Origin of the sequence: Pseudomonas sp. BF-R-01 (genome assembly GCF_019946615.1) — a bacterium.
In the GTDB taxonomy this organism is placed as follows: Bacteria; Pseudomonadota; Gammaproteobacteria; order Pseudomonadales; family Pseudomonadaceae; genus Aquipseudomonas; species Aquipseudomonas migulae.
The window spans coordinates 1-57671 of the sequence record NZ_JAGYFX010000016.1 but is presented as its reverse complement, the minus strand read 5'-3'; the positions used below and the strand labels follow the sequence as shown (position 1 = coordinate 57671).

The following is a 57671-nucleotide window of genomic DNA, read 5'->3' as shown; positions in this document are numbered from 1 at the left end:
CAACCGCTGCAAGGCCTGGAGATGGCGCTGATGCCGGGCGACCCGGTGATCACCGTGTGGTCGGAACAGCGTTTCGGCGAATACGCCAGTCAGCTCTACGGCATTGTCGATGAAGAACCCAAGGCCACCCTCAAGGATTACGGCGACGCCATCGACTACGCCGTGAAAAAAATCGGCATCGATCACGTCGGCATCAGCTCCGACTTCAACGACGGTGGCGGCCTGAACGGCTGGAAAGACGTCAGCGAGGCACGCAACGTGACCGCCGAACTGATCAGCCGCGGCTACAGCGAAGCCGACATCGCCAAGCTCTGGGGCGGCAATTTCCTGCGCGTCTGGGATCAGGTGCAGAAGTCCTCCAGACCCGTCGCCAAACACTGACATTCACTTTGCCAAGCGAACCGAATTCATGACCAACCGTCGTACATTCCTCAAGCAGGCCGGCATTGTCGCGGCCGCCATTCCCCTGGGTTCAGCGGTCAGCCTGCCGGCGCTGGCCGCCACGCCGGCGCCGCTGCCCAAAGACAAATGGGCGCAGTTTCGCCAGCTGTTCAATCAGGATCCCGATTACCTGCACTTCGCCAACTTCCTGGTGACCTCACACCCGCGTCCCGTGCGCGAAGCCATCGAGATGCACCGCGCCAACCTCGACCGCAACCCCGGCCTGGCGATGGACTGGCATCGTGGCGAAACCGAACGCCGTGAAGAAGACGTGCGCGTGTGGGCCGGCCATTACTTGAAGGCCAAGCCTTCGCAGATCGCCCTGACCGGCAGCACCACCGAAGGCCTGGCGATGATTTACGCCGGCATTCACGTGCGTCCGGATCAGGAAATCCTGACCAGCGAACATGAGCACTACGCCGCCAACAGCGTGTTTGAATTCCGTACGCAAAAGGACGGAACCAAGGTCCGTAAAATCAAATTGTTCGAAGACCCGTACAAGGTCTCGACGAAAGAAATACTGGCCTCCATTGCCCGCAACATTCGCCCCGAGACTCGCGTGCTCGGCATGACCTGGGTGCATTCCGGCAGCGGTGTGAAGCTGCCCATCGGCGAGATCGGCAAACTGGTCGCCGAGAAAAACCGCGACCGCCAGGAAAAGGATCGCATCCTTTATGTGGTCGATGGCGTCCACGGTTTCGGCGTGGAAAACCTCGATTTTCCGGACATGCATTGCGACTACTTCATTGCCGGCACCCACAAATGGATGTTCGGCCCACGGGGCACCGGGATCATCTGCGCGCGCTCCGATGACATGAAGGACCTCACGCCGACCATCCCGACATTCTCCGAAGCGACTACGTTTTCGACCGTGATGACCTACGGCGGCTATCACTCGTTTGAACACCGCTGGGCGCTGACCGAAGCCTTCAAGTTGCATCTGGACCTGGGCAAGGCCGAGGTTCAGGCACGCATCCATGAAATCAACAGCTACCTGAAAAAGCGCTTGCAGGAGCATCCGTCGGTGGAGCTTGTCACGCCGTTGTCGCCCGAGTATTCCGCCGGCTTCACGTTCTTCCGGATCAAGAACCGCGACTGCGAAGAAGTCGCCAATTTCCTGATGGACCAGCGCGTGGTCTGCGATGCCGTGGACCGCGATGTCGGCCCGATCATTCGCCTGTCGCCGGGCCTGCTCAACACCGAGGCGCACATCGACCGCGTCATGACGTTGTTGGCCAGCAAGCTCTGAAACACCGATTTCCTTTAGCGAGAATGCATATGAAAAACATCCTGCACAGACTCGGGTTGTCGCTCCCACAACTCGGGGCGCTGACCATCCTGGCATTGCTCGGCACCGCGTTGCCTGGCGCCGCCCAGGCCACCACCGCACCGCTGCCGGGCAAGGTGTTCAAGGATTGCCGCAACTGCCCGGAAATGGTGGTGCTGCCCGCCGGCACTTTCACCATGGGCACGCCGGAAGGTGAAGTCGGTCGCGAACCCGATGAAGGCCCGATGCACGAAGTCACGTTCGACAAGCCGTTCGCCATGAGCCGTTACCAGATCACCGCCGGCGAATGGGACCAGTACCTGAAAGAAACCGGGATCACCATTCCCGACGGCGACACTCGCCCCGGCCGCGAGTGCATCAACAGCAAGCCGCGTTATCCACAAAGCCCGCGTCAGCCGGCGGTGTGCATGAACTTTGCCGAGGTCAGCGCGTATGTCGCGTGGCTGTCGCTCAAGACCGGCCAGCACTACCACATCGTCAGCGAGGCCCAGCGCGAATACGCCGCCCGTGCCGGTTCAACGGGGCCGTTCCCGTTCCCGTTCGATGAGGGCACCGAGTACAGCATCGCCACCCATGCCAATACTTACGGGCCAACCGACGGCTACAGCTACACCTCCCCGGCCGGCAGCTACCCGCCGAACGCCTTCGGCATGTACGACATGCACGGTAACGTCTACGAGTGGATCGCCGACTGCGAGCACAGCGATTACGTGGGCGCCCCCACCGACGGCAGCGCGTGGGTCGAACCGAACTGCGAAGCCTTGCAGATTCGCGGCAATGACTGGGGCGAAGCGCCGGTGTTCTCGCGCTCCGGCAACCGCAACAATATCTACCCGCAAACCCGTGGCGACTGGATCGGTTTCCGCGTCGTGCGCGATCTGCCGTCCAAAGGCTGACACCCCTTCCCCCCGGCCGCCGCCAGTCGGCGGCCGTCTAAATTAAACGCCTGGCCACACGTTCTTCTGGGTATCTGCCTCACGACCCAAGAGACCTTCCTCACATGCATCTTCCCAAGACCCAGCCTGCGCGCGGTGCAATTCATGAATTGTTCACCCTCCTGAAACCGTTCCGGCTGGTGGTCAGCCTGTCGATCATTCTGGGCATGGTGGGCGGTCTGAGCGTGACGGTGTTGCTGGCCACGATCAACAATGCCCTGCATTCGGAAAGCGGCCTGACCCAGGGCGTGGTCGCACTGTTCGGCGGCCTTTGCCTGTTGGCGCTGGCGAGTTCGATCTGCTCGGACATCGGCACCAACTACGTCGGCCAGCACATCATCGCCAAGCTGCGCAAAGAGCTGGGGGAAAAGGTGCTGTCGGCGCCCATCGAACAGATCGAACGCTATCGCAGCCACCGTTTGATCCCGGTGCTGACCCATGACGTCGACACCATCAGCGACTTCGCGTTTGCTTTCGCGCCGCTGGCCATTTCCCTGACCGTGACCCTCGGCTGCATGGGCTACCTGGCCCTGTTGTCGTGGCCGATGTTCCTGATGATGGTGCTGGCGATTGCCATCGGCACCGGCATCCAGTTCTACGCACAGGGCAAGGGCATCAAGGGCTTCATGGCCGCCCGTGACGCCGAAGACGAATTGCAAAAGCACTACAACGCCATCGCCGGCGGCGCCAAGGAACTGCGCATTCACCGTCCGCGCCGCCAGCGCATGTTCACCTCGGGCATTCAGGGCACGGCGGATTTCATCTGCAACACCCAGGTGCGCTCGATCAACACCTTCGTGATCGCCAAGACGCTGGGGTCGATGCTGTTCTTCGTGGTCATCGGCCTCGCGCTGGCCCTGCAATCGTTCTGGCCCAGCGCCGACAAGTCGGTGATGAGCGGCTTCGTCCTGGTGCTGCTGTACATGAAAGGCCCTATCGAGCATCTGGTCGGCACCTTGCCGGTGGTCAGCCGGGCGCGGATTGCCTTCCGCCGCATCGCCGAACTGTCGAGCCAGTTTTCCTCACCCGAGCCGCACTTGCTGCTCAACGACACCGGCAAAAAACCGGCCGTGGTCAACAGCCTGCAACTGGACAACGTCAGCTATGCCTTCCCGGCCGCACCGGGCAGCGAAGCGTTCCGCCTGGGGCCGGTGAACCTGACCATCGAACAGGGCGACATCATTTTCATCGTCGGCGAAAACGGCTGCGGCAAGACCACGCTGATCAAATTGTTGCTGGGGCTTTATGCGCCGCAACAAGGCGCAATCCTGCTCAACGGCGAAGGTGTCGATGCGCAGAACCGTGACGACTACCGCCAACTGTTCACCACGATTTTTGCCGACTACTACCTGTTCGATGACGTGGTGCAGGGCGATCAGCACATTCCCGAAGACGCCAACAAATACCTGCAACGCCTGGAAATCGCGCACAAGGTCAGCGTCAAGGACGGCAGTTTCACCACCACCGACCTGTCCACCGGCCAGCGTAAACGCCTGGCACTGGTCAATGCCTGGCTGGAAGAACGCCCGGTGCTGGTGTTTGACGAATGGGCGGCCGACCAGGACCCGACCTTCCGCCGGATCTTCTACACCGAGCTGCTTCCGGACCTGAAGCGCCTGGGCAAAACCATCATCGTCATCTCCCACGACGACCGCTATTTCGACATGGCCGATCAGTTGGTTCGCATGGAATCGGGCCGTGTGGTGACGGAACGGGCGACCGCCTGAGCAGCGTTGAATCCATATACCTCGACGATTTTCGGAGTTTGTTTTCCGGTTTCGTCGGGGTGATGCGTCTAATAATAATTATCATTAACTAAAAAAATCTGCACACCTTAGGAGCGATTTGAGCAATGCAAAGCCCTACCCTGTCCCGCGCGCCGTTGGCACTGGCCATCGCGCCGCAAAAGAAATTCCGAACAGTCGTACCGGGTGCGTTGCTGACCCTGTTGCTGCTGGGCACCTCTCAGGTCCAGGCCGCGCCGGTGAACGTCAACGTGCCTGCGCAATCGCTGGCCAGCGCGCTGCAGCAACTGGGTCAACAGACCGACCTGCAGATTCTGTACAGCCAGGACATGGTCAACGGCCTCAAGTCCACGGCGGTCTCCGGCAATCTGGAGCCGGAACAGGCATTGAATACGTTGCTGCTGGGGAGCGGCATTACGTTTCAACTGACTGGCAACACTGTTTCGCTGATTCCGGTCGCGGGTAACTCCAGCGCGCTGCAACTGGGTGCGACCGCCATTTCCGGCGTGGCGCCGGGGCCTACCACTGAAGGCACGCATTCCTACACCACCGATCAAGTCAGCATCGGCAAGGGCAACATCAAGCTCAAGGACATCCCGCAGTCAGTGTCCGTCGTCACGCGCCAGCGCATGGACGACCAGAACATGAACAGCCTGCAAGACGCAATGCGCCAGGTCACCGGCGTCACCATCAAGACGTACAACTCCGGCTCCAGCCTGAACGACGTCTACATGCGCGGCTTCCTCGTCGACCAGGTGCAGGTTGACGGCGTATCGCAACCGACCGGCCAGGGCGACATGGGCACCAGCTTCGACCTCGCGATGTACGATCGCGTCGAAGTGCTGCGCGGCCCATCCGGCCTGTATCAAGGCGCTGGCGAACCCGGCGGTACGATCAACGTGGTGCGCAAGCGCGCCCTGAACAAATTCGCCCTCGGCGGCGAGCTGGGCGCAGGTTCCTATGACCACTACCGCTCGATGGTGGACGTCACCGGTCCGTTGAACGATCAAGGCACCGTGCGCGGTCGCTTCATCACCGCTTACGAAAACAACAAATCCTACGTCGACTCTGCCCAGAACGAACGCCCGATGGTGTACGGTCGCCTGGAATTCGACCTCGCCCCGTCCACCACCCTGTCGGTGGGCGGCGCCTACCAGCAAAACCACTCCACCCCGGCGTTCGGCTTGCCGGCCTTTGCCGACGGCAAATTGCTGGACGTGCCGCGCTCGACGTTCGTCGATGCCAAGTGGAACACCCTGAACGAGAAAGTCTGGGAGTCCTTTGCCGAGGTCGATCACGCGCTGGACAACGGCGGTCAGTTCAAGACCACCGTCACCTACCGCGACGCGGAAACCCCACAGCGTAACTTCACCTGGGCCGACGGTGCCGTCGATCCGGCTACCGGCGACAGCTCGGCCGTGGCGTACGACTACTACACCCACATCAAAACCATCGGCGTCGACAGCTTCGTCACCACGCCGTTCGAATTCGCGGATCGCAGACACGAGTTCACCGTGGGCGCCGAGTACCAGCACCTCGACAAAGACTTTGAATACGGTGGCGGCGAGTACTTCCCGATCAACGTCTACAACCCGGGCAGTATCGATATTCCCAAGAACGACTACGAGCGCAACAACGGTAACTGGTCCAAATCCGACCAGTACGGCCTCTATACCCGCGCCAAGTTCAACGTCACCGACTGGCTCGACGTGATCGGCGGCAGCCGCGTGACCTGGTACGAAAGCGACGCGAAGAACGCCAACGCCTTCTTCAACAGCTTCGGCGAAGCCCACACCAGCATCAACCGCAAGGTCGTGCCTTACGGCGCCATCATCGCCAAGCTGACCCCGGAACTGTCGGCCTACGCCAGCTACACCGGCGTGTTCAAGCCACAAAGCGAGCTCGACAGCGACAACTCGCCCATCGGACCGCGTAAAGGCAAGCAATATGAAGTCGGCCTCAAGCGCGAGTTCTACGACGGCCGCCTGAACGCCAGCATCGCGATGTTCCGCATCTACGATGAAAACCGTGCTCAATTCAACGCCGACACCGGTGGAAACGAAGCACAAGGCAAGGCGCGCAGCCAGGGCTGGGAAACCGAGTTGAGCGGTAACCTGACCGACAACTGGAGCATCGTCACCGGTTACGCCTTCACCACCACCAAATTGTTGAAATCTGACGACGCGACCGAAGGCAGCACCTTCAGCACCATCACGCCGAAGCACAACTTCAACCTGTGGACCAAATACGAATTCGCCGACGGCCCGCTCAAAGACTTCAGCGTCGGCGGCGGCGTGCGCGTAGTCAGCAAGACCTGGTACCAGCGTGAAGTACGCTTCGAACAAAGCGGCTACGGCATCGCCACCGCGCAGGTGGGCTACAAGTTCAACGAGAACCTGTCGGCGACACTGACTGGCAACAACCTGTTTGATAAAAAGTACTACGATCGCGTGGATGCTTCGTGGGGGACAAACTTCTATGGCGATCCGCGTAATCTGACGTTGACGTTGCGGGCTCAGTACTGAGTTTCGGGATAGTCAAAAAGCTACACACCACCGGGCCGCTTGCGGCCCGGTTTTGGTTTTGAAGATTGGTTGATATGGCCGAGATTGAGTCGTCGGGGGATTGCAGCAACGCCGACGCATTGATCTAACCTGCCATCTCTGGGTGATGGCGCGTTTTTTCCAAGACCCCAATATCAATTAACGGTGATCAGAAAAACCCTAAGTATTGCAATTGATTTACGCCATCTTTAAAGTCTGCCCACCGTCGTACAGGGGCCGTTTGACTGGTCATCACGACGTATCGAAGCCCACTTGGAAAACATAAGGATATTACTGCAATGGATGCTCCAAACAACAGTGCACAATTATTCGATAGCGTTGTAGGCAGTCTCAAGGACATCAACCCTTGGGTCACCGCCGGAATAACATTAACTCTTATTATATGGGCTATATTTCGAGCTCGCTCAGCGCACTTCCTATTTGACCGTATTTGGCGACTTATCGGCGGTGGAAACATAAACCACTCTACGCTAAAACAAGACTGGTCAGATATTCGTGACGTTGAAGGTTTTAGATTTCGCACCGGTATCAACTTCCCATCAATGGAGGTGCTACTCACCACACTAGAATGGGCAAAAAAACATAACATCAATATAGGAGACTTATCTTTCTCACGTGGCTGGATGCGTGAGCGCCCATGGATATTCGGAACTCCATGGATGAAAACAATAACATTTTTCGCAGGCACTGCACTCATCCCACTATTTATTCTATTGGCTGGCTCAGCCTACTTTCTTGCCAACGACAGCGTATTATTGACCATCAAGTCATCAAAAGTAAGCTTTTGGACAAATGGCTCTACAGCAACAGATTTCATTCTTGAACGAAGCGTCCCTGAATTTTCAGTCACCCTTCAAAACTGCAACAAACTATCCAATCCAGGTTTAACTAGCGACGACATTAAAGTTATTTGTAAAACACTTGATACAGATAACGCAGAAAAAATCAAAAAAAACATGGTTGAACAAAGACTCATCGCTGCGTATTTCATGGTGTTGCTGACGTTCATTTTAGTGGTGATATTACGGGCAGTAGCTCAAGCTCAAATGGCGAACAGATTACGTATAACGCCTCCACCGACGGCCAATTCGTCTGATTCTCACACTGCTCTCCCATCTGACAAACAAGCTTCTCTCGCCCCAACCCTCCAAGAAGAACAAGAGGTTGTAACACCACCAAACGCTGTCACGCCGCATAATAGTTGATGTATTTATGTTTGATCCGGATTTTTACTGATTTAAGCCAGTCCTGATTTTTACGGACACCGAGACGTGTGAAACGCAAAACACCGCCTCTATTAGAACTGGCAAATCAGCCCCCCCCAAAAAACATCAATCAATAACCGAAGGGGCACTTACACTCCTTCATCGCATCAGCCCCCTGAATATTAAATGCAGGAAAACATGGCTCTCCACCTTCTAAATTCCGAAGATTTACGCTCAGCATGTCGACAACGATTAGAATCATGTGAGCTTTGGCTTCGCGCCTTGATTCATGACACGCTGCTACGAGAGTTTGGCGAGAATTACACTGACACTGCAAAAATTGGCGACCTCAGCGTTTTCCAATCAAAAATCAAAGAGCGGATACAATCTTATCAAAACGAAAATCCATCGCAGTACCCTAGGCCTGTCGACACGTTAACATTTGAACATCTTGGAAGTATTATAGGAAGAGATGACAACTACAATAAGTTTTTCAGGGCATCTCTGGAATCTGAATTTATTTTTAGCTCAAAGCATGTAAAACACATAGTTAGCATTCTGGCAGGACATAGAAATGCTTTATATCATGCAAACTCACCGACCTTATCGCTTCATGCCGTCGAACAAATACTATGTTATGGAAATGACATAATTGAATCCATCAAGGCACACTACTCCAAGATGAGCGCTCAAGACAAATTCCCTGCCCCTACATTCACCAGATATTCGGACTCACTTGGAAACGTCAAATATCTAAACGAAATACAAAATCATTTTTCCCTCACTACAAAACCTTTATTCTTAGGCGACACAGTAAGATTCGAAGTCGAAGTTGATTCGAGCTACCCCCCTGACGAATACACTATTACTTGGCGCATCAAGGGTGAGCCGGTAGCTAATGGATACGTGTGCGAGCTGGAGTTAAAAAACAATCACGCGGGACAAAAATTTGGACTGCAAGTAGACTTGACCTCAAAGAAAGACTGGCATCGAATGGGTGGAAACTTAGATGCATTACTAACATTGAATTACGAGGTACTCCCAATGCCGCACATATAGATACATACAACCTGACTTTTGCAGCAGTGCTTGTTTAAAACAAACACCTGAACCGATTATTTCTCATAGGATAATCAGTGGATTCATAATCGTCTTTGTCCATTTCAGGGTGAGGTGGGGCACTCAACGGGACGAGAGACGCAATAAGAGATCCAGCTCAGGCTGTATCGTCCAGATGATTGCCAAAGGTGGCTTGAACCACCGTTTATATTTGTGGCCAGTCGGATGCCGCTGTGCTGCATTCGACCCACTCAAATTCTGCGATGGAGTAGACGCAGTAGCGCGCTACTTTTGTAATCTCTGCTCCCTGTAGTTATAAAAGGCGTGGCCAAATCGTTGCCGCTCGAATGCTCCTTGGTTCCAAAGGGTTAAGAATTCATCGAAGGCAGTGCTCTCAATTTCCCAACCCAACCTGCTTTCCACGTGAACCCCGACCTCTGGTGAGTGCTAGCAGATCTACCTACTAGGTTGACTCGAAATTAAGCCGTTTCCTGCTAGTCTCCAGCTGGTGGCTTTTTTCCGTTTCCGGTGAAGCAACAACTCTGTGGTCTCAAATATATGGAGAGCTTGAGTAATGAATAAATTCAGGAGCGTCACGAAAAAAACAAACAGCAGATTCATGCCAATCCCGACGTTCGCGTTTTCAATACTTATTTCCTACGCCTGCAGCGTAAACGCTCTCTCTTACACTCCTGGCTTTGAAAACTCAACGCCACCTCGTAAGGGAGAGGTCGCTGAATGGCCGAAAGAGAAATTCAAAGCTAATTACAATTTTCCGATGACAGTGGCAGACCAATCGAATCAGCCTTGGATGGTGAAGAATCCAAAGATATTGAGCGAGCGAGCGGACTACTACAAGGCGGTCCTCGATTATGGTTTGCAAGCACTGGACGGTGATATGACCAATGGGTGCCCACAAGCTTCAGCGGATTGGTTTCATGCACCGTGGATGACACGTGGTCCTAGCGGTAGAGAACCATTATGTGGTTTAACAAAAGAGCGCAGTACAAGAGCAGGCTATGTCTACCCCTCCCTAACAACAAAACGTCAAGCATGGGCTGTCGGATTATATAACAACACAGGTGGATACCAGTTTGGTCAAGTATGGAAAGACAAAAACAATCCAGATCTGACTAAATTAAATTTTCAGAATGGCTCATTTGTAATTAAATTTCTGTTTGTGGATATTGATAAGAATGACAAGGAATACACCCATCTGATTGGATCGCCAGAGTGGAAAGCGCACGTCTATCTAGATGAGAAGGAGTCAACAGTTATAGATCGTGAAGGCAAACGCAAAACTAAGCCCATGAAGTTAATTCAGATTGACTTCGGTGTTAAGGATCAACGTTTCTCATCAACTACTGGCTGGATCTTCGGAACCTTTATGTACAACAATCAAACCGGGGAAGAGCCTGCAAACTGGAGGGATAACCTCGTCCCCGTAGGTTTAGCCTGGGGTAACGATCCAGGAAAAACAGATAGTGCATCTTTTTCTGAAGGTTTTTTGAGTGATGAGATAAAATCGCTTAGAAGTACTGGGGTTCTGTTCGACCCTAATAAAAGAACATATTTTGGTGCGAATGATCGCGTAAATGGCCCCATTGACAACCCAGAGTCTTCATGCCTGTCTTGCCACGGAACTGCTCAGGTTCATGCCAAAAAAAGCATTTGGCAACCAATAACGCCAGCGATAAAAAATGGCGCTAATGCCCCTGAAGAAATTAGAATGCTGTGGTTCAGGAATATCAAATCAGGTGAGCCTTTTGTTTTTACGGACGCTCAACTTAGCGAAGTCAGCAACCCAGTGGGCCAGCCAATTGAATGGACTCCTCCGCTCATGAAAGAGTTCGTCTCCACCGATTACTCGCTTCAAATGCGCATGGGCATCGAAAACAAATACGAAGAAGAGTTGACAAAAAAGGCAAAAACACCGCAGCAATTCAAAGATTTGAATATGTTTTACCATAAGATCTCTCGGTAAAAACTACACAAACTTAGATACTAGCCCGCGAAGCGGGCTTTCTACCTTCGATTAGCTAGCCGGCTTTTATTATTCATTACCGTCAACTCTCTGCACCTTAACGTCGATATTAATCCGCAAGCGACCACCTACATCATTATCGGGCTAGCAAAGTTCACGCCTAAGACTAACCCGCATTCGTAGCTACGGTAGCAAGCAGTCACTTGTACGTGTCAGCTACTCGCAGTTGATTAAAAAGGAGACCTGTACGAGCTTCAATTTCTTTGATGGAGGTCTGCGAATATGCGCCAAAGTAGATTTCATCGGTAATTGGCCCTTGCTTTCGTATTTCGTCTGACTGGTCGAGTACAAAGCCTGCGGTTTGAAGTCGATCTTGCTCAACCCAAGCCACGATCTTCCAAAACCTGGAAGGAACGCGCATTCCCTTGAACCGATTTGGCTCCGGTACTGAAGCCTTCAATTCGTAAAAAAATTTGTCCTCCACATCGAAAATAGGCCCAGCGAAATAACTCACACGATTCCCTTCTTCAAGGTGCCGGGTGATAAGGTCTTCGAGATCCCCCCATTCGACGTTGTTGAAATTGGCAATCATCGGGGTTGCGTTTGTGATGACAAACGAGTGTTGGTCGGCAAGGGATAACGTTTCATCATTAGCCCCTTGCACCGCGTCCTCGCGCTTGAACAGATGCCCCCTCTGTATGGCGGTACTAAATATCGAGTCGTCAGGTTGATGCTGATCGTCAAGTCTGGGGTCAAGTGTCCAGCTAGGTCTCTTGGGCATTGCTCCTTGCATTATCTTTTTCCACAGTAAAGAGCCATTCACATTTCCTGCTGCATAGATTGCCGTGCGCCGTCGTGCGTGCATGACAACCGAGTAATTCAGGTACTTCAGCACGTACTCGTCTAGATCCCGCAATTTTGCTACCTCTTTGATCACTTCATGTGATAGTTCGGGTAGACCCACCTCAAATCCTTCGCCGAGAAAACTCGATTGATAGCCTGCGGCACCATTGAACAGGCTTGGTTTACGACGAATAAGTTTCTCTTGAGTATCACTCAGATCTAAAGCTAATGGTCCAGGAGTAATCAGGGGGGCGGTAGACCTGTCCACAGGTCCGAGCTTGGGATCTTGAGATACAGCCAATATGTGATTCAGAGCAGCTTGCGCATGAATGGAGGCTTCATTATCGAGTAGTGCTTTCTGCCTTAGAGATGCATAAATGCGGCTCACTCTTGTGCCTTCATTGGCCACATAAGCAATGCTGCTTTTCGCATCGCCATCACGGGCCAGCGTATCGTCCAGGCGCATAACCCTGAGCTCGCCGTTTACAGCTTTCATCAAAGGAACGCCACCTCTATGCAACGCCACAACGAACCACTCATCAGTGCAAACCGGTGCCCCGGATGAGCCCTTCAGTGTGTCAGAGCCATAGAACAGTGAATTGAGCTTACCCGAGTTATCCAGCACATCTTTTGGCGGTTCCATGAAATAGTTGTCACGAAGGACAATTTTCTTTCCTTGGCCAAGAGGGTGTTGAATTATATTTGCCGCCTGTCTGCGATTCGGATCGAGCTTTCCTGTCTGTTCAAACATCCGAAGGAAGCCAAACTGCGAAAGCTCATCACCTTGCGAAGTCGTTGGGCTGACAGCAACAAAGCAGTAATCCAACTCACTGTCCGCGATATAAAGCTCTGATGGCTGAAGGTCAAACAGTTTCGGAGACTTAGGCTTTCCATCAAGTCCGTCCTCCATGTCAAAGGCTACAAAGGAAGTAGCTGCAAAATCCTCTGAGGGTAGAACATGATGATTCGTAAGTAACAGGCCCGGAGCTACAAGAAACCCTGTCGCGTCTCCCTCCGTATCCACATATCCGCGCACCGTAATTTTTCCAACGGCTCGGGCAGCCAGGAGCGCTACATGAAGGAATCGAATCGGGCGCAGGTCGTTGTCGGCAAAAGAGGCCTCGTTGCGTGCATCGGCGACGTCCAAGAACTGTGGCAGTTCTGGTGGAATATCTATGCCAGGCTCAAGCTTTGGCAGATTCTCCTTTAGAACATTAGCGATTACGCTGAGGCGATCAGTTGTTGATGTAAATAGATTGGCATTGCGCAAGCCAAGTCTTAGTCGCTCAACAGCGACAATAGGCGTTGGAGCTTCAGCTTGTGCCTCAACAAACTCTTTGTAACGCTCTGCTGCCTTTTCAAGGTCCGCCAGTGTGACGTCCATGTGCAAGCCTCCGAAATTGGTCAGAATCTGATCCTTAGAATAGACACTCGCCTGAGATTTGTTGGGTTGAAAGCTTATTGAACATAAGCGTCCGCCCTGCGCACCTCGCGTGGTTAGATGGGCACTCAGATCAATCCCACTGCGGACACGACACTGGCGGAGATTTTAGAAACGGCTGAGTGGGCAGGGCTGACGCAAATTGAGATTTTCGAGTACATCGGTTGATGCGACGTGCAGCGACCATCGACGCGCGCCTCGGCGGATGGACCGCTACTGGCTGATAGTTGCTTTGGGAATTCGCAGATACCAGCTACAACTCTAACCTTTGCTCCATGATGATCGTGCGCTCGGCACCGTGAAATTCGTCTCGGACTTTTTTGAATCCAAGCGATGCGTAAAAGCCTACTGCGGTAATTGAAGAAGGGACGCGCAACAGCTTGATGCCCACGCCTACGGCGGCTGACTGGATCTTTACCATTAGCTGTTTTCCAATGCCCTTACCTTGATGGGAGGGGTTGACGAACACACTTCGAACGACGTCCTGATCGAGACTGGCAGTTGCAACAACTTGGTGACCAATTGTTGCTACGTAGACCTGACGTTGAGTCAGAAAATGAAGGATCGCCTCTGGGGAGAAGCTTTGCTCCACTAGATCGATGACGGTTGGTGTGTAGTCCTTCGCGTTGGTTTCACGTAGCGCGTCGCAGACGACTCGGCTAATGGCGATTGCGTCTTCGCTTGTGGCAATTCGGATCAGGCAGTCCATTTGAGTGCTTCTTTCCGTGTGGTTGGCTGATCGTAAAGGGAGGCGGCTTGTTGGCCCAGTCTGTCGTTACCTTTGCTGAACGACAACTTGTTCGACCGCAGGTTGAACCGACATTCAACCAGCATCGTGCGTGTTGCGCTTTGATTCGATGAGGGCTCGCATATCAGCCATCACCTGATCATGCGGGACATTCGGTCGTGGATCATCGAGCGAAGCTTGCACTTTTGCACGAAACCAAAGGTCGTAACTGGCAGCCTGCTCTTCGGTTTCGAACTCTGAAACAGTGGGGGAAAGTTCGGCACTCATAGTCAGCTCCAGTGCTCATTATTCATCAGCCTAATGGGTATGCGGCTGGCTGTCCGCCCCCCTACCAAACTGGATGCAGGCCATTCGCTTCAGTACCCGACCTAGTAGAAGTCGTAGTAAAGCACCCACTCCCCCGTACTTTTGCTCTTCCAGAACATCAGGCTCCCGCAATCCACCACGTTCAGGTTGATTTTCGTGTCGGAGGAAATCTGGAACACGAATTCAAAATCATCACCGAGGTCCACGCCGGACTGGCAGAACGAGGGGTAGCCGCCAATCTTGTGTTCGTAGGTGTGAGTCACGAGGTCTGAGTAGCTTTCTATCTCGCCCGTCCGCTGAAGGCTGCAAATTTCCTCTTCAAGGTCCGCCGGTGCACCACCGCCATCCCACAGTGGAAAGTCCTCTGCGACCCGTTCGGCCAGCAACGGAAAGGGCTTGAGGTATGAACCTGCTACCGGCAGCTCTTTGCGGACAAGTACATCGTCAAATCCGTATTCCCTGATCAGCCAGTTGTTCCCCATCGGGTCCAGCGCTTCCGGCAAGGGACTGGAAACAAACAAGGTAAGGACGCGAACGCCGTCCAGCGCCGGACTGTTAAACGGCAGGCTGGGGAGGTGGAATTGTGCAAAGGGATGCAGTTCAGCTCCGGCGTCGTTTCTCGGGACGCATTCATCCGGGCGAAACAGGAATACGTTTCCAAGCCAGCTTTCGTCATCCGTATGGGTGGGACGAAATCCGCCGGCGACGAATTTTGTAGCGGGTCTGGCCAAGCGTCTTTTGATTTCCTGGATGTTCATACCGGTACATCACTCCATTGCCAACTGCAGGGAGCCACAACGCTATACGTCGGACGTCCGAGCGCCAACCCTAAAAAGATGTCGGAAATTTCCCCAGAGTTTTCGCGTTTTACATCGGGTGTAGGAAGCCGGTGAATGGCGCGGTAGGCGGTCAGTCAGACCGCGTTATCGTTTATCGCCAGCAAGCCGGCTCCTACAGGCGATCCGGGCGACACGGTTTGTCTGGTTCACCGCGGCGGGGCCATCGCCGGCAAGCCGGCTCCTACAGGAATTGCGTAGGTTGTAGGAGCCGGCTTGCTGGCGATGCAGGCGACACGGTTTGTCTGGTTCACCGCGGTGGGGCCATCGCCGGCAAGCCGGCGCCTACAGGGATTGCGTAGGTTGTAGGAGCCGGCTTGCTGGCGATGCAGGCGACACGGTTTGTCTGGTTCACCGCGGGGGCCATCGCCGGCAAGCCGGCTCCTACAGATCACGATTAACCCAGGCTTTCTGTGATCTGCGCCGCCAGTTGCTCCAGCATCGCCGGTACTTCCTGGACCATCTCCCCCATCCGTGCGAAGTCGTGGGTCATTCCGGCTTTCACGTCCAGCACTACGGGTTGTCCGGCGGCACGCAATTTTTCGGCCCAGGCCAGGCCTTCATCCAGCAACGGATCGTATTCGGCCAGCCACAGTACGGTCGGTGTCAGCCCTTGCAGGGTTTCGGCGAACAACGGGGAAAAGCGCCAGTCGCGGCGATCATCAATGCTGCGTTGATACTGCTGATAGAACCATTCCAGCGTGGTCGCTTCCAGCAGGTAGCCTTCGGCGAAACGTGCAAGCGACGGGCGTTTTTCCACGGCGTCGATCACCGGGTACAACAGCACTTGCAGCCGTGGCGCGAGCAGCCAGGCCTGCGGGTCCTGGGCGATAGCAATCGACAAGGAAGCCACCAGGCTGCCGCCGACGCTGTCTCCCGCCAATGCGATACGAGCCGGGTCCAGCCCGAGGGCGCCGGCGCCGGTGGTCGCCAGCCAGCGCGTCACGTCTTCGGCGTCCTCGTAGGCGACAGGAAAACGGTGTTCCGGGGCCAGTCGATAATCCGCCGACAACACCGCAAAACCACCCGTCAGCGCCAGTCGGCGGCACAGGGTGTCGTGGGAATCGAGGCTGCCGACCACGTAACCGCCGCCATGGAAATACAGCAGCACCGGGCGCTCCTGCGTGCCCAGTGATGGTCGAGCATAGAGGCGAGCATTGAGCAGATGGCCGTCGCGGGCCGGAATGCTGACCGCAGTCACTGTCAGCGCGCCCATCGGTGCGGCGTCGAGCAGCTGCGAGGTTTGTTCGAATTGCTGGCGCGCTTCGGTCGGGCTCAGCTCGTGCATGGGCAGGCTTTTGCCGGTGAGGCGGCCGAACTCGGCCAGCTCTAGAAAACCTTCGATGTCCGGGTGCAGTGCCATGGGCGGTGGTCTCCAAAAAATAAAAAGCTCGCCCTATAAACGAACCGTGAGGGCCGTTCATTAGGGCGAGCTTGTTTTGGCGCGGTAATACCTTAGTCCTGCGCCACCACCTCGCGACCAAGTGCCGTCACCACGGCACTCAGGCATTCATCCCGTTGCAGGATATCGAAGTGGCTGGCGGCGACGGTTTGCACTTTGCGCAGCCGTGGTTGCTGACGCTCCAGCGTCGCGCGTTCGGCCGTCGGGTTGCCATCGGCCCACCAGCAGCACAGCTCGGCGCGCGGCAGCGGCAAGGTCTCGACCTGCCGCGACAGCGCCTTCAAGCGCGTGCTGACCATGAACGTCTGCGCCAACTCATCGGCCCCCAGCAATGCGTAACCGCTGGCCTGCTCGCCTTCGGTGTCGATCACCGTGCGAACGATCCGTGCGACTGCATCCTGATCACCCGTCGTTTCGACACTCAATGCCCGGGCGACAATCTCACTGTCCATGCTCAGGGTCGCGCCGAGGAACTCACTCAAGTCCGTGCGCCACTCATCAACACTGGCGACGGCGTTGGCCTGGGTCGGCACAAAGCTGTCCACCAGGCCGACGAATGCCACACGCTGGTCCTGCTGTTCAAGCAGGTCGCCGACCATCAACGCCAGCGCCCCGCCCAACGACCAGCCCAGCAAGTGATACGGGCCTTGCGGTTGCTTGCGGCGGATCGCCTCGACGTAGTCCGCAGCCATTTGCTGCAGCGAAGTGTCGTGCCACTGGCGGTCGAGCAGCATGCGGCATTGCACGCCGTACACCGTGCGCTGGCCTTCCAGTCGACGGGCCAGCGGTTCGTAGTCGAACACCGTGCCGAACCCGGCGTGCAGGCAGAACAGCGCCGGTTGATCGTCCACCGGCTGGTTCAACAGCAGCAGCGGTTCCGGGCTCTGTTTGAGCGGTTGCTCATCGACACCGGACAACCCGGCGATGGTCGGTTTGGCCATCATGTCGCGCAGTTTCAACTGGAAGTCCGGCTGATTCAGCGCCCGCACCTTCGAGATCACTTTGAGGGTGCGCAGCGAGTCGCCGCCCAACTCGAAGAAGTTGTCGGTGATGCCGACTTTGTCGACGCCCAGCACTTGCTGCCAGATCTCGGCCAGCGCCCACTCCAGCGGCGTGCGCGGGGCCACGTAGTCGCGGCCCTCGAAGGTCGGGTCGGGCAAGGCCTTGCGGTCGAGCTTGCCGTTCGGTGTCAGCGGGAAACGCGGCAACACCACGACCTGCGTCGGCACCATGTAATCCGGCAGGCTTTCACGCAGGGCCGCCTGGCAACGCAGGCCCAGGCCGTCGTCTTCAGCCGCGACCACATAGCCAATCAGTTGCGGCCCCTGCCCGCCGTCACGCACCACCACCAGCGCGTCATTGACCCCGACTTGCTCGCGCAGACGAGCTTCGATTTCGCCCAGTTCGATGCGGAAGCCGCGCACTTTGACCTGATGGTCGATGCGCCCCACGTAATCGAATACGCCATCCTCGCGGCGGCGCACCAGGTCACCAGTGCGGTACAGACGACCACCGTCGCGGCTGAACGGGTCGGCAACAAAACGCTCGGCGGTTTGCCACGGGTGACGGTGGTAGCCGCGCGCAACGCCACGGCCACCGATGTACAGTTCGCCGACCATGCCCACCGGCAACGGATTGAGGTCCATGTCCAGCACATGCAGGCTGCGGGTGCCGACGCGGCGGCCAATCGGCGCATACATCGCCTCGCAGTGACCGTCGGCAGCGATTTTCCACAGCAGCGGCGTAACCACGGTTTCCGTCGGGCCGTAACCGTTCACCAGGTATTGCGGTTTGAGCGTGTGCTTGACCCGTTCGAACGTGGCGTCCGGCACCGCATCGCCACCGAAGCAATAGATGCGCACCGGCGGTGGGTTGCCGCCCTGCAACTCGGCGTGTTCGGCCAGTTGCAGCAAGTACGCCGGCGGGAAGCAGGCGACGGTGATCCGCTGGCGATGCAACACCGCCAGGGTCTGTTCGGCGGTCCACAAGGTGTTGTCACGCACCACCAGGGTCGAACCGCTGATCAGCGCGGTGATCCAGCGTTCATGGGCACCGTCGAAGGCGAACGACATGAAATGCAGTTCACGGTTGGTCGGGTCCATTTCGTACAGCTCGGCGATCGCCTGCACGTGCATGCTCAACGGCCCGTGGGCCACGGCGACGCTTTTCGGTTTACCGGTCGAGCCCGAGGTGTAAATCAGGTAGGCCAGTTGCTCGGCGTGTACGTTGTTTTGCGGTGCCGTCACCTCGACGTCGAGGTTCAAGTGATCCACGGCGACCATCGGCGTGCCCGGATTGAGTTGCGCCGTGTCACGCAAACGCTCCTGGGTCAGCAGCAAACGCATGTCGCTGTCGGCCATCATGTAGCGCAGGCGTTCCTGCGGGTATTGCGGGTCCAGCGGCACGTACGCGGCGCCGCACTTCATCACCGCCAGCAGCGAAACCACCAGTTCCAGCGAGCGCTCCATGAACACGCCGATCACGTCTTCGGCCTGCACGCCCTGCTCCAGCAGGTGCACCGCGAGTGCGTCGGAACGACGATCCAGCTCGGCATAACTCAAGTGTTCGGCATCGCGGTCGGCGTAGCTGAGCACCAATGCGGTGTGCTCCGGTTGCAGCCGCGCTCGCTCACGGATCAGCTCGTGCACCGGCCGCTCGTGGTCTTCGGCCAGCGTCGGCAGCTCGCCGTCCAGTTGCCGGCCTTGGTCCAGCGTCAGCAAACCGATCTCGCCCACGGCGCGCCCGGCGTTGTCGCACAGACGCTGCATCAGGCTTTCCATGTGGCTGCGCAGCACTTCAACGGTGGCGAGGTCGAACTGATCGCGCTGGTGCATGTACTCGATGCGCAGCCCTTCATCGAGGCTGACCATCAAGTCCATCGCAAAGCTGGTCAGGCCGAAGTCGGAGACATCTTCGAAACGCAGGGAATCGCCGTTCCACTCGCGCAACGTGCGGTCCACCGGCTGGTTTTCGAAAACGATGATGCTGTCGAACAGCGACTGCCCGCCCTGCCCGGCCCAGCGTTGAATATCGCTGAGCGGAGTCTGTTGGAAGTCGCGGATGTCGAGGTTGTAGGCCTGGATCTCGCGCAGCCAGTCACCGACGCTCGCCTCGGTCGGCACGCTGTTGACCACCGGCAAGGTGTTGATGAACAGCCCGAGCATGTTCTCCGAACCGTTGAGGGTTTCCGGTCGGCCCGACACCGTGGCGCCGAACGTCACCGTGCGCTGGCCGGTATAACGCTGCAACAGCAGCAGCCACGCGGCTTGCACCAGGGTGTTGAGCGTGACTTGCTGTTGCTGGGCAAACGCCTGCAAACGTGCGGTCTGCTGCGCATTCAGGTGCGTATAGATTGCGTGATAACCCGCTTGCGGCGCCTTCACCGGCAATGCGCGGGCCAGGTGTGTGGCGCCTTCGAGGGCGTTGAGTTTGTCTTTCCAGAACGCTTCGCTGGCCTCGGCGACTTGCTGGCCGAGCCAGTCGATGTAATCGCGATACGCGGCCACCGGTTCCTGCGCGTCGCCACTGTAATGACGCAGCACTTCACCGATCAGGCGCGACACACTCCAGCCGTCCATGAGGATGTGGTGGTAGGTCCAGATCAGGCGATAACGGTCGTCTTCCAGACGCACCAGCAGCAGGCGCAACAACGGCGCACGGTTCAGCGAGAAGCCACGTTCACGTTCATCGCTGGCCAATTGGCGCACACGCTCGACCTGGTTATCCAGACCGCGCCAGTCCAGCTCGGTCAGCAGCGCCGGAGCGTTGCGCAACACCACTTGCAGCGGCTCCTTGTCGCCCTCCCACAGGAACGCGGTGCGCAGGATCGCGTGACGCTGCGCGGCATCGGCCCAGGCCTCGCGGAAACGCGGACCGTCAACGCCACGCACACCCACTTCGATCTGATTGACGTACAGCCCCGAGTCGCCGTCCTGCACCGAGTGGAACAGCATGCCCTGCTGCATCGGCGACAGTGGATAAACGTCGTCCACCTCGTCTGCCGTCAATGCCAGCGCCTGATATTGCGCTTCGTTCAGTTCGATCTTCAGCGCCGGTGCAGCCACTACCGGCGCGGCTTCCTCGGCTTCCACAGCCTGGGCGACGGTCGCCAGTTCGGCGATGGTCGGGTGACTGAACACGTGCTTCGGCGAAATGCTCAGGCCGGCCTTGCGCGCGCGGCTGACCGCCTGGATCGACACGATGGAGTCGCCGCCCAGCTCGAAGAAGTTGTCCTGAATCCCGACCGGCACTTCGAACAGCGCCTGCCAGACCTCTTGCAGCGTCGCCTCCACGGCATTGCGCGGCGCGATGTATTCACCAACCTGCTGATCGGGTTGTGGCAAGGCGCGGCGATCGAGCTTGCCGTTCGGCGTCACCGGCAGTTGCTCCAGCAACATCACATGGCTCGGTTGCATGTGCTCGGGCAGCGCGTTGCGCAGGTGCTGCTTCAGCCCGTCGAGCCCCAACGACTGACCGACCACGTAAGCCACCAGTTGCTTGGATTTACCGACATCCAGCGCGATCACCACCGCCTCGCGCACCTGTGGATGTTCCAGCAGGCAGGCTTCGATTTCACCCAGTTCGATGCGCAAGCCACGGATCTTCACTTGATGGTCGATGCGGCCGACGTATTCGATCACGCCGTCATCGCGATAACGCGCCAGGTCGCCGGTGCGATACAGCCGCTCGCCCTGTGCGCCGAACGGGCTGGCGACAAAACGCTCGGCCGTCAGGTCTGGACGGCGATGGTAACCCCGCGCCAGACCGATACCGCCCAAGTACAGCTCACCGACGCAGCCCGCCACTTGCGGTTGCAGGCTGTCGTCGAGAATGTAGGTCACCAGGTTGGCAATCGGGTAACCGATCGGCACGCTGATCGAGCCGTCATCGACGCACGTCCAGTGGGTCACGTCGATGGCTGCTTCGGTCGGCCCGTACAGGTTGTACAACCCAACGCCGGGCAGCACGCGGAACAGGCTGTTCTGCAAATCCGCCGACAACGCTTCACCGCTGCACATGATCTGCCGCAGGCTGGCGCAGCGTTCAAAGCCCTCGCCCTGAACAAATGCCTGCAACATCGACGGCACGAAATGCAGGGTGCTGACCTGATACTGCTCGATCAAACGCACCAGCTGCGCCGGGTCGCGATGGGCGCCCGGTTCGGCCACCGCAAGGCGCGCACCGACCATCAGCGGCCAGAAGAACTCCCACACGGACACGTCAAAACTGAACGGTGTCTTTTGCAGCACGGTGTCGCGACCGTCCAGCGGGTACGCGCCCTGCATCCACTCGATGCGGTTGAACAACGCATCGTGACGGTTGGCCGCGCCCTTCGGTTTACCGGTGGAGCCGGAGGTGTAAATCATGTAGGCCAGCGATTGCAACTCGACCACGCACGGCAGGTTTTCGTCGCTCAAGCCTTCGACCAGCTGAGCGCTGTCGTCCAGGCAGATCGCCGTGGTCCCGGCCGGAATCGGCAATTGCGCCAGCAGATGATGCTGGGTCAACAACACGTGCACGCCGCTGTCCTCGAACATGTGTTCCAGGCGCTCGCGCGGGTAATCCGGGTCCAGCGGCACGTAGGCGCCACCGGCCTTCATGATCGCGAGCAAACCGATCACCAGTTCCAGCGAACGCTCGGCGGCAATCCCCACCAGCACTTCGGCGCCGACCCCTTGGGCGCGCAGGTAGTGCGCCAGTCGGTTGGCCTGCTGGTTGAGTTGGCGATACGTCAGGCTCTGCCCGGCAAACACCAACGCCTGGGCGTCCGGGGTTTTCAGCACCTGGGCTTCGAAGCACAGGTGGACCGGGCGCACGTCGGGCCAGGTCACGGCGGTGTCGTTGAAGCCTTGCACTTGCTGTGCGGTCTGCGCGGCGTCGAGCAGGCTCAGGCGACCCAAGGCTTGTTGCGGCTCACGGACCATGGCATCGAGCAACGCCACCAGACGCTTGCTCAGGCCGTCGATGGCCTCGGCGGTAAACAGCGCAGTGTCGTAATTGAAACGCAGGTCCAGGCACTCGCCCAGCTCGGCGGCGATGGCCAGCGGGAAACTGGTCTGATCGTGATTGCTGATGCCGGAGAACTTCAGCGCACTCGGATTACCGCCCTCCAGCGCCTCGGCGACCGGGTAGTTTTCGAACACCAGCAGCGTGTCGAACAATGCCTCGCCGGAATGCCCGGCCCAACGCTGCACATCCGCCAGCGGCGTGTATTCGACATCGCGCAATTTGAGATTGAGCGCCTGCACCTCGTCCACCCATTGGCTGACCGTGCGCTCGGGATGTGGCGTGGCGATCACCGGCAAGGTGTTGATGAACAGGCCGACTTGCTGCTCTATGCCCTGCAACTCGCTTGGACGCCCCGACACCGTGGCGCCGAACGCGACGGTGCGTTGGCCGGTGTAGCGCTGCAACAGCAACAGCCACGCCGCTTGCAGCAAGGTGTTCGGTGTCACGCGGGCCTGACGGGCAAACCCGCTCAGGCGTTCGCTGGCCGCCCGGTCCAGGCTCAGGTGAACGGTGCAATGACCGTCACCTTGCCCTGCGACCGGTCCCGGCATCGCGCCGGCCAAACGGGTCGGCTCGTTGAACGCCTGCAACTGCTCCAGCCAGAACGCTTCGCACGCAGCGCGATCACGCCCGCCCAGCCACGTCATGTAATCGCGATAACGACCGCCGCTCGCCACCGGCATCACGCCGGAGTAACGCTGCAACACTTCGCCGAACAGCTGCGAGGTGCTCCAGCCGTCCAGCAGAATGTGGTGGTTGGTGAAAATCAGGTGATGGGTGTCGTTCGCGGTCTGCACCAGGGTCAGGCGCAGCAACGGCGCGGCTGTCAGGTCGAAACCGCGTAGGCGATCCTCTTCGGCCAGACGTTCCAGGGCGTGTGCCTGATCCGCTTCATTGCGCCAGTCGAGCATGGTCACCGGCAACGTGGCGTTGGCCAGAATCACTTGCAGCGGCTGCGAGCCATGGCTCTCGCTGAAGAACGCGGCGCGCAACACTTCATGGTTTTCCAGCGTCTGTTGCCAGGCGCTGCGGAACGCATCGACGTCAATGCCCTGCACGTCCACGCGCATTTGCGGGATGTAGGCACCGGCATCCGGGGCGAACAGGCTGTGGAACAACATGCCTTCCTGCATCGGCGACAGCGGGAAGATGTTTTCGATCTCACGCGCCGCCAGCGGCAGTGCATCGAGTTGCGCCTGATCGACGCGGACCAGCGGCACGTCACTCGGTGTCAGGCCACCGGCACCGCTCAGGCAGTGTTCGATCAGCTGTTGCAGTTCGCCAGCGTAGGCCTCGGCCAGGCGCTGCACGGTGTGCTCGGCAAACACGTCGCGGCTGAAGGTCCAGCTCAGGCGCAGTTGCCCGGCGTAGACCTGACCGTTAATGCTCAGGCCACGGTCCAGCGCGGCCGAAGCGCCCTGCTCGGCGCCACCGCTTTCACGGGCCGGGCGCCACGGTGCCTGCTCATCGAAGCTGGCATCGAACTGGCCCATGTAGTTGAAGGTGATTTGCGGTTGCGGCAGATCCTCAAGACCGGCCTGCGCCAGATACCGCAGGATGCCGAAACCGATGCCTTTGTCCGGCACGGCGCGCAGCTGTTCCTTGACCGCCTTGATGCTCCCGGCCAAATCGCTGGCCGGGGTCAACTTGACCGGGAAAATCGAGGTGAACCAGCCCACGGTGCGAGTCAGGTCGATGTCGTCGAACAGGTCTTCACGACCATGCCCCTCCAGTTTGACCAGGGTCGAAGGCTGGCCGGTCCAGTCCCCCAGCACCCGCGCCAACGCCGTCAGCAACAGGTCGTTGACCTGCGTGCGGTAAGCCGCCGGGGCATCTTGCAGCAGTTGGCGAGTGAAGGTGCTGTCGAGCACGGTTTCCACGCTCACGGCGTGTTGGCTGGCGAGGCTGCCTTGGGGATTATCGGCGGGCAGGTCCACCACCACATCGTGGTATTGGCGCTGCCAGTAAGCGGCCTGACTCGCCAGTTCGGGACTTTGCGCATGGGTTTGCAAACGCGCCGCCCACGCTTGATAGGCGCTGGATTTGGCCGGCAGGCGCACAGGTTGAGCCTGACGCGCCTGGTCGTAGGCCGTTTGCAAATCTTCGAGCAACAGACGCCAGGACACACCGTCCACCGCCAAATGATGCACCACCAGCAGCAAGCGCTGACCGGCCGCACCCATGTCCACCAGCAAGGCACGCAACAATGGGCCGTCATGCAAATTCAGGCTGGCCTGTGCGGCGTTGCAGTGCTCAAGCAATTCGTCGGCGTTCGCAGCCTGACGCTGCCACAGCAATTCGGCGCTGTTCCAGTGCTCGGCCTGAGCCTGTTGCCACACGCCATTCACCTGATGCAAACGCAGACGCAACGCGTCGTGATGTTCCAGCAACACGGCCAATGCCTGTTGCAGGCACGCGCTGTCCAGCGGCTCGCGAAGTTCCAGCAGTACCGATTGGTTCCAGTGGTCCCGGGCCTCGATGGCCTGCTCGAAAAACCAGTGCTGGATCGGTGTCAGCAGCACGTCGCCGCGCACCGGCCCCTGATCGATGACCAGACCGGCACTGCGCTGTGCGACCTTCGCCAGACTCTGCACGGTCTGGTGTTGAAACAGGTCACGCGGGGTGATGCGAATGCCGGCCTGACGCGCACGGCTGACCACCTGAATCGAGATGATCGAATCGCCGCCCAGTTCGAAGAAGTTGTCGTCGATCCCCACACGCTCCAGCTTGAGCACGTCTTGCCAGATCGCCGCCAACTCGGCTTGCAGGTCGTCCACCGGTGCCGTGTAAACCTGCTGCGCCAGCGCAGCATCAGGCTTGGGCAACGCGTTGCGGTCGAGCTTGCCGTTGCTGGTCAGCGGCCACTGATCAAGCTTGAGCAAATGCGCCGGCACCATGTAATCCGGCAGACCGGCCTGCAAATGTTCACGCAGCGACTGACGCAAATCGGCGACGTCCTGGGTGACGGTGAACCAGGCGACCAGTTGCTGACTGCCATTGATCTCGGGCGCCAGCACCAGCGCCTGTTCAATGGCCGGGTGACTTTGCAGGCGGTCCTGAATTTCCCCCAGTTCAATGCGGAAGCCACGAATCTTCACTTGATGGTCGATACGACCGGCGTACTCGATGCTGCCATCGGCGCAATAGCGCGCCAGATCGCCGGTGCGATACAGGCGTGCACCCGCCTCGGCGGCGAACAGGTCCGGGACAAACCGCGTGGCGGTCAGATCGGCGCGCTGGTGATAACCCCGCGCCAGACCTGCGCCGCCGACGTACAGCTCGCCGACGCAGCCCTTGGCCACCGGGTTCAGGCGTGGGTCGAGCACGTACCAGCGCAGGTCGGCAATCGGCTCGCCCAGTGGCGAGCTGTTGGCACCGTCGAGGTCGGCGCGGGACAACGGCCGATACGTCACGTGCACCGTGGTTTCGGTGATGCCGTACATGTTGATCAGCAACGGCTGCTGCTCGGCGAACGCGTCGTACCACGGACGCAGGCTCGCGACGTCCAGCGCCTCGCCGCCGAACACCACATAACGCAGGGCCATGCCCTGGGCATTGGCGCAGGCAAACGGCATCAACTGACGGAACGCCGACGGGGTCTGGTTGAGCACCGTGACCTGTTCATCGCACAGCAGGCGAGCAAACTCTTCCGGGGAACGGCTGATGGCGTGCGGCACCACCACCAGCTTGCCGCCGTAGAACAAAGCGCCAAAGATTTCCCATACCGAGAAGTCGAAGGCGTAGGAATGGAACAGGCTCCAGACATCGTCCGCGTTGAAACCGAACCAGTGTTCGGTGGCGCTGAACAAACGGGTCAGGTTGCTGTGCGGCAACAAGGTGCCTTTGGGTTTGCCGGTGGAGCCGGAGGTGTAGATGACGTACGCCAGGTTTTCCGGGCAGGTCAGGTTCGGCAGGTTCTCGACGGACGCCTCATTCAGCCAGTCACTGGCGTGGTCGAGGCAAATCACTTCGATGCCTTCGGACAACGGCAAACGCGGCAGCAGCGCGGAATCGGTCAGCAGCAAGCGCGTGCCGCTGTCGGCCAGCATGTAGGCCAGACGATCCTGCGGGTATTCCGGGTCCAGCGGCACGTAGGCGCCACCGGCCTTGAGGATCGCCAGCACGCTGACGATCATTTCCAGCGACCGCTCCAGCGCGATACCCACCAACACATCCGGCCCGACGCCGCGTTCGCGCAGACGCTGGGCGATGCGGTTGGCCTGTTGGTTCAGTTGCGCGTAGCTGAGGGTCGCGCCGTCGCAGGTCACCGCGATGTTGTGCGGGTGCGCGGCGGCCTGGGCTTCGATCAGTTGATGCGCGCACAGCGTGTTCGTGGCCTGCGAAGCGGCGCTGCGGTTCCAGTCCAGCAACGTGGCGTGCTGCTCGGTTGCGGCGAGCATGTTCAGGTCGGCCAAGGCGACCGAGCCATCGGCGCAAATCGCCTGCAACAGGTTCAGCCAATGCTGGCCGAGACGCTCGATGGTCGAAGCGTCGAACAATTCGGTGGCATACACGAACGAGGCGTGGATGCCGTCGTCGCTCTCCACGGTGTCGAGCATCAGCTCAAACTTGGTGGTCTTTTCATCCCAGATCAGCGGCTCGACGCTCAGGCCCGGCAAGTCCCAGCGCTGTTCGCCGCCGGCATCGCGCTGGTGGTTGAACATCACCTGGAACAACGGCGTGTGGCTCAGGCTGCGTTCGACATCGAGCCCATCGACCAACTGTTCAAAAGGCAAATCCTGATGCGCCTGCGCGCCCAGTGCCGCCGTCTTGACCTCGGCCAGCAACTGCAAAAATGGCTGGTCGGCATGGGGTTGGGTACGCAGCACCTGGGTGTTGACGAAAAAGCCCAGCAGGTTTTCCACGTCCTGACGGGTACGGTTGGCAATCGGCACGCCGACGCGAATGTCCCGTTCGCCGCTGTAGCGATGCAACAGGGTTTGCAACGAGGCCATCAGCACCATGAACAGCGTGCAGCCTTCGCGACGGGCGAGATCTTTCAGAGCCGACGGCAGGGCCGCCGGCACGTTCAGCTCGACGCTGGCGCCCTGCTGGCTCGGGATCGCCGGGCGACGACGGTCGGCCGGCAGGTTCAGTGGCGGGTGCTCGCGGCCCAGTTGTTCACGCCAGTAAGCAAGCTGGTGCTCGGCCTCACCGGCCTCCAGCCACAGGCGCTGCCAACGGGCGAAATCGGCGTATTGAATGCCCAACGCCGGCAGCTGCGGCGCTTGTCCGGCGCTCAGTTGCGCGTAGAGCTGGGTGAATTCCTGCAACAGAATCGGCAGCGACCCGCCGTCGGTGACGATGTGATGGAACGTCAGCACCAGCACATGCTGCTGCGCGTCGAGGCGGATCAACCGGCAGCGCATCAACGGACCGTGCTGCAAATCGAATGGCTGCTCAGCGTTGAGGCCGACCTGACGATGCAGTTCGGCCTCGTCGGCGGCGTTTGCCTCGACCAGCGGCGCGTCCATCCGCGGGTGGATTTTTTGCAGCACCTGCTGCTCATCGAACACGAAGGTGGTGCGCAGCACTTCATGACGCTGCACCAGCGCAGCGAGGGTTTGCGCCAGCGCGGCGCGGTTCAGCTCACCGCTCAGGCGAAAGGCACCGGTCAGGTTGTACGCGGTCGCCTGCGGCTGCATCTGCCACAAAAACCACAAGCGCTGCTGCGCGTACGACGCCGGCAGCGTGTCGACCGCCGGGTCCCTTGGCGGGATCGGCAGCAGCTCAAGGGTCAGGCCTTGCGCGTGCATCTTTTCTTGCAAGGCACGCCGCGCGTCCAGGCTCAAGCCGCAGAAACGCTGGGCCAGGGTCATCATTCTGTCCGGTGCAGCACTCATCGCGTGTGTTCCTCATCCACTTCGTCGAACAACGCTTCCAGCGCGTCTACATCGTTTTCTTTGTGTTCACTGTGCTGACGGAACTGCTCGATTTCCGCCGCCAGGCGCTCCAGGGTGTCGCCCTCGAAGAACAGCTTCAGCGGGATCGCCAGGTTCAGTTCTTCCTGAATCCGCGCACGAATCCGCGTTGCCAACAGCGAGTGCCCGCCGAGTTCGAAGAAGCTGTCGTGCACGCCAACCCGCTCCACGTGCAGCGCTTCGGCCCAGATCGCCGCCAGGACTTTTTCCAGATCGGTGCGCGGGGCGACGAAGGCACTGCGGCGCACGTCGAGGTCGAGCAAGGCCTGGCGGTTGAGTTTGCCGTTGGGCATCAGCGGGAAACGTTCCAGCCCCTGCAAGCGTGCAGGTTGCATGTGCTCCGGCAACGCTTCGCTGAGGTGGCTGCGCAATTCGTTGAGGCGGATGTCGGCGGTGTCGGCCGGGGAAATCACGAAGCCCAGCAGTTGCGGACCGGTCGGCGTTTCACGGGCGATGACGGCGGCGTCTTCGATGCCGGGGGCGCTGCGCATGGCGGATTCGATCTCGCCCAGTTCGATGCGGAAGCCACGGATTTTCACTTGATGATCGACCCGGCCGAGGTACTCCAGCACACCATCGGCGCGGTAGCGTGCGAGGTCGCCGGTGCGGTACAGGCGTTGACCGGCCTGCTTCGCAAACAGATCGGGCACAAAACGTTCGGCGGTCAGCGTGGCACGCTTGAGGTAGCCTCGGGCAATGCCGGCGCCGCCGACATACAGCTCACCTTCGACGCCCACGGCCACCGGCATCAGGTCCGGGCCCAGCACGTGAATGCGCATCCCCGGAATCGGCTGGCCAATCGGGATGGTGTCGTCGTCCTGACCGAGCGGCAGTTCCCACGCCGAGCACCAGACCGTGCCTTCGGTCGGGCCGTATTCGTTGACCAGTGCCACTTGCGGCAAGGCCTCGCGATGTCGTGCGACCAGGGCGTTGCTGCACGCTTCGCCGGCCACGATCACGCACGCCAGGGCATGGCTGTCGAGGTGCTCCAGAATCTGTGCGTGGTAAGACGGCAAGGTCAGGTAGTGGGAAACCTCCTCACGCTGGATCAGCGCCGCCAGCAGCGCCGGGTCCTTGTAGCTGTCTTCGTCCGGCAGGCACAGGGTCGCGCCCTGCCCCAACGCCCAGAAAACCCCGGCCACCGAGCTGTCGAAGGAGAACGACGAGAGCATCAGGAACGCGCGTAACGGCTGACGATAGAACGCGCTGCGTGCGAGGGTCGAGGCCACCGCATTGGCGTGACTGATCATCACACCCTTGGGCTTGCCGGTGGAGCCGGAGGTGTAAATGACGTAGGCCAGATTGGCACTGTCGCCCAGCGGGGCTGGCTGTTCCTGCGATGCGGACCAGACCTCGGCCTGCGCCATCAGCGAAATCACCCGCTCGCCGTGCAACGCTTCCGGCAGCGGCTGACAGGCCAACACCTGACGCGCAGCGGCGTCTTGCAACATGAACGCCAGACGCTCGATCGGGTAGTTGGGATCGAGCGGCAGGTAAGCGGCGCCGGCCTTGAGTGTGCCCAGCAGCGCAATAACGATTTCCAGCGAACGCTGTCCGTAGACCGCGACGATTTCATCCGGCGCCACGCCTTGGGCGCGCAGGGTATTGGCGACCTGGTTGGAGCGTGCATCCAGTTCGGCGTAACTCAGGCGTTGGCCATTGACGCTGACGGCGATGCGCTGCGGATGCAGGCGTGCCTGTTCGGTGAACAGGTCTTGCAGGTAGCGATGCGGCAGTGCCTGCTCGGCGGCCAGCGAGTTGAAGTCTTCGATCAAGCGGGTCAGTTGCACCGCGTTGACCTGAGTGGCCTGGCCCAGGGTCAGCTCGGGCGAGGTCAGCAACTGGCGGCTGAATTCGACAAACTGTTCCAGCCAGGCCGCCAGCATCGACTCGGGCACCGCGTCGGCCAGGCATGACAGCTGCAACTGTTCGCCTTGAATCCGCAGGCGCAGGACTTCCGGGTTGGCGTCGTCCACTTCAATGTTCACGTCGGCATCGGCCTGATACACCAGGCCATAACGCAGCGGCGTTGCGACTTCAGCGCTCAGTTCAAACTCGTTGAGGCAGTCGAGCCAGGACAGCGATTGCTCGACGTTGCCAGCAAACGAGGCCAGCGCTTGCGCCAGGGTTTCGTGGCTGCGGTGATCGAACGCCACTGGCAAACGACGGGCGAAACGCCCGAGGGTCGCTTCTGTCTGCTCGTTGCGCCCCGCCACTTCCCAGCCCATCAGCACCTTTTCCTGATTGCCGATGCGTGCCACAAACGCGCTCCACAACAACAACGCCACGCGCTGCGCTTCGACGCCCTGGGCGTCGGCCATCCGTTGCACATCAGCCAGCCATGCCCCGTCGTCGAGCGTCGCCTGATGGCGAGCCAGCGTCACTTCAACAGCCTTTTCGAAAGGCAGATGATGGGCCAGTGCGAACTGCTGTTGCAGGTTGCGCCAGAACGCGGCGCCTTGATGGCCGATGTCTTCTTCGCGCAGTTCTTCCTGCCACGCGGTGTAATCCAGGTACTGCAAGTCTTCCTGATTGTCGGCCAGTGTTTCGCCGCGCAACAGGCTCGCCAGCTCCGCCGACAGCACCCGCAGCGATGCTTCATCGAGACTGCTGGCCAGCGCCAGCAAGGTGACGAAATGCTGACCGTCCGTGGTTTCCACTGACGCCACCACCAGCACCCGATCCGACGCCTCAGCCAGGGTTTCGCGGCTGCGACTCAGCGCCTCATCCAGCGAAGACACGCGCCCCAACAACGCGACCGGCAACTCATCGCACAAGCTCTGTACCGGCCATTTCATCCCCGGCAAACGGCGATAGACCGTGCGCAGGGTTTCATGGCGCAGGCCCAGTTCATCCAGTGCCGCACGCAATGCCTGCGCCTCCACAGCCTGGGCGACCGGCACGGTCAGGGCGGCGAACAGCGGCTGTCCGCCCAGTTCCTGAGCGCGCAAATAAAAGGCCTGCTGAGCCGAAGTCTGGAAAACGTCTACCGAAGGTTCGAGGGCGGTGGTGTTCATGTCGAGGGTCCTTATTCCTGATCCAGGTCGGCGCTTTTCTGCGCGATGGCCATGGCCGTGAGGATTTTTCTGTAGCCAGTGAATTCGTTGCGCGCATGCACGCTGAGGATGTTGTCCAGCAGGACCACGTCGCCCTTCTCCCAGGCGAACTCGACCATCACGTCGCGGTAGATGCCTTGCAGGTGGCGGATCACGTCGTCGGGGATGGCCGAGCCGTCGCCGAAGAAGGTGTTTTGCGGCAGGTCCAGCGGGCCGAATTCACGCAGCAGGTTGTCGCGGATGCTGTCCGGCAGGGTCAGCGCGTTGAAGAAGGTGCCGTGGTTGAACCAGATGCGCTCGCCCGTCAGCGGATGGCGCACGATGGCCGGGCCGTTTTGCCGGGTGCGCAGGCGATTGCCGGACTTCCACTCGGCCTGAATGCCGATCCTGGCGCAGTAGGCTTCGACTTCGCCGCGATCTTCGCTCTGGAACACGGTCTGCCATGGCAGCCCCATGCCGTCGCCGTAGTTACGCACGTACATGATGCGTTTACGCTGAAACTCCTCGCGCACGGCCGGGTCGATCCGCGCGAGGATTTCGCGGGTGTCGCCGAACGGGGTTTCGCCGCCGGTGGTCGAGGGTGTGTCGCAGTAGAAGTACAGGTGACGCGGGAACACCGGCGAATAGGAATGCTCGTTGTGCGGGAAGATTTTCTCCGCCGCCGGGTAATCGGTGGAGCTGTAGATCTTGAACTGACCGGTGATCTGGGTCCGTGGCGAGGCGCGGAACAGGTACTCCAGGGCGCCGTCGGAAATCGCCGCCACACAGCGGTTGAATTCGGCGATGTCGGCCACCTGGAAGCCACGGAACAGAATCACCGCGTGATCAAGCAGCTTGCTTTCGATCAGGGCGCGATTCTCCGTCGCCCACTCCACCAGGCTCACACCAGGCACTGCCGGGCGGCACACCAGCGGCATGCTGGCACCGTCGAACATCGGCGCAAAACTCACCAGCCGGGTCGGGTCGGTGGACAGGCTCTTGCGCGCACCGCGGCCGATTTTGGGAATGGACTTGGTGGTTGAAACAGTCATAAACCCCTCCAGAAAATGATGACGGCGGCGCCCGGTTGGCACCGCCGCAATGAATCAGTCCGCCGCGCCTTGCGTTGCCGGCGTGCCGCGACGACGCTTGATCGCCATGGGCCCGCCCAGCAACGCCTTGCGCTGCTCGTTCAATCGCGCATCGGCACGGCGCTGCACCTCGGTGGCCAGTTCCAGCAGATCGCTGACCGTCAGCTCGTCGGCGCGCAACAACGCTTGCAGTACCGCCTCGATTTGTTCGAACAGGCTTTGCAGCGTGCTCGGCAAGTACTGCCCGGCGGGTGTTTCGAAACTCAAGTGAATGTGTTCGGCCTCGTTGTAGAACGCAGCGACCATGCCGATCTCGGCAGCTTGCCGACCCGACGGGAAGTCCTCGACCAACAAGCCGTCCATGGAGGGCAAGCGACCGACGCCTTCCTGATAGATCAACTTGATGTCGAACAACGGCGAGCGCCCGGCCCGACGCGGCAAGCGCAACGCTTCCACCAATCGCTCGAACGGCAAATCCTGATGGTCCGAAGCCTCCAGAACCGCACGGCGACAGGCTTGCAAAAGTTGCCCGGCAGCCTGGTCAGCATCGACCTCCACTTGCAGCACTAATTGGTTAACGAAGAAGCCGACCATTTGTTCAAGCTCAACTTGATTTCGGTTGGCGATATCGGTGCCGATGCGCACGCGACCGACCTCGGTGCGCTGACGTAACACCAGGGTGAAGCCGGCCAATAGCACCATGAACAGCGACAATCCACGCTGTTGAGCGAAGTTGCGCAACTGCTGACTCAAGGTCGAATTCAAGGTGAAATGTTGGCTGGCGCCCTCCTGCGCCTGACGCTGATCGCCGTCGCCCGGCAGCTCCAGCACGGCTTGCGGCTGGCCGAGGCGCGCCTGCCAGTAATCGAGCTGACGTTGCAGCTCGCCGCCCTGCTCCAGCCACTGGCGCTGCCATTTGGCGAAGTCGGCGTATTGCACGACCTGCTCCGGCAACTGCGCGACACCACCCCGGTTGAGGGTCGGGTACAGCGTGACGAATTCATTGATCAGAATCCGGAACGACCAGTCATCCGCCGCGATGTGGTGCACCGTCAGCAGCAGCACATGCTCCTGATCCGCAACCTGCAACACCCGCACCCGCAGCAACGGCCCGTTGCGCAGATCGAACGGCCGGGCGACTTCTTCACGGGCCCGTTGCGCGGCTTCGACGTCCGGGGCCGGCAAATGCCGCAGGTCGCTGATGGCGAAATCCAGCGGCAGTTCGGCGTGTACCCGCTGCCAGGCCTTGCCGTCTTCCTCATAGAACGTGGTGCGCAACACGGCGTGGCGTTGCACCAGGGTTTCGAAGGTTTGCTGCAACGCCGACAGGTTCAACGCGCCGCGCAATCGCAAGGCGCCGGGCATGTTGTACATCGAGCTGTCGGGCTCAAGGTTCCACAGGAACCACAACCGCTGTTGGGCAAAGGACAACGGCTGGCGTTCGCCGGAGTGGTCCGCCACCAGCACCGGGCGCTCGCAGACATTGGCGGCGTGCCGCAGGCCTTGCACCTGAGCCGCGAAATCCTGCAGGCGCGGGTGTTCGAACAGGCTGCGCAAACTCACCGACAAGCCCAGACGCTGACGAATCTGCGAAACGATCTGCGTGGCCAGCAACGAATGACCGCCCAACTCGAAGAAGCTGTTTTCGCGATCGACACGGGCAACCTGCAACACCTGCTGCCAGATCTGCGCCAGCTCGATTTCCAGCTCACCTTGCGGTGCGGTGCCGGCCACGGCGTCCCAGACTTCGGGTGCGGGCAACGCCGCGCGGTCGAGTTTGCCGTTGCGGTTGAGCGGCAATGCGCTCATCACCACCAGTTGCGCCGGGAGCATGTAGTCCGGCAGACGCTCACCCAAAACCTGGCGCACGGTTTCGGTGAGTTGACGGGAATCGGCGTTCGGCAACACCGGCACCACATAACCGATCAGTTGCTTGCCACCGACGCCTTCGTGCACCAGCACTGCGGCTTCGCTGATCATCGGCAAGCCTTGCAGGTGCGCTTCCAGCTCACCGAGTTCAACGCGGAAACCGCGAATTTTCACCTGATGATCGATGCGTCCCAGGTACTCCAGCGCGCCGTCCTCGCGATACCGCGCCAGGTCGCCGCTGCGGTACAAGCGTGCACCCGGCGTGGTGGAAAACGGATCGGCAATAAAGCGTTCGGCACTCAAACCCGGACGCTGGTGATAGTGCTGGGCAATGCCGGCATCGCCGCCGATGCACAACTCGCCCACGCAACCGGTTGGCAACAGATGGCCCTCGGTGTCCAGCACGTACAACGCCCGACCCGGCAAGGCGCGGCCAATCGGCACGCCGATCAGGTTTTGCGTGTCGGCCAGGGTGCACAGGTGGGTGCTGGAAACCACCGTGGCTTCGGTCGGCCCATAGGTGTTGAGCAGGCGTACGTCGCCGAGACCGGCGGCATGCCAGAGCTTCAAGCCCTCCAGCGACATGGCTTCGCCACCGACATGAACCTGCCGCAACCGACCTTTGTCGCGCTGAGGCTGCGCGGCCCATTCCTGGGCAAGCAAATACCAGTAGGCCGCCGGCAAGTCCGCCAGGGTTACGCCCTGTTCGATGATCTGCCGGTACAAGGTGTCGGTGTCCCACAGCTCATCGCCGCGCAACACCAGCGCCGCGCCCACGCACAGTGGCGGGTAGCATTGCTCGACAAAGCCGTCGAAGCTGAACGTGGCGAATTGCAGCACGCGGTCGTCGGCGCTGAGTTGCGAATAGTCCGCCGCAATCACGCAAAACTCGCGCAGTGCGGCGTGGGCCAGGCACACGCCTTTCGGCCGCCCGGTGGAACCGGAGGTGTAAATCAGGTACGCGAGGTCTTCGGCACAGGCGAGGTTGACCGGGTTGGCCGTGGAATAGCCGGCCAGCGACGCCGTCGTCAGCGCCAGACGCGGCAAGCCTTCGGGCAGCGCGACATCGTTCAGCAGCTCCGGTTGCGCCAGCAGCAGGTCCATGCCGCTGTCTTCGATCATGTAGGCCAGGCGTTCGGCCGGGTAGTCCGGGTCCAGCGGCACGTAACCGGCGCCGGACTTGAGGATGGCCATGAGGCTGACGATCATCTGTGCATTGCGCCGCACCGACAGGCCGACCCGCTGCCCCGGCGCCACGCCGTGTTCGCGCAGGCGATGGGCGAGCTGGTTGGCCTGGGCGTTGAGCTGTGCATAAGTCAGTCGCTCGTCGCCGACAATCACGGCCCATGCATCGGGCGTGCGGGCCGCTTGCTGCTCGAAACGCTGATGCGCCAACAGCGGACTGTCCAGCAGCGGCGCGGCGGGACGCGATCCCAGCAGTACCTGGGCTTTTTGCTTCGCGTCCAACAGACTGACGGCGCCCAGCACCTGCTGCGGATGCGCAACGAACTGCTCCAGCACATGCAGCAGGTTCGCACTCAAACGCTCGATCTGCGCGGCGCTGAACAAGGCCCGGTCGAAACTGAATTCCAGACGCAGGCTGGTGCCGACTTCGATGCCGAGGGTCAGCGGGTAGCTGGTGATTTCGTGATTGCGCAATGCGCCGAAGGTCAGGCCCGCCGGTGCACCTTGCTTCAGCGCTTCGGCCACCGGGAAGTTTTCGAACACCAGCAAGCTGTCGAACAGCGCGTTGCCCTGCTGCCCGGCCCAGCCCTGAATGTCGTAGAGCGGCACATGCTCGAACTCGCGCAGGCTCAGGTTCAGCGCTTGCAGTTCATTGAGCCATTGGCTGACCGGTTGCGCGGACGACGGCGTGGCAATGATCGGCAAGGTGTTGATGAACAGGCCCAACTGTTGCTCGATACCCGGCAACGGTGCGGATCGCCCGGCAATCGTCGCGCCGAAGGCCACGCACGATTGACCGGTATAGCGCTGCAACAGCAGGCCCCACGCGCCCTGCAACAAGGTGTTGAGGGTGATTTTCTGCTGCCGGGCAAACTCTGCCAGACGCTGCATCGCGGCGCTTTCGAGCGTCAGGTGATGCTCGCCCATGCAGCGCCCTTCGACCGGCGTCGGCAAGGCGTGCGCCAGCAAGGTCGGCGTTTCGAGCGCGGCCAGCGCCTGTTTCCAGAACTGTTCACCCGCCGCCGGTGGCTGCTGCTGAATCCAGCCGAGGTAGTCGCGGTATTGCCCCAAAGGCTTGGCCAGTGTTTGCCCGGCGTAATGCTGAATCACCTCGCCGAGCAACTGCGCGTTGCTCCAGCCGTCCATGAGGATGTGATGACTGGTGTAGATCAGGTGCCAGGCGTCGCTGCTCTGGCGCACCAGCATCAGGCGGAACAGCGGCGCGGCACTGAGTTCGAAACCACGGCTGCGCTCCTCGGCGGCCAGTGCATCGAGGTCGATATCAGCTGCTTCGATCACCTGCAATTGCAGGTCGATCTGGCGATGAATCACCTGATGCGCAGCTTCCAGGCCCAACCAGTGGAAGCTGCTGCGCAGAATGTCGTGACGGTTGATCGCCGCCTGCCACGCCCGACCGAAGGCCGCCAGTTCCAGCCCCTGGATATCCAGGCGCAGTTGGTTGATGTAAGCCTCGGCCTGCGGCTCATACAAGGTGTGGAACAGCATGCCCTGCTGCATCGGCGTCAACGGATAAATGTCTTCGATGGCCGGGGCGGCGACGGGCAAGGCGTCCAGCTGCGCCTGATTGATCCGTGCCAACGGGAAGTCTGACGGCGTGACCTGCCCCGCTGGCGTGGCGCAGCAGTGTTCGATCAGCGCAGTGAGTTCTTCGGTGTAGGCGTCGGCCAGTTTTTGAACGGTGCCGTCGGCGAACATGTCGCGACTGAACCCCCATTGCAGCGAGAGCTGACCGCCATAGACCTGGCTTTCCAGCGTCAGCCAGTTGGCCAGCGGTGCATCGTCACCCTGGGCCTGACCGCCGCTTTCCGCTGCGGGTACAAACAGTGCGTCTTCATCGAACTGGCGGTCGAACTGGCCGAGGTAGTTGAAGGTGATCCGTGGCGCCGGTAACCCTTGCAACGCTTCACGCTGGGCCGGTTCGCCGAGGTAACGCAGCAGGCCATATCCCAGGCCTTTGTCGGGGATGGCGCGCAGTTGTTCCTTGATCGCCTTGATCGTGTTTGCCGTTTGCGCGTGAGGTTGCAGGCGTACCGGGAACAGGCTGGTGAACCAGCCCACGGTGCGCGTCAGGTCGAGGTCGTCGAACAGATCTTCACGGCCATGGCCTTCGAGCGGGATCAGCGTCGAGTTGTGCCCGGTCCAGCGGCAGATCACCCGGGCCAGCGCGGTCAGCAGGAGGTCGTTGACCTGAGTGCGATAGGCCGCCGGCGCCGTTTGCAACAACTGCCGCGTCAACCCGGCGTCGAGCTTCGATTCGATTTTTTGGCCATGGCGATGCTGCAAGCTGCCCAGCGGATTTTCACACGGCAGGTCGCAGGCATCGGTGTGTTGTGCCTGCCAGTAAGGCAGTTGTTGATACAGCGTGTGGGCATGCGCTTGCAGGTGTCTGGCCCAGTGTTGATAAGCGCTGGTTTTGTCCGGCAACGTCGCGGCGCTGCCACCCGCCAATTGCGCATAGGCCTGCTGGAGGTCTTCGAGCAGCACCCGCCAGGACACGCCGTCCACCGCCAGATGGTGGACCGCCAGCAGCAGGCGTTGCGAGCCATCGTCGAGGCTGACCAGCAGCGCGCGCAGCAACGGTCCTTCGGCCAGATCGAGGCTGCGTTGTGCTTCATCGCACAGGTCCGTCAACGCCTCGGTCGACGCCGCGTGACGCTGCCACAACCCGGCCGTTTCGACCTGTGGTCCATGAGACTGCTGCCAGCCATCGACACTCGCGGCAAACCGCAGGCGCAAGGCATCGTGATGGTTGATCACCGTCACCAGCGCGGCTTCCAGTGCTTGCGGGCTCAGCGCTTCGCGCGGCGTCAACAGCAAGGACTGGTTCCAGTGTTGCGGTTGCGCGATGGCCTGTTCGAAGAAGTAGTGTTGCGCCGGGGTCAGCAGCACTTCGCCGCTGACCGGTCCTTGGTCGATGGCACTGCGGCTGTCGAATGCCGCCACCAGCGCCAGGCTGCGCACGGTCTGGTACTGAAACAGGTCGCGCGGGCTGAGACGGATGCCGGCCTGACGGGCGCGGCTGACCACTTGAATGGAGATGATCGAGTCACCGCCCAGTTCGAAGAAGTTGTCTTCGAGGCCCACACGTTCCAGGCCCAGGACGTCCTGCCAGATCTGCGCCAATGCCATCTGCATCGCATCTTGCGGCGCGACGAACGCCTGTTGCGGCGCCGCGTCCGGTTGCGGCAGGGCCTTGCGGTCCAGTTTGCCGTTGGCGGTAACTGGCAACGCATCCAGCGGCATCAGGTAAGTGGGCACCATGTATTCCGGCAGGCTATTGAGCAGCCAGCCCTTGAGGGTTTCCGGCCACTGCGCCTCGGCGTTTTCCAGCACCAGGTACGCCACCAGATGTTTGCCGCCCTGCACCAGGACCACCGCCTCGCGCACCAGCGGATGCTGCATCAAGCGGGTTTCGATTTCCCCCAGCTCGATACGCAGGCCGCGCAGTTTCACTTGATGGTCGAGGCGACCGAGGTACTCGATCACCCCGTCGGCACGCTGGCGCACGCGGTCGCCGGTGCGGTACAGGCGTGCGCCGTCATGGAACGGGCACGGCACAAATCGCTCGGCCGTCAGCCCCGGACGCCGGTGATAACTGCGCGCCAGCCCCGCGCCGCCCAAGTACAACTCCCCCGCCACGCCCGCCGGCACCGGCAGCAACTGCGCGTCCAGAACGTGGGTGCGCAGGTTGGCAATCGGCCGGCCGATGGGCACGCTGTCGGCGCCCTCGTCTACGCACGTCCAGTGGGTCACATCGATGGCCGCTTCGGTCGGCCCGTACAGATTGAACAATCCGGCGCCCGGCAGTTTGGCGAACACCTGAAGCTGGGCATCCAGCGGCAGGGCTTCACCGCTGCACGCGATGCGTTTGAGGCTGGTGCAGGCTTCAACACCCGGTTCGTGGATGAATGCTTGAAGCATCGACGGCACGAAGTGCAAGGTGCTGATGCCGAACTCGCCGATGAGGCGGATCAACCGCGCCGGTTCGCGGTGCGCACCTGGCGGCGCCACCACCAGACGGGCACCGGTCATCAGCGGCCAGAAAAATTCCCAGACCGACACGTCGAAGCTGAACGGGGTTTTCTGCAACACCGAGTCGCTGCCGTCCAGCCCGTACGCCTGTTGCATCCAGCACAAACGGTTGACCAGCGCCGCATGGCTGTTGCCGGCGCCCTTGGGTTTGCCGGTGGAACCGGAGGTGTAAATCACATAGGCCAGGTTCAACGGATTCACCGCCACCTGCGGGCAATTTTCGCTGTAACCGGCCAGCCAGTCCTCGTCCTGATCCAGTGCGATGACCTTGATGCCCTCGGTCGGCAGCGTGCCAGCCAGGGCGCTCTGAGTCAGCAATACAGCAATCGCACTGTCTTCGATCATGTAGGCCAGGCGTTCCGCCGGGTATTCCGGATCGAGCGGCACGTAAGCGCCGCCGGCCTTGAGAATCGCCAACAGGCCGATGACCATTTCCAGCGAACGCTCGACGGCGATCCCCACCAGCACATCGGGACCGACACCCTGCTCGCGCAGGTAATGCGCCAATTGACTGGTGCGCGCATCGAGCTGTGCATAAGTCAGCTGACGGTCGCCAAACACCAGCGCCGGAGCCTCGGGTGTGCGCAGGGCCTGGGCGTGGATCAGTTCATGAATGCATTGCTCGACGGGATAGGTTTCGGCGGTGCGGTTCCAGTCATGCACCAGCACCTGTTGTTCATCCGCCGCCAGCATCGGCAGCTCGCCGACCCGCTGATGTGTGTCGATCACCATTGCCTGCAACAACCGCGTCCAGTGCTGCGCCATGCGCGCGATGGTCGGCGCGTCGAACAGGTCGCTGGCGTAGGTCAGCGCGGCGTGCAGCTTGCCGCTCTTTTCATAGGTGTCGAGGGTCAGGTCGAACTGCGTGGTGCGCCCTTCCCACTCGATCGCGCCCAGCACCAGGCCGGACGCGGTGCTGATGCTGGACATGTCCGCGACCTGCGGCTGGTGGTTGTACATCACCTGGAACAGCGGCGTGTGGCTGAGGCTGCGTTCCAGTTTCAGCGCTTCGACCAGACGCTCGAACGGCAAATCCTGATGGGCCTGGGCACCGAGCGCGGTCTCCTTGATGGCGCGCAGCAGATCGTCAACGCGGGTGTGGCCATCGAGCCGGGTGCGCAGCACTTGGGTGTTGACGAAGAAGCCGATCAGGCCTTCGATTTCCGCTCGGTTGCGGTTGGCAATCGGCACCCCGACACGGATGTCGGTCTGTCCGGTGTAGCGATGCAGCAGCGCGTTGAACGCACCGAGCAACAGCATGAACAGGGTGATGTTGTGTTTCTGCGCGGTGGTGCGCAGTTGCTCGGCCAGTTGCGTGTCGACGGCGAATTCGTAGCGCGTGCCGCGATAGCTCGGCATCGCCGGGCGCGAGTGGTCGGTGGGCAACTCCAGCACCGGGTGCTCATCGCCGAGTTGCGCTTGCCAGTAATCGAGTTGGCGCGCTTGCTCGCCCGCCTCCAGCCAGCGGCGTTGCCACAAGGCGTAGTCGCTGTACTGGATCGGCAGCGGCGCGAGTTGCGGTTGTGCACCGGCCTCGAAGGCGTCGTAGCAGCGGATGAATTCGTCGATCAGCACGTTCAACGACCAGCCGTCGGAGACGATGTGGTGCAGGGTCAGCAGCAGGACGTGTTCCTGCTCGGCGAGTTTGAGCAAGGTCACCCGCAGCAGCGGGCCGATGGACAGATCGAAGGGCAGCACTGATTGCTGTTCGGCCGCCTGGGCGACGGCACGTTCGCGCTCCGTTTCCGGCAAGTCGCTGAAGTCCACGTGTTTGATGATCAGCGGCGCACTGGCCGGCACTTGCAGCAAGGTGTCGTCGGCCTGGCGCTGGAACACCGTGCGCAGGGTTTCGTGACGTTCCACGAGGCTGACGAAGGCTTGTTCCAGCGCCGACAGGTTCAACGCACCGGTCAAACGCACCGCGCCCGGCAGGTTGTAGGCGCCACTTTGCGCGTCCAGTTGCCACAGAAACCACATGCGCTGCTGGGCATACGACAGCGCCTGGCGATCCTCGGCCTCGACGCCGGCTGGAATGGGGAACCGGGCGAAATCAATGCCTTCCTTTTGCAAGGCCGCAAGGAACATCTGGCGCTTTTCCAGGGGCAACCCGATAAACCGGCGAGCAAGTTTCAAGGAGTCATCAGCATTCATTTCTAAGCATCCGGATCAGTGGCGGGAAGCACAAAGGCACGTCGTCCCTATAAAACGAATGCAGACCGGAAAAATTAGCGAATGAGAATAAGTGTCAGCGGGGAGGTGGATCGAGGTCTGTGGACCGCCAAAAATCATTGTGGGAGCGAGCCTGCTCGCTCCCACAGGGGGATAGGTGATCTTGAGATTGTATTAGGCAGTGGCGGCCATGGCGTGCCGGCGATGGTGGACGTCGAGCTGGTCCTTGATCACGCGCAGCACCTTGGCTTCGTGCTCATGGATGAAGAAGTGACCGCCGGCCAGCATGTCCACGGAAAAACTGCCGTGGGTTTCCTTGCTCCAGCCGATCAACTGTTCGGTGGTTGCGCGATCCTCTTTGCCGCCGAGCACGTGCACCGGGCATTTCAGCAGCGGACGCTGGATCGGCTCGAAACGGCCGCACAGCAGGAAGTCTGCGCGCAGGATCGGCAGTGTCAGGCTCATCAGCTCTTCATTGGCCAGCACTTCTTCGCTGGTGCCATTGAGGGTGCGCAGTTGCTCGATCAGCTCGGCATCGGTTTTCGGATCGGCGAAACCCTGATCGTAATCAGCCCGCATCGTCGGCGCAGCGGTGCCCGAGGCGAACAGCGCCACCGGTTCCGGGCATCCCAGCGAGCGCAAGGCATGGGCCATTTCACAGGCCAGCAACGCACCGAGACTGTGGCCGAACAGCGCGTACGGCGCCTTGAGCGTGGCTTTCTGTTCCTGGGCGAGTTGCAGCGCCAGGCGCCGCATGTCGGTGTGCAACGGTTCGCCGAACCGCGCGCCACGGCCCGGCAGTTCCACCGGCTGCAGCTTGAGCCACTCCGGCAGCTTGCGCCGCCAGCGGCTGTAAACCATGGCGCTCGCGCCTGAATAGGGCAGGCACAGCAATGTCAGCTGGGTCACCGGGCTTACCTCGAAAAGTTGTCTGCTAAGAGAACGGATGAGCGCCGCCGGGAATTAGACAACTGCATTGACGCCTTCGCGGGCAAGCCTCGCTCCTACAGGATTTGCGCAGTTCACGCTTTCTGCGCACGACGCAAATCCTGTAGGAGCGAGGCTTGCCCGCGAAGAAGACAGCGAGAAGTCACTGAATGAATACTTACCTAAGGTGGCGATAGGTTGGGACCGCGGAACCAAGCACCACCGCCCCCGCCGCAATCGCCACCCAGAACCCGCTGCGCGCGCCAAACGCATCCACCAGCCAACCCGAGCTGGCCGCGCCAATCGCCACGCCGATGCTCATCCCCGTCACCAGCCAGGTCAGGCCTTCGGTGAGTTTGGCCGGCGGCACGATGCGTTCCACCAATGCCATGGCGACAATCAGCGTCGGCGCAAAAGACAGACCCGCGACGAACACGGCCAGCGCCAATCCGACAATATTGGTCGCCAGCAGCAACGGCAACGTGGTCACCGCCGTCGCCACCCCGCCGTACAGAAACAGTCGCGGCAGCGGCACTTTCGAGCGCAACGCGCCGAACGCCAAACCGGCCAGGCATGAACCGATGGCATACACCGACAACACAATGCTCGCCGCCGCCGGTTGCCCTTGATGCTGGGCGAAGGCCACGCTGACCACATCCACCACGCCGACAATGGTGCCCATGGCGACCATCAACAACATCAGCAACTGAATCTCGCTGGAACGAATGATCGAGCCCTGATGGTGTTCTTCATGGGGATGTATCGCCGGTTCGGTGTCCCGTTGCAGAACGAACGCCGTGACGCCAATCGCCAGCATCAGCAGCGCCGCCAATGGCCCCGCTTCGGGGAACACCACCACGCACAAGCCTACCGACAGCGGCGGCCCGACAATAAAACAGACTTCGTCGAGCACCGACTCCAGGGCATACGCGGTTTGCAGTTGCGGCTGGCCGCGATAGACCTCGGTCCAGCGCGCCCGCACCATCGCCGACATGCTCGGCATGCAACCGGCCAGCGCGGCGAACACAAACAGTGTCCATTGCGGTGCCTGCAAACGCGTGCACAACAACACCAGCAACAACGCGCCGCCACCGATCAGTGCCGACACCGGCAAAATCCGACGCTGCCCGAAACGGTCCACCAGCCGCGAAACCTGCGGCGCGCAAAACGCCGTGGCCAAGGCAAACGTCGCTGCCACCGCACCGGCCAATCCGTAGCCGCCCTGCAATTGCGAGAGCATGGTGATCAGGCCGATGCCGGTCATGGAAATCGGCATGCGCGCGATCATCCCGGCCAGCACAAAGGCTCGGCTGCCCGGGGCTTTGAACAGTTCGCGGTAGGGGTTGGCCATGGCTCGGCTCTCGACAAGGGCCTGCAAGTTGCCATAAGGCTGGTTGAGGGGAAAGCGGGTAATTGTTGGTTGAATGTGAAGGCCCCATCGCCGGCAAGCCGGCTCCTACAGTGAAACGCGGTCAACTGTAGGAGCCGGCTTGCCGGCGATCGAACGTTAACGCGGTCCGCCTGCTAAAACACTAAGGCTCTGTGGCCCACACACCTACAAGCACTAAACAAAACCGCACCGCCCCCGAAAAATCGTTTGTTGCCACTCATTACATCCCCACCTAACATCCCTCCTCAACGGGTACAGCGGAGCTGTCCAACAAAACCCGAATTCAAGGAACCTGAATGAGCCAGCGCATCTACCGCAGCATCGACACCCCACTCCGATCCGGCCTGAACCGCGATGAACTGTGGGAAGGCCCCGACAAAGGCCTGATCAAATGCTGGGAAATCGGCCGCCAACGCGCCGCCCGTTTTCCCGAAATGGCCCAACAATGCCTGGCCGGTGAACTGCCGGTGCTGGGCTGGAAAGGGGGCGTCAGCCGCAGCCTGAAGAAACTCGAAAAGTACGGATCCCTCAAATACCTCGCCCAGTGGCAAGGTTTGCGCGGGGAAGACCTGGACGTTGACCTGGCTGAAGAACGGGCATTGACCTGCTCGCGAACCGGAATGGTGGTGACGTTTACGCCGGATCGGGCGAAGTACTTCAATCAGGTCATGGAAACGGAAGTCTGATCTGCCTCGGAACTCACCGAAAACCGCTCCCGATACGCTTGCGGCGTCACGCCCATCGCCCGCAGGAAGCTGCGCCGCAACGTCTCTTCGCTGCCAAACCCGCACTGCACCGCGACCCGTTTGATCGGCACGCCGGTATCGCTGAGTAACCGCCGCGCCGTTTCGACCCGAATCAGTTCGATGGCCCGTGCGGGCGTCTGGCCGGTGTCGGCGCGGTAGTGACGGACGAAGCTGCGTTCGCTCATGCCAGCCTGCAAGGCGAGGGTCGGAACGCCCAGGTCCATGGTGAGGTTTTCGCTGATCCAGGCGTGAAGATCGTCGAAACGGTTGCCTTCCTTTTGCAACGACAGGGTCACGCTGAACTGTGATTGACCGCCCGGACGCTTCAAAAACACCACCAACTGCTGCGCCACTTCCAGCGCCATGGTGCGACCGAGGTCCTCTTCGACCATGGCCAGCGCGAGGTCGATACCGGCAGTGACGCCGGCCGAGGTCCAGACCGGGCCGTCGTTGATAAAGATCGGATTGGGTTCGACACGCAAGCGCGGGTGTTTTTGCGCCAACTGCTCGCAACGGGTCCAGTGAGTGACCACCCGCCGGCCATCGAGCCAACCGCTGGCCGCCAGCAAAAACGCCCCGGTACACACTGATGACACCCGCCGACACCCCGCCGCATGCTCACGCACCCAAGCCACCAGCGCCTCATCCTCCGCCGCTGCATAAACGCCCCAGCCGCCGGCAATGATCAGGGTGTCGCTGCCCTGCCCGGGCAACGGTTCGGCCACCAGCGCCAAGCCCGCCGACGACGTCACCGCCCCGCCGCCGCTGGCAATCACCGTCGGCGCGTAAGGCGGCGGCAAGCCTTTCTGGCGGGCAATGTCATTGGCCGAGGCAAACACCTGCAACGGCCCGGTGACGTCGAGCAGTTGCACGTTGGTGAAGGCGAGCACATGAATAGACTTGGGCATACTTGGCGTAATTCGTGGGGTAATTGGCGTATACGCCAAATCCTACGAGCCTACAGTGAAGCCGTCCACTCACTTCACGAGAAAAACACCATGACGTTGCAGATCGGTTTTCTGTTGTTCCCGCAGGTTCAGCAACTGGACCTGACCGGCCCTTACGACGTACTCGCCTCGCTGCCGGACGTGAAGGTGCATTTGATCTGGAAAGACCTGATGCCGGTCACCGCGAGCACCGGCCTGGTGCTCAAGCCCACCACCACTTTCGATGATTGCCCGGCGCTGGATGTGATCTGCGTTCCCGGCGGCAGCGGTGTCGGGCCGTTGATGGAGGATGAGCAGACGTTGGCGTTCATCAAGACGCAGGCGGCCAATGCGCGGTATGTCACCTCGGTGTGCACTGGCGCATTGGTGCTCGGCGCGGCAGGTTTGCTCAAAGGTAAGCGCGCCACCACTCATTGGGCGTATCACGAGTTGCTTGGACCGTTGGGTGCAATCCCGGTGAAGGATCGGGTGGTGCGCGATGGCAATCTGCTGACTGGTGGCGGGATCACCGCCGGGATCGACTTTGCCCTGACCCTGGCGGCTGAATTGTTCGATAAGGACACGGCGCAATTGGTGCAGTTGCAGCTGGAGTACGCGCCGGCGCCGCCGTTTGAATCCGGTAGCCCGGAATCAGCGCCTCAGAGTGTTTTGGCAGAGGCTCATCGGCGTACGGCGCCATCGTTGCAGCAGCGGACGCTGATCACTGAACGGGCCGCAGCAAATCTCGGCTTGTAGGTAATCAATGTGGGTTCAGGTTCGCCCATACTCTGTGTACGACGGGGATGAATTGTAGGAGCCGGCTTGCTGGCGATAGCGGTGGGTCAGTCAACACGTTTATCGCCTGAACACACGCCATCGCCAGCAAGCCGGCTCCTACAGTAGATGTACGTAATGGCTGAGTCACTTTTCTACGGGCGAAAAAAAACCCGCCAGAGGCGGGTTTTTCCCAAGACCATTGTCGACTCCCTGTCGGTAGCGAATCCTTGCTGATGGTCGATCATCCGTGATCCTGAAGCGCTTCCTGTGCTTCAGTTGATGTGGCTAGATTACGCATCGGATCCAATGTGCAATAGACGACATAGCTACCATCGCGTGTAAGACATTCGCTATACCAGCCCTTCCGAAAACCCTTAGGCGCCTCAGGTGTCGAGCGCTCAAGCCGCGAGTTTCGCGGCCTGCAGCGGTGCTACGACGGGCAGCGCCTGCGCCATGGTGATCATTCTTCCTGTCTCACCCGGGCTTTGGCGGTTTCAGCCAAAAACTGTTCAATGTTGTTCATCTGTTCCTCCCAGCCCCGGCTGTCCATGCGGAAAGCCTTTTCGCGGCGTGTCTGGGGGATGTGATCGAAACCGGACTCGGACACCTTGAGCAACGTACCTTCAGGGTGGTCCTCCAGCTCGAACTTCACCAGCGTGGTGGGTTCCTGGGAATAGTCGACTTCCGGGCGCACCGCGTAGGGGTGCCAGCGAAACGAAAACACCCGCTCCGGCTCGACCCGCTCCACCAGCACATTCCACAAAACGTGCTCATAACCGGGGTACGTGACCTGCCCCTGAGTCCACTCACCGGCGACAAAACGCTTGCCTTCCAATGCCACGCCAAACCACTGCCCGAACGCCTCGGCATGGGCCAGTACACGCCAGACCTGCGAGCGCGGGGCTTTAAGCAGGATCTTCCTTTCGATGCGATCTGATGCTGGGTTCATAAGTCACCTCCTGTACTGAACAGTAGGCCTGTGTGACCACAAGTCCAACCCTAAAGTTGTACCAATCGGGCCTCTCAATCAACCTGCCTGAAATATTCGGCCGCACATCCGGGCCAAAGTTCGGCGCTGAGAACAAGAGTCAACGGGCGGGAGCTGCTACCGTTTGCAGGGACGACATTGACCGGACAAGGAAGATTCATGCAGCCCTCACTCACGGAACGTTATCGCGGCGCCCTGCTGGGCCTGGCCTGCGGTGATGCCGTCGGCACCACGGTGGAGTTTCAGCCACGTGGTTCGTTCAGGCCCCTGACCGACATGGTGGGCGGCGGCCCATTCAACCTGAAACCCGGGCAATGGACCGATGACACCTCAATGGCGTTGTGCCTGGCCGAAAGCCTGCTGAGCAAAAACGGCTTCGATGCCGCCGACCAGATGGGGCGCTACCTGGATTGGTGGCAATCGGGTTACCTCAGTTCGACCGGGGAATGCTTCGACATCGGCATGACGGTGAGCGAGGCTTTGGCCCGGTATCAGCAAACCGGCGAACCCTTCGTTGGTTCAACCGATCCCTATACGGCAGGGAACGGCTCGTTGATGCGGCTGGTGCCGGTGGTTTTGTACTACTTTCCCGACCGCGACCGGATCAAGGTGTTTTCCGCAAACAGTTCCCGCACGACACACGCCGCGCCTGAAGCCGTTGAGTGCTGCCAATTGTTCGCCGAGCTGACAGGTAACGCGTTACAGGGCGCGGCCAAAGCGGATTTACTCCGCTTGCCGGCCACGACCTTCCTGCAGTCAAAAGTCGCCGCCATCGCACGCGGCGATTACTTCGACAAACCCGAAAGCGCTATCCGTGGCAGCGGTTACTGCGTCGCCTCGCTGGAAGCCGCGCTGTGGTGTTTTCATCACAGCGACAGCTTCGAAGCCGCCATCCTGAAGGCCGCCAACCTGGGCGATGACGCCGATACCACTGCCGCCATCGTCGGTCAGTTGGCCGGCGCTTTCTACGGTGTCCAGGCCATTCCCGAACGTTGGCTGGCGAAGTTATACCTGCGCGAAGACATCGAGGCTTGCGCGGATCAATTGCTCAAGGCTTCCGGCGCTGACACCGCAAGTGAATGAGGCTTCGCTACACTGCACCTCTTCTTTTCCTGTCACAGCGAGTTTCCCATGAACCCACGCGTGCTCCTGGCGCTGACGCCGTTGCTGTTCACCACCGTTGCCCATGCCGTCGATTGCGACAACGCCACCGACCAGGCCACGATGAATCAATGCGCGGCGCAGCAGAACAAGGCGGCGGACAAGGAGTTGAATGCGCTTTACCAGCAGATCACCGCGCGTTTGAAGGACAGCCCCGAGAGCAAGAAGCAGTTGATTGGCGCGCAACGGGCGTGGATCGGGTTCCGGGATGCCGAGTGCAGGTTTTCGGCGTCCGGGGTTGAGGGCGGGAGTGTTTATCCGTTGATTTACAGCAATTGCATCACGGACCTGACCAAGGCTCGGGTGGAGGCTTTCAAAACTTACTTGAAGTGCCAGGAGGGGGATTTGAGTTGCCCGGTGCCGGGGCAGTAAGTTCTCTAGCGTTTTCCATGGCCTCTTCGCGGGCAAGCCTCGCTCCTACAGGTTTCGGTGATTCCTTGTAGGAGCGAGGCTTGCCCGCGAAGACGTCCTTTCAAACGCCGCGATTACCGGACGAAAATCTGCGCCGTGGTAATCGCCATATCCCCACCCGGCAACTTGATGCTGCCCAACTGTTTCAGGCTGTCAGCATCAAAAATCGCCACATCATTAAACGTCCCCGCCAGGTAAATCTTGCTGCCGTCCTTGTTGAAGGAAATGCAGTAGTAGGAATGATCCAGCGTCGCCGCCTGGAGCATTTTCTTTTCCTTGATGTCGTACTTCGCCAGGCGATTGAGCACGCCGAACATCAGGTTCGGGTCCTTCGGCGAGCGCATGCCGCTGAAGTAGATTTCCGTCAGCGGGCCGAAGTCGGTGGTTTCGGTCTTGCCGGTTTTCAGGTCGATGCTGAACAGCCCGTACAGGTACTCGGCGGTCAACGGATCCTGCTTCTTGTCCTTGAACTTTGCCGCGGTGTAGAGCAGCGAGAAGTCGTGGCGATAGGTCTGCTGGTTCCACACGTAGAGCACGTCCGGTGCGCTGTAGTTCGCCCGTTTCCAGTGCCGGCTGGGAATCAGCACGTCGAACTTGCCGGTTTTCACATCGACCTTGTAGACGTCCGCCCCGGCCACATACAGCGTGCCGTCGTCGCCACTCTGCATGATGGTCAGCTGCCGTGGCGCCGGGAAACTGCGCACGGGTTTGGCATCCATGCCGGCGTCGGTGGCGTAGACATCCAGTCGCGGCTGCTGAACTTCGTAGCGGTCATTGAGCATCAACGTCGGGTTGGCAACGGTGAACAGCTCCTTGCCGTCATGACTGAGGGTGAAGGCGAACATCGACTTCGCTTTCACCCCCGGCTTCTGGGTGATGCTGGCGTGGAACACCTGTTTGCAGCTGTCCAGCTCGACGCCGTAGACATCCGCGTAGTGATTGTTCAGCACGTAAGCGGTCTTGCGATCCGGCGACAGCTGAACAGTGCCCGGACCAAAGGCGTCGGGCATCTTGCAGGTCTTGAACAGCGTGTCCGTGGCCAGGTCGATCACGTGCAGGTTGTTCGGGTAATTGGTGGTCAACATGTACTCGTGACCGTCTTGCAGAGCAGTGTTTTCATCGGCCAGAACAGTGAGCGAACAGGTGCTCAGGACGGCAAACGCGGCCAGGCCGCAGGCTTTGATGCTAGGCATGCTGGAATCCTTCTTGTCTGTCCGATCACTTGTCTTTAGGGAAGACAGTGCCAAGGTTGCGCCAGTTGTCGTTGGACGCCTGGGCATCCTTGTTCCAGTCCGGGTAGGTGCTCATCATGTCCGGCACCTGGGCCGGCCACCAGCAAGGGTCGGAGCAGCCGTAAAGGTCGGCTTCCATCGGCTGGCACAGCGACGACACACCGCCAAACGCATCGATTTCCCAGCCCGGGTCGGTGGTCGAGGCGCAGCCCGCGACAGAGCTCATCGCCACCACTTCTTCGATACGGTTTTCGGCCGCGGCTTCATCGAGTTTCAACGCTTTGTTATTGATTGCCTTGAGATGTTTCATATCAGTGAGCCTTGCGCGGAGTGATGTAGCTGCTGATAAACGCAGGGTTGTTGGCCATGATCCGGGTGTAGACCTCGATGCCGAAGTCCACCCAGTCACGCATCAGTTCGCAGTAGTGATAGGTCGGGTGGGTCGGGTCGCCGTAACGGGCGTAACTCTCGTGGTAGCAGCCGCCGGAGCAGAGGTTGCGGATCTGGCAGTCTTCGCAGCCGGTGTTGGTACGGTCGAGACGCTGGGACAGGAAGTCGTTCAACTCCACCTGTTTCACACCGCTGTGTACGTTGCCGAAGGTCGGCAAGGACGAGCCGGTGAAACGGTGGCACAGGTTCAGTTCGCCCTTGTGATCCACCGCCAGCATTTTCAGGCCGGCGCCGCACGGCAGGGCTTTTTTGTGGCCTTCGTGGATGTCGGTGATCAACTGGTGAAGGTTGGAGAAGCCGATGTTGCGGTGCTCCAGCGCCGCTTCCAGATAACGCCGACCGAGCGCCTTCATGTTGGCGAACACCTGCACCAGTTCATCGCTGGTGAGGTTGAAGCTGCTGATGTCACCGGAAGTCACCGGAGCAAAGCCGACTTCGGCAAACCCCAGCTCGTTGAACAAGTGATCCCAGATGGTTTCGACGTCGGTGACGCCGGTGGTCAACGTCACTCGCGCGCCAACCGGACGGCTGTTGTAGCGCGACAGCAGCATCTCGGCCTTGCGCCGCACCACGTCGTACGTGCCCTGCCCGCCCACGGTGATGCGGTTGCGGTCGTGCACGGTTTTCGGCCCGTCGATACTGACGGAGAGCCCGAAACGGTGGGCGTTGAGGTAGTCCACGGTTTCTTCGGTGAGCAGCGTGGCGTTGGTGGTCATCACGAACTCGACGAACTTGCCGGCTTCGCGAAAACGCTTCTCACAGTAATCGACCATGTACTCGATCAGCTTGCGATTGCTCAACGGTTCGCCGCCGAAGAACACCACGGTGAAACGCTCTTCATCCGGGGATTCGCGCAGCAGCATTTCCACTGACGCAATCGCCGTTTCAACGTCCATTTTCTTGCCCGCCGACGGCTTGTCGAGGTCTTCCTTGTAGCAGTAGGTGCAGCTCAGGTTGCAGCCGGTGTTGACGTTGAGCACCACGGTATTGATCGCGGTGCGCTCGACCCGTTTCGTGCCGATGTCCGGGGTCAGCGGCGAGCCGTCGCTGACCAGTTCCAGCGAGATCAGTTCGCGCAGGGTCTCGGTGATTTCTTCGCCGTTGAAACGTGCGGCCAGGCGCTGGATCAGGTCGTCCGACGAACAGCCTGGACCGCGCAAGGTGTCGATGATGGTGCCCGTCAGCTCATCGCTGGCGAACAGCGAACTGCTGGGAATGTGGAACAGCATGCGGTCGGCATCGACGTGCACTTCGTGCAGATTCCGCTCGACCAGATTCAAAATAGCGCCCATTGCAACCTCCTGTGCAGACCTCTTTGACGAGGCCTGCGGTCATTCCAAAAAGTGTCTGAAACGGTTAACGGTCAGCCAACTCATGGAATGGGTGGATTGTTCCAGCGTTGCACGGTGACGATCATGTGGACCTCGCCGGTCAGGGATTTCCCTGCGTCGTCGACGGCGGCGATCACCTTGAGGTTGCCGGCATTGTTGGTGGACATTTTGCGTTGCGGGTTCGGCCCGGCATCGCCCGGTGTGAACACGCCGCTGTCAGCCTGCATGGTGCCGGCGAACTTGACGTCTTCGTCTTCCTTGGCGCGGTCGTCGAAGGCTTCGACTTTCCATTGCGCCGGGAACACGCCGATGCGATACGGTTTGCCGTCAGCGCCCTTGCCCCAGGCTTCGGCGTCAAAACGGCCCTGGACTTTCGGCGTCGAACCACCGCCCTCGCCGATCCGCGCCACCGAGAACTCGGGCACGACTTTGACTTCGGCGATTTTGCTGTAGACCGACAGGGTCGGGCCTTTCAGCGTGCCGACGGTGACGTTGCGCAGCCCCGGTTGGGCGTTGGCGGCAGCCTTGAGCTTGACGCGCATACGCTGCGGACTTTGCTCCAGCACTTCGACCACTTCCACACCTTTGCCGAAGCTCGGTTTACCGCTGAGACCGCTGCCGATCAGGGTCACTTCTGACACGCTGCCGGCCTTGAGGTAACCCGGCTGCACCGCGAGCAAACGACTGCTGCCTTGCTTGGCCGCGACGAAGTCCAGACCCCGTTCATCGTGCTCGGCCTCGAACATCCGGCCTTGCATCGCATTGCCCTGGGCGGCGAACACCTGGCGCATGGTCACGCCGTCGATGGTCACGTTGCCGCGCCATTCGTAGCCGGTGTAGAGAATCGCGCTGCCGTCGCCATTGAACGGCGTACCGTCGGCGTATTGGCCTTTGACGCTGACCTTGAAGGTGTCGTCGCCAGCGGCGGTCACGCTCATCACCCCGGCCAGTTCACCTTTGCCCGGCAAGTGGCCGCTGAAGCTCCAGTCACCGGCAAACGCTTCGGCTTTGGGTGCTGCGCTCAGCCATTTTTTCCAGGCCGGGTTGTCCAGCGGATACCGCTTGGCCAACAGCGGCACCATGTCTTTGCGGGCAATGTCGAACCAGTCGCGGTCGCGGGCCAACGCCTGGTATTCGAGGGACGGCCATTGACCGAGGTGGAAATTCACCAGGCGCTCCCATTCCTGGGCCGGACGCCGTTGCAAGGCGACCCGCGCACCGGAGTGGCAGCGACCGCACATCTGGCTAGTCTGGTCGTCGAACTTCTCGACGGTATTGAGTCGACGCTCCAGCGCGTAACGCACGCCGTCCGTCTCGCTCGGCGCCAGGCCCTGGGTGTCGGCCAGGTATTTGACCAGGGTACGGCGGTCGTCATCGCTGATCTGCAAACCGTGCATGGTCTGCATCCGGGCGATGCTCATCAGCCAGCCTTCCGGGGTTTTGCGCTGGTGGCTGATGCGGCTCAGGGTGTTTTCGGCTTCAGGGGTGTGACAGCCCTGACAGGTTTCCTTGAGGATGGTCTGGGCGTCGCGGGCTGCCAGGCTGTCAGGCGAATGCAGCGCCACACACGCGGCCACGGCCAGCAGACTGACGCTCAGGCCTGATCGGAGTTTTCTCTTCATCAACGTCGAACCTCGCACGGTGCTTTCTTATTTTTGTGGCTTATCGTTTTTATGGTTTCTGCCGCCGGCGGCGCACCGCAGACGGAGGCAAGAGAAACGTCTGCGATGAGCAATACACGGAGCGTGCCAGCTTGCCGATTACCTTTTTTATCAAGCGCTTGCGTGAAGTTGAATGCGATTGGCCATGCTTGATCGAGAGCGCGTGCGTCTAATATCGCGACAGTTGTTGCAGTCTGAGACAAGCATAGATGCCTTAACCGGGACAGCTCATCGCACGACGATTGACGACAGGCCCGTGCGGGGGCGAAATGGTTGTTCACCAATTGCCGTTCAGGGGATAACGAAATGGCAAACATCACTGTCCTGGCGGGGGACTTTCTGCAGGGTGACGGAGAGTACAGAGACGGCGTTTTCACCTTGAGAACGTCGCTTCACCCGTGGCCCGGCATCACCCTGCCACTCTCCTCGTTCAAAAGCGTGGAAGTCGCCAACGAAGAGTCGATCAACAACATCAAGGACGCCATCGGCTTCGGCGTCGCCGGCGCCATGCTGCTGGGGCCCATCGGCGCGATTGCCGGTTTCATGCTGGCCGGAAAAGAAACCGAAGTGACCTTTCTGGCAACGCTGAAAGACGACAAAAAGCTGCTGGCTGCCGTTGATAGCAACACGTTCGATGAGATTTCCCGGAAAATAGCAGCTTGATTGCCTGACGCGAGCCGCACCGGCCTTCAACGGTGCGGCTTGTCGCCGGTTCAGATGGAATAGGTGGGATGAATGCTCTTGTGCGCCTCGATTTCCTGGCGCATGTCCGCCACCAGCGTGGCGATGGCATGGGGACTGTCCAGTGTCCACACCGGAACGTGGGTGGCGATCAGGTCCACTTTGCCCGTCATGCAGTCACAGACCCGGATCGTCATGGACTGGTCCGCTTCCATGTTGCAGGTGCAGACGGCGGGTAGAAAACTGTGTTCGATGATGCTTTGAATTTCCAGGGTTGAAAGGAACATCGCAACCTCCCTTACGCCAGATGTATAGCAGGGGAAATGCTCCGTCATTTCACCACCGAGCCTGAAAATTCTATTCCCCAAAGGTGGGGGGCTCAAGGGCGCAACCCGGTTGCTCGTCGTCTCGACGGGTGGTCATCGGCGCTCAAGGTATCGCGCTTTGCGCCGATAACCTGCTACACCAAACGTTAAGGGAATGACGACATGGCAATTTCTTTAAATGCAGCCTTGATCCAGCCATCGGCCGCTCAGCTCAGCCAGTCCAGCCAACCACTGACCGCGAAAACGCTGACTGAAGACCTGCAGAAAACAGCGGTCAACATCAATCCGGCAGCGATTTACCATCCAGGCGATGAAACCCCGGCATCCAGTCCGGCCATGGAATCGATCGAGACCTGGATCGGCCGCACCCAGTCACCCGACTTCCCGCAGGTTGCCGAGCGGCACAAAAATGCCCATCAATCGCTGAAATACTCCTTCGAAGAGTTCCAGTCAGCGTTGGCCCATGCCTACCCGGATCTCGCCGACAAAAAATTTGGCTTCACCATTCAAGCGGATGGAAGCCTCAAAGCCCTCAACAGTTCAGGCCAGCTCAGTTCTTCCGATATGAACCGGCTGAACAATCTGCTGAATGCTTCCAGTTCGCTGAAATCGGCAGCGAGCAGTTACCGCGACGCCTCCATCGACCTGGTGGCCGCCGACTCCGTATGGGGCGGCAGCTACGTGGGCGGGTACAACCTGAACAAGGAAAACTTCGCCAACACCATCGATCTGGGCGCCCTGTTCTTGAAGAAAGGCTCGGTGCCAAACGCTGAAACCCTGAACGGCTTCTTCTCTTCCCAGTTGTGGAGTAAAGGCGAGCGGATGACGCGGGAGACGGAAACGGTGATGTTGGCCGAGCGCAATAAGATCGACGTGACGGCCTGATTCCGACAACAGGCGCGGAGTGCCCGAATCAGCTCAGGCCACATCGTTGGCCTGAGCTGAAAAAACCGTCTCTTGAATCTCAGCCGCCGTCGCGATTTGCGACAACGTAGCAGAACCCGACGGCCCCGAATTTCATCCCACGCCCGCCGCCAAAGGGCTATCCGGCCCTTCCGGACAGTTGGCACAGCCATTGCGAAAGCCTCGTTCTCACGAACAACAAGAGGCCTCGCCATGACGCTCCCCTACCTGCTTCCCGCCACCTCGGCGTTCATCCAGCGCGCCCCGCGCATGCTTATCGGCGGCGACTGGGTCGAGGCTGCCGACGGCCAGACCATGCCACTGCACAACCCGGCCACCGGCGAAGTGCTGTGCGTGGTGCCGCGGGCCACGCCCGAAGACGTTGACCGTGCGGTGCTCGCGGCGCGTCAGGCGTTCGATGATTCCGCCTGGACCCGCACCCGCCCCCGCGAGCGGCAGAATTTGCTGTGGAAACTCGCCGACCTGATGGAACGCGACGCCGAACTGCTGGCGCAGCTGGAATGCCTGAACAACGGCAAGAGCGCGGCGGTGGCTCAGGTGATGGACGTACAACTGTCCATCGACTTCCTGCGCTACATGGCCGGTTGGGCGACCAAGATCGAAGGCTCCAGCGTGGAAGTGTCGTTGCCGCTGATGCCAAACGATCAGTTCCACAGTTTCATTCGTCGCGAAGCGGTGGGCGTGGTCGGCGCCATCGTCGCCTGGAACTTCCCGCTGCTGCTGGCCTGCTGGAAACTCGGCCCGGCACTGGCCACCGGTTGCACCGTGGTGCTCAAACCCGCCGATGAAACCCCGCTGACTGCATTGAAACTCGCTGAACTGGTGCTGGAAGCGGGTTATCCCGAAGGCGTGTTCAACGTGGTCACCGGCACCGGCATCACCGCCGGTTCGGCGCTGACCCACAACCCGCTGGTGGACAAGCTGACCTTCACCGGCTCCACCGCCGTCGGCAAGCAGATCGGCAAGATCGCCATGGATTCCATGACCCGCGTCACCCTGGAACTGGGCGGCAAATCGCCGACCATCGTCATGGCCGACGCTGACCTGAAGACCGCCGCCGCAGGTGCTGCCAGCGCGATTTTCTTCAACCAGGGCCAGGTCTGCTGTGCCGGTTCGCGGCTGTATGTGCAGCGCAAGCATTTCGACAATGTGGTGGCGGACATCGCCGACATTGCCAACGCCATGAAGCTCGGCAACGGGCTGGACCCGAGTGTCGAGATGGGGCCGCTGATCTCGGCGCGCCAGCAGGAACGGGTTTACGGGTACATCGAAAAAGGTCGGGAAAGCGGAGCGACGATTGCCTGCGGCGGTGAACAATTCGGGCCGGGATTCTTCGTCAAACCGACAGTGATCGTTGATGTCGACCAGAAGCACTCGCTGGTGCAGGAAGAGATCTTCGGGCCGGTGCTGGTGGCGATTCCATTTGATGATGAAGCCGATGCGTTGCGCATGGCCAACGACAGTCCCTATGGGCTCGGCGCGAGCATCTGGTCGAATGATCTGGCGGCGGTGCACCGGATGATTCCGCGGATCAAATCCGGTTCGGTGTGGGTCAATTGCCACAGCGCCCTGGACCCGGCGCTGCCGTTTGGCGGGTACAAGATGTCGGGG

33 protein-coding genes (1 of these 33 running past the window's edge) are annotated in these 57671 nt (G+C 60.2%); 15 read left to right on the top strand and 18 right to left on the bottom strand.

The window, feature by feature from the left end; translation table 11 throughout:
• The 8 genes from pvdM to KGB27_RS09120 all read left to right on the top strand — a co-directional run.
• Positions 1 to 381: the 3' portion of a pyoverdine-tailoring dipeptidase-like protein PvdM gene (gene pvdM, locus KGB27_RS09155; protein ID WP_192418054.1), read on the top strand. 969 nt of this gene lie to the left of the window's left edge; the window shows 381 of its 1350 coding nt (coding positions 970–1350); its start codon lies off the left edge, out of view; its stop codon occupies positions 379 to 381.
• A 28-nt stretch (positions 382 to 409) separates the two neighbouring features.
• Entirely contained in the window at positions 410 to 1690 is a 1281-nt protein-coding gene (locus KGB27_RS09150) for an aminotransferase class V-fold PLP-dependent enzyme (RefSeq protein ID WP_223554094.1), read from the top strand.
• 29 nt (positions 1691 to 1719) lie between these two features.
• Positions 1720 to 2625, top strand: coding sequence for a formylglycine-generating enzyme family protein (locus KGB27_RS09145; RefSeq protein WP_008032321.1), 906 nt, complete (start codon positions 1720 to 1722; stop codon positions 2623 to 2625).
• Between the two features lie 104 nt (positions 2626 to 2729).
• Entirely contained in the window at positions 2730 to 4391 is a 1662-nt protein-coding gene (locus KGB27_RS09140) for a cyclic peptide export ABC transporter (RefSeq protein WP_223554091.1), read from the top strand.
• Positions 4392 to 4516: 125 nt separating this feature from the next.
• Entirely contained in the window at positions 4517 to 6934 is a 2418-nt protein-coding gene (locus tag KGB27_RS09135) for a TonB-dependent siderophore receptor (protein WP_223554089.1), read from the top strand.
• Between the two features lie 317 nt (positions 6935 to 7251).
• Positions 7252 to 8178 (top strand): DUF6216 family protein, encoded by a 927-nt coding sequence (locus tag KGB27_RS09130; protein ID WP_008039968.1) that lies wholly within the window; start codon positions 7252 to 7254, stop codon positions 8176 to 8178.
• 198 nt (positions 8179 to 8376) lie between these two features.
• Positions 8377 to 9237, top strand: coding sequence for a hypothetical protein (locus KGB27_RS09125; protein ID WP_223554086.1), 861 nt, complete (start codon positions 8377 to 8379; stop codon positions 9235 to 9237).
• Positions 9238 to 9811: 574 nt separating this feature from the next.
• Positions 9812 to 11221, top strand: a complete 1410-nt coding sequence (locus KGB27_RS09120) for a hypothetical protein (RefSeq protein WP_008039965.1) — start codon at positions 9812 to 9814, stop codon at positions 11219 to 11221.
• A 199-nt stretch (positions 11222 to 11420) separates the two neighbouring features.
• Here the strand turns inward: KGB27_RS09120 and KGB27_RS09115 are convergent, their stop codons facing one another.
• The 11 genes from KGB27_RS09115 to KGB27_RS09065 form a co-directional block, all read right to left on the bottom strand.
• Positions 11421 to 13448 carry a DNA/RNA non-specific endonuclease gene (locus KGB27_RS09115; RefSeq protein WP_223554084.1) on the bottom strand — a complete coding sequence of 676 codons (2028 nt, stop codon included), beginning with the start codon at positions 13446 to 13448 and terminating at the stop codon, positions 11421 to 11423.
• A gap of 310 nt (positions 13449 to 13758) precedes the next feature.
• A complete protein-coding gene (locus KGB27_RS09110; protein WP_008039961.1) occupies positions 13759 to 14214 on the bottom strand; it encodes a GNAT family N-acetyltransferase in 456 nt (151 codons plus the stop codon).
• Positions 14215 to 14328: 114 nt separating this feature from the next.
• Positions 14329 to 14520, bottom strand: a complete 192-nt coding sequence (locus KGB27_RS09105) for a hypothetical protein (protein ID WP_008039958.1) — start codon at positions 14518 to 14520, stop codon at positions 14329 to 14331.
• A 101-nt stretch (positions 14521 to 14621) separates the two neighbouring features.
• A complete protein-coding gene (locus KGB27_RS09100) occupies positions 14622 to 15317 on the bottom strand; it encodes a DUF1963 domain-containing protein (RefSeq protein ID WP_008039957.1) in 696 nt (231 codons plus the stop codon).
• A 475-nt stretch (positions 15318 to 15792) separates the two neighbouring features.
• Complete coding sequence (locus KGB27_RS09095; protein ID WP_223554082.1) at positions 15793 to 16758, bottom strand: alpha/beta hydrolase; 966 nt, start codon at positions 16756 to 16758, stop codon at positions 15793 to 15795.
• 92 nt (positions 16759 to 16850) lie between these two features.
• Positions 16851 to 28649 (bottom strand): amino acid adenylation domain-containing protein, encoded by an 11799-nt coding sequence (locus KGB27_RS09090; protein WP_223554080.1) that lies wholly within the window; start codon positions 28647 to 28649, stop codon positions 16851 to 16853.
• Positions 28646 to 31744, bottom strand: a complete 3099-nt coding sequence (locus KGB27_RS09085; RefSeq protein WP_223554078.1) for a non-ribosomal peptide synthetase — start codon at positions 31742 to 31744, stop codon at positions 28646 to 28648. The genes KGB27_RS09090 and KGB27_RS09085 overlap by 4 nt, the downstream gene beginning before the upstream one ends.
• A gap of 11 nt (positions 31745 to 31755) precedes the next feature.
• On the bottom strand, positions 31756 to 32814 hold the full coding sequence (locus tag KGB27_RS09080) for a TauD/TfdA family dioxygenase (RefSeq protein ID WP_223554076.1): 1059 nt from the start codon (positions 32812 to 32814) through the stop codon (positions 31756 to 31758).
• A gap of 54 nt (positions 32815 to 32868) precedes the next feature.
• On the bottom strand, positions 32869 to 42111 hold the full coding sequence (locus tag KGB27_RS09075; RefSeq protein ID WP_223554074.1) for a non-ribosomal peptide synthetase: 9243 nt from the start codon (positions 42109 to 42111) through the stop codon (positions 32869 to 32871).
• A 192-nt stretch (positions 42112 to 42303) separates the two neighbouring features.
• Positions 42304 to 43038 carry a thioesterase II family protein gene (locus KGB27_RS09070; protein WP_008032305.1) on the bottom strand — a complete coding sequence of 245 codons (735 nt, stop codon included), beginning with the start codon at positions 43036 to 43038 and terminating at the stop codon, positions 42304 to 42306.
• A 196-nt stretch (positions 43039 to 43234) separates the two neighbouring features.
• Positions 43235 to 44407: an MFS transporter gene (locus KGB27_RS09065; protein ID WP_008039951.1), complete on the bottom strand. Its 1173-nt coding sequence runs from the start codon at positions 44405 to 44407 to the stop codon at positions 43235 to 43237.
• Between the two features lie 335 nt (positions 44408 to 44742).
• Between KGB27_RS09065 and KGB27_RS09060 the strand changes: the two genes are divergently transcribed.
• Positions 44743 to 45132 carry a hypothetical protein gene (locus KGB27_RS09060; protein ID WP_008027948.1) on the top strand — a complete coding sequence of 130 codons (390 nt, stop codon included), beginning with the start codon at positions 44743 to 44745 and terminating at the stop codon, positions 45130 to 45132.
• On the opposite strand, the gene KGB27_RS09055 is transcribed toward KGB27_RS09060, so the two are convergent.
• Positions 45108 to 46100, bottom strand: coding sequence for a GlxA family transcriptional regulator (locus KGB27_RS09055; protein ID WP_223554073.1), 993 nt, complete (start codon positions 46098 to 46100; stop codon positions 45108 to 45110). The two genes, KGB27_RS09060 and KGB27_RS09055, sit on opposite strands and share 25 nt — an antisense overlap.
• A 90-nt stretch (positions 46101 to 46190) precedes the next feature.
• On the opposite strand from KGB27_RS09055, the gene inhA reads away from it, so the two are divergent.
• Positions 46191 to 46874: an isonitrile hydratase gene (inhA, locus tag KGB27_RS09050; RefSeq protein ID WP_223435278.1), complete on the top strand. Its 684-nt coding sequence runs from the start codon at positions 46191 to 46193 to the stop codon at positions 46872 to 46874.
• Between the two features lie 481 nt (positions 46875 to 47355).
• Here inhA and KGB27_RS09045 read toward each other — a convergent pair whose 3' ends face one another.
• Positions 47356 to 47844 carry an SRPBCC family protein gene (locus tag KGB27_RS09045; RefSeq protein ID WP_223416177.1) on the bottom strand — a complete coding sequence of 163 codons (489 nt, stop codon included), beginning with the start codon at positions 47842 to 47844 and terminating at the stop codon, positions 47356 to 47358.
• 198 nt (positions 47845 to 48042) lie between these two features.
• Here KGB27_RS09045 and KGB27_RS09040 point away from each other — a divergent pair, with 198 nt between their 5' ends.
• Positions 48043 to 48966: an ADP-ribosylglycohydrolase family protein gene (locus tag KGB27_RS09040; RefSeq protein WP_223554072.1), complete on the top strand. Its 924-nt coding sequence runs from the start codon at positions 48043 to 48045 to the stop codon at positions 48964 to 48966.
• 48 nt (positions 48967 to 49014) lie between these two features.
• The gene (locus KGB27_RS09035; RefSeq protein ID WP_192228863.1) at positions 49015 to 49416 is read left to right on the top strand and encodes a lysozyme inhibitor LprI family protein; all 402 of its coding nucleotides are present in this window, start codon (positions 49015 to 49017) and stop codon (positions 49414 to 49416) included.
• Positions 49417 to 49529: 113 nt separating this feature from the next.
• Here the strand turns inward: KGB27_RS09035 and peaD are convergent, their stop codons facing one another.
• From peaD to peaA, 4 genes are all read right to left on the bottom strand, one after another.
• Positions 49530 to 50648, bottom strand: a complete 1119-nt coding sequence (gene peaD / locus KGB27_RS09030) for a quinohemoprotein amine dehydrogenase subunit beta (RefSeq protein ID WP_223554070.1) — start codon at positions 50646 to 50648, stop codon at positions 49530 to 49532.
• A gap of 25 nt (positions 50649 to 50673) precedes the next feature.
• The gene (qhpC, locus tag KGB27_RS09025; RefSeq protein ID WP_008027961.1) at positions 50674 to 50997 is read right to left on the bottom strand and encodes a quinohemoprotein amine dehydrogenase subunit gamma; all 324 of its coding nucleotides are present in this window, start codon (positions 50995 to 50997) and stop codon (positions 50674 to 50676) included.
• A gap of 1 nt (position 50998) precedes the next feature.
• Positions 50999 to 52429, bottom strand: coding sequence for a quinohemoprotein amine dehydrogenase maturation protein (gene peaB / locus KGB27_RS09020; protein ID WP_008027964.1), 1431 nt, complete (start codon positions 52427 to 52429; stop codon positions 50999 to 51001).
• An 80-nt stretch (positions 52430 to 52509) separates the two neighbouring features.
• Positions 52510 to 54090: a quinohemoprotein amine dehydrogenase subunit alpha gene (peaA, locus tag KGB27_RS09015; RefSeq protein ID WP_223554068.1), complete on the bottom strand. Its 1581-nt coding sequence runs from the start codon at positions 54088 to 54090 to the stop codon at positions 52510 to 52512.
• Positions 54091 to 54435: 345 nt separating this feature from the next.
• On the opposite strand from peaA, the gene KGB27_RS09010 reads away from it, so the two are divergent.
• On the top strand, positions 54436 to 54792 hold the full coding sequence (locus KGB27_RS09010; RefSeq protein WP_008039921.1) for a hypothetical protein: 357 nt from the start codon (positions 54436 to 54438) through the stop codon (positions 54790 to 54792).
• Positions 54793 to 54842: 50 nt separating this feature from the next.
• Here KGB27_RS09010 and KGB27_RS09005 read toward each other — a convergent pair whose 3' ends face one another.
• Complete coding sequence (locus tag KGB27_RS09005; protein ID WP_008027970.1) at positions 54843 to 55097, bottom strand: DUF1652 domain-containing protein; 255 nt, start codon at positions 55095 to 55097, stop codon at positions 54843 to 54845.
• A 201-nt stretch (positions 55098 to 55298) separates the two neighbouring features.
• Between KGB27_RS09005 and KGB27_RS09000 the strand changes: the two genes are divergently transcribed.
• The gene (locus tag KGB27_RS09000) at positions 55299 to 56021 is read left to right on the top strand and encodes a hypothetical protein (RefSeq protein WP_207286010.1); all 723 of its coding nucleotides are present in this window, start codon (positions 55299 to 55301) and stop codon (positions 56019 to 56021) included.
• Positions 56022 to 56252: 231 nt separating this feature from the next.
• Positions 56253 to 57671: aldehyde dehydrogenase family protein (locus KGB27_RS08995; protein ID WP_223554067.1), on the top strand; the 1419-nt coding region annotated here is incomplete at its 3' end.

Coding starts and splice junctions, on each gene's coding strand:
- KGB27_RS09065 (WP_008039951.1), bottom strand. CDS start 44,407: ATGGCCAACCCCTACCGCGAACTGTTCAAAGCCCCGGGCAGCCGAGCC.
- KGB27_RS09100 (WP_008039957.1), bottom strand. CDS start 15,317: ATGAACATCCAGGAAATCAAAAGACGCTTGGCCAGACCCGCTACAAAA.
- KGB27_RS09010 (WP_008039921.1), top strand. CDS start 54,436: ATGGCAAACATCACTGTCCTGGCGGGGGACTTTCTGCAGGGTGACGGA.
- KGB27_RS09090 (WP_223554080.1), bottom strand. CDS start 28,649: ATGAGTGCTGCACCGGACAGAATGATGACCCTGGCCCAGCGTTTCTGC.
- KGB27_RS09045 (WP_223416177.1), bottom strand. CDS start 47,844: ATGAACCCAGCATCAGATCGCATCGAAAGGAAGATCCTGCTTAAAGCC.
- KGB27_RS09115 (WP_223554084.1), bottom strand. CDS start 13,448: ATGGACGTCACACTGGCGGACCTTGAAAAGGCAGCAGAGCGTTACAAA.
- KGB27_RS09075 (WP_223554074.1), bottom strand. CDS start 42,111: ATGAATGCTGATGACTCCTTGAAACTTGCTCGCCGGTTTATCGGGTTG.
- KGB27_RS09105 (WP_008039958.1), bottom strand. CDS start 14,520: ATGAGTGCCGAACTTTCCCCCACTGTTTCAGAGTTCGAAACCGAAGAG.
- KGB27_RS09060 (WP_008027948.1), top strand. CDS start 44,743: ATGAGCCAGCGCATCTACCGCAGCATCGACACCCCACTCCGATCCGGC.
- KGB27_RS09035 (WP_192228863.1), top strand. CDS start 49,015: ATGAACCCACGCGTGCTCCTGGCGCTGACGCCGTTGCTGTTCACCACC.
- KGB27_RS09055 (WP_223554073.1), bottom strand. CDS start 46,100: ATGCCCAAGTCTATTCATGTGCTCGCCTTCACCAACGTGCAACTGCTC.
- KGB27_RS09120 (WP_008039965.1), top strand. CDS start 9,812: ATGAATAAATTCAGGAGCGTCACGAAAAAAACAAACAGCAGATTCATG.
- KGB27_RS09130 (WP_008039968.1), top strand. CDS start 7,252: ATGGATGCTCCAAACAACAGTGCACAATTATTCGATAGCGTTGTAGGC.
- KGB27_RS09150 (WP_223554094.1), top strand. CDS start 410: ATGACCAACCGTCGTACATTCCTCAAGCAGGCCGGCATTGTCGCGGCC.
- KGB27_RS09125 (WP_223554086.1), top strand. CDS start 8,377: ATGGCTCTCCACCTTCTAAATTCCGAAGATTTACGCTCAGCATGTCGA.
- KGB27_RS09040 (WP_223554072.1), top strand. CDS start 48,043: ATGCAGCCCTCACTCACGGAACGTTATCGCGGCGCCCTGCTGGGCCTG.
- inhA (WP_223435278.1), top strand. CDS start 46,191: ATGACGTTGCAGATCGGTTTTCTGTTGTTCCCGCAGGTTCAGCAACTG.
- peaD (WP_223554070.1), bottom strand. CDS start 50,648: ATGCCTAGCATCAAAGCCTGCGGCCTGGCCGCGTTTGCCGTCCTGAGC.
- KGB27_RS09095 (WP_223554082.1), bottom strand. CDS start 16,758: ATGGCACTGCACCCGGACATCGAAGGTTTTCTAGAGCTGGCCGAGTTC.
- KGB27_RS09080 (WP_223554076.1), bottom strand. CDS start 32,814: ATGACTGTTTCAACCACCAAGTCCATTCCCAAAATCGGCCGCGGTGCG.
- peaA (WP_223554068.1), bottom strand. CDS start 54,090: ATGAAGAGAAAACTCCGATCAGGCCTGAGCGTCAGTCTGCTGGCCGTG.
- KGB27_RS09085 (WP_223554078.1), bottom strand. CDS start 31,744: ATGAACACCACCGCCCTCGAACCTTCGGTAGACGTTTTCCAGACTTCG.
- KGB27_RS09145 (WP_008032321.1), top strand. CDS start 1,720: ATGAAAAACATCCTGCACAGACTCGGGTTGTCGCTCCCACAACTCGGG.
- KGB27_RS09000 (WP_207286010.1), top strand. CDS start 55,299: ATGGCAATTTCTTTAAATGCAGCCTTGATCCAGCCATCGGCCGCTCAG.
- KGB27_RS09135 (WP_223554089.1), top strand. CDS start 4,517: ATGCAAAGCCCTACCCTGTCCCGCGCGCCGTTGGCACTGGCCATCGCG.
- KGB27_RS09005 (WP_008027970.1), bottom strand. CDS start 55,097: ATGTTCCTTTCAACCCTGGAAATTCAAAGCATCATCGAACACAGTTTT.
- KGB27_RS09110 (WP_008039961.1), bottom strand. CDS start 14,214: ATGGACTGCCTGATCCGAATTGCCACAAGCGAAGACGCAATCGCCATT.
- KGB27_RS09140 (WP_223554091.1), top strand. CDS start 2,730: ATGCATCTTCCCAAGACCCAGCCTGCGCGCGGTGCAATTCATGAATTG.
- peaB (WP_008027964.1), bottom strand. CDS start 52,429: ATGGGCGCTATTTTGAATCTGGTCGAGCGGAATCTGCACGAAGTGCAC.
- qhpC (WP_008027961.1), bottom strand. CDS start 50,997: ATGAAACATCTCAAGGCAATCAATAACAAAGCGTTGAAACTCGATGAA.